Below are 45,655 nucleotides of genomic sequence, written 5' to 3'. Positions count from 1 at the left end.
TAAGACAGGAGTTACATGTATGAACCAATCAATTCAATTTCCTGATCGTGAAGAGTGGGATGAGGCAGAAAATAAGGTGATATTTTCGCAATGGTGGATGGTTTGCTGGTGGAATGTATGATGAGTTGATGAAATAAGCGAGCGTTATGGTAAGGATCATCACCCACTCGATTTGTTTCGCCAACATCACTGGGGACTTGGAAGAAGAGTTTGAAACAGCCATCTATAATGGGCATGATAATGAATTTGGACGCTACTCTTTACTTCTCATTGTGTTAAATGGGTAGTAGATTTCCCAACTAACGTAATTATCGCGGAATAAAGCAGCCCTTCCAATTCTTCAGTTAGTTTTCGTACTTGTTTGGCAGGGCTACCGACGTACAGATAACCGCTTTCTAATTTTTTACCTGGAGGAACTAGATTTACCAGCAGCTCCAATCACAACATCGTCTTCAATAGTTACCCATCAAGTAAAATGGAACCCATGCCAACTAAGACTCGATTTCCAATTTTACATCCATGCAGCATTGACTTATGACCTACGGTGACATCTTCGCCAATGATTAGTGGGAAGCCATTTGGATTATCAGGAGATTTATGCGTCACATGCAAAACAGAGCCATCTTGAATATTTGTACGTGAACCAATTGAGACATAATTTACATCTCCCCTGATAACTACAAGGGGCCAAATGCTGACATTGCTCCCTATAATGCGCCACCACTGACCGACACAACGCTGATAAACATTGTGAGGTCAGGCAGAAGGAAAGCGAATAAGCGCTTGACTCTGCGGGCGAAAAGCGTAAGATACGCAGCCCGGCTGAACCCGAGAATGTTCGGTTCCCTGCTCTTTAACAAATTAATCAGACAATCTGTGTGGGCACTCGCAAGACACGTCGATTGCAGTGGGGAATATTGCACAATGGGCGGCAGCCTGATGCAGCCATGCCGCGTGTATGAAGAAGGCCTTCGGGTTGTAAAGTACTTTCAGCGGGGAGGAAGGCGTAAAGTTGAATACACTTTGCGATTGACGTTACCCGCAGAAGAAGCACCGGCTAACTCCGTGCCAGCAGCCGCGGTAATACGGAGGGTGCAAGCGTTAATCGGAATTACTGGGCGTAAAGCGCACGCAGGCGGTCCATTAAGTTAGATGTGAAATCCCCGGGCTTAACCTGGGAACGGCATCTAAGACTGGTGGGCTAGAGTCTCGTAGAGGGGGGTAGAATTCCACGTGTAGCGGTGAAATGCGTAGAGATGTGGAGGAATACCGGTGGCGAAGGCGGCCCCCTGGACGAAGACTGACGCTCAGGTGCGAAAGCGTGGGGAGCAAACAGGATTAGATACCCTGGTAGTCCACGCCGTAAACGATGTCGATTTGGAGGCTGTGCCCCTGAGGTGTGGCTTCCGGAGCTAACGCGTTAAATCGACCGCCTGGGGAGTACGGTCGCAAGATTAAAACTCAAATGAATTGACGGGGGCCCGCACAAGCGGTGGAGCATGTGGTTTAATTCGATGCAACGCGAAGAACCTTACCTACTCTTGACATCCAGCGAAGCCTTTGGAGACAGAGGCGTGCCTTCGTCGTCAGCTCGTGTTGTGAAATGTTGGGTTAAGTCCCGCAACGAGCGCAACCCTTATCCTTTGTTGCCAGCACGTTAGGGTGGGAACTCAAGGGAGACTGCCGGTGATAAACCGGAGGAAGGTGGGGATGACGTCAAGTCATCATGGCCCTGACGAGTAGGGCTACACACGTGCTACAATGGCGGATACAAAGAGAAGCGACCTCGCGAGAGCAAGCGGACCTCATAAAGTCTGTCGTAGTCCGGATTGGAGTCTGCAACTCGACTCCATGAAGTCGGAATCGCTAGTAATCGTAGATCAGCATGCTACGGTGAATACGTTCCCGGGCCTTGTACACACCGCCCGTCACACCATGGGAGTGGGTGGCAAAAGAAGTCGGTAGCTTAACCTGCGGGAGGGCGCTGACCACTTTGTGATTCATGACTGGGGTGAAGTCGTAACAAGGTAACCGTAGGGGAACCTGCGGTTGGATCACCTCCTTAACCTATGAGGGTGAACTGTGAGTGTTCACACAGATTGTCTGATGAAGAAAGAGACGGTATCGGCACAGGCTTGTAGCTCAGGTGGTTAGAGCGCACCCCTGATAAGGGTGAGGTCGGTGGTTCAAGTCCACTCAGGCCTACCAATTTTTTTGAATTGGCGGCAAGCCGGTAACGTGATAAATGGGGCTATAGCTCAGCTGGGAGAGCGCCTGCCTTGCACGCAGGAGGTCAGCGGTTCGATCCCGCTTAGCTCCACCATGATCGACTCTTGACGATGTGATTTCAGAATAGATTGAGACTTATCAGTCTAGTGTGAAATAGATGCTCTTTAACAATCTGGAACAAGCTGAAAATTTGAAACACTCAGTAGATGTCGACAAGACGACTATTGAGGAGTCTCTCAAAACTCCAGTCCGAAGACTTCTTCGGGTTGTGAGGTTAAGCGACTAAGCGTACACGGTGGATGCCTAGGCAGTCAGAGGCGATGAAGGGCGTGCTAATCTGCGATAAGCGCCGGTAAGGTGATAGGCTAAATACTCCTGACTGACCGATAGTGAACCAGTACCGTGAGGGAAAGGCGAAAAGAACCCCGGCGAGGGGAGTGAAAGAGAACCTGAAACCGTGTACGTACAAGCAGTGGGAGCACCTTCGGGTGTGACTGCGTACCTTTTGTATAATGGGTCAGCGACTTATATTCTGTAGCAAGGTTAACCGTTTAGGGGAGCCGCAGGGAAACCGAGTCTTAACGGGGCGCGAAGTTGCAGGGTATAGACCCGAAACCCGGTGATCTAGCCATGGGCAGGTTGAAGGTTGGGTAACACTAACTGGAGGACCGAACCGACTAATGTTGAAAAATTAGCGGATGACTTGTGGCTGGGGGTGAAAGGCCAATCAAACCGGGAGATAGCTGGTTCTCCCCGAAAGCTATTTAGGTAGCGCCTCGTGAACTCATCTCCGGGGGTAGAGCACTGTTTCGGCTAGGGGGTCATCCCGACTTACCAACCCGATGCAAACTGCGAATACCGGAGAATGTTATCACGGGAGACACACGGCGGGTGCTAACGTCCGTCGTGAAGAGGGAAACAACCCAGACCGCCAGCTAAGGTCCCCAAGTCCTGGTTAAGTGGGAAACGAAGTGGGAAGGCTCAGACAGCCAGGATGTTGGCTTAGAAGCAGCCATCATTTAAAGAAAGCGTAATAGCTCACTGGTCGAGTCGGCCTGCGCGGAAGATGTAACGGGGCTAAACCAGGCACCGAAGCTGCGGCAGCGACATATTAATGTTGCTGGGTAGGGGAGCGTTCTGTAAGCCGCTGAAGGTGAACCGTGAGGTTTGCTGGAGGTATCAGAAGTGCGAATGCTGACATAAGTAACGATAAAGCGGGTGAAAAACCCGCTCGCCGGAAGACCAAGGGTTCCTGTCCAACGTTAATCGGGGCAGGGTGAGTCGACCCCTAAGGCGAGGCTGAACAGCGTAGTCGATGGGCAACAGGTTAATATTCCTGTACTCGGTGTTACTGCGAAGGGGGGACGGAGAAGGCTATGTCATCCGGGCGACGGTCGTCCCGGTTTAAGCGTGTAGGTGGGATAACCTGGCAAATCCGGTTATCTGTAACACTGAGGCGTGATGACGAGGCACTACGGTGCTGAAGTGACAGATGCCCGGCTTCCAGGAAAAGCCTCTAAGCATCAGGTAACAGTGAATCGTACCCCAAACCGACACAGGTGGTCAGGTAGAGAATACTCAGGCGCTTGAGAGAACTCGGGTGAAGGAACTAGGCAAAATGGTGCCGTAACTTCGGGAGAAGGCACGCTGGCATTAGGTGAAGGGACAGGCGCCCGGAGCCAAAGCCAGCCGCAGATACCAGCTGGCTGCAACTGTTTAATAAAAACACAGCACTGTGCAAACACGAAAGTGGACGTATACGGTGTGACGCCTGCCCGGTGCTGGAAGGTTAATTGATGGGGTTATCCGTAAGGAGACGCTCTTGATCGAAGCCCCAGTAAACGGCGGCCGTAACTATAACGGTCCTAAGGTAGCGAAATTCCTTGTCGGGTAAGTTCCGACCTGCACGAATGGCGTAATGATGGCCAGGCTGTCTCCACCCGAGACTCAGTGAAATTGAACTCGCTGTGAAGATGCAGTGTACCCGCGGCAAGACGGAAAGACCCCGTGAACCTTTACTATAGCTTGACACTGAACATGGAGCCTTGATGTGTAGGATAGGTGGGAGGCAGTGAAGTGTGGACGCCAGTCTGCACGGAGCCATCCTTGAAATACCACCCTTGAATGTTTGATGTTCTAACGCCGGCCCGTTATCCGGGTTGCGGACAGTGTCTGGTGGGTAGTTTGACTGGGGCGGTCTCCTCCCAAAGCGTAACGGAGGAGCACGAAGGTCAGCTAATCACGGTCGGACATCGTGAGGTTAGTGCAAAGGCATAAGCTGGCTTGACTGCGAGCGTGACGGCGCGAGCAGGTACGAAAGTAGGTCTTAGTGATCCGGTGGTTCTGTATGGAAGGGCCATCGCTCAACGGATAAAAGGTACTCCGGGGATAACAGGCTGATACCGCCCAAGAGTTCATATCGACGGCGGTGTTTGGCACCTCGATGTCGGCTCATCACATCCTGGGGCTGAAGTAGGTCCCAAGGGTATGGCTGTTCGCCATTTAAAGTGGTACGCGAGCTGGGTTTAGAACGTCGTGAGACAGTTCGGTCCCTATCTGCCGTGGGCGCTGGAAGATTGAAAGGGGCTGCTCCTAGTACGAGAGGACCGGAGTGGACGCACCACTGGTGTCCGGGTTGTCATGCCAATGGCACTGCCCGGTAGCTAAGTGCGGAAGAGATAACCGCTGAAAGCATCTAAGCGGGAAACTTGCCTTGAGATGAGTCTTCCCTTATCCCTTGAGGATACTGAAGGGCCGTCCGAGACCAGGACGTGGATAGGCTGGGTGTGTAAGCGTTGCGAGACGTTGAGCTAACCAGTACTAATGTACCGTGCGGCTTAACCTGACAACACCGAAGGGGTTTTGCGGGTTTTGAGAGAGAAGAAAGCGCAGGTTTCAGATAAAAGACTGCCCTGAAACGGGGCGTCAGCTTGTTCGGGATTGAACACAGGATGTGTGGGGTCTCCCCATGCGAGAGTAGGGCACTGCCAGACATCAATTTAAAGATGTTGCCGGTATGAAAGGCAACATGGAAAAAGCAATTCGGTGGTGCGGTAGTTCAGTTGGTTAGAATACCGGCCTGTCACGCCGGGGGTCGCGGGTTCGAGTCCCGTCCGCACCGCCACCGTATTTAGATAAACCCCTGAGAGAAATCTCCAGGGGTTTTTTGCTATTTGTTGAATTTCTTGTGGCAGAAGTTGCAATCGGTTATTGAGATGTCATATTAATGGAGGAGATAACATTGAGGTAGGTTGGGGGCCACTTGATACGAAATAGTTACGTAAGAAAAATCCGTGCGAAAAAAAATCACACGCAAAAGAACTATGCTGTGAGATATGTTGCCGGACAACCTGTAGAGCAGGTTTTCCCTGTTTTGAAACAGTTAGTTGAAAAAACCTCACTACCACATGGAGAGCCCCTTCTTGCCGATAATAGCGGATTTTCTGTTGCCATTTGGAATATTCATAAGCAGCAACGTCCATTATGGCAAAATGTCTTAGCCTCTTTAATTGAGAAGAGTGACCTTATCTTACTGCAAGAAGCACAAACGACACCTGATTTACTGAAATTTGTTGCAGCCAGTGGTTTGATTGCAGATCAAGTACCTGCATTTGCTATCCCCCAACATCCATCAGGTGTGATGACCTTAGCTTCAGCTTCCCCCATCTACTGTTGCCCATTACGGGAAAAAGAACCGATAATCAGGCTTTCAAAATCATCACTTATTACAATTTATCCTTTATCTGATGGTCGACAATTAATGGTGGGTAACGTACATGCCATCAATTTCAGCTTTGGTATTGATGTTTACAGCCGGCAGTTGAATAACATTGGTATCTATATCGGTATGCATGATGGTCCGGTGATATTTGCTGGTGATTTTAATGCCTGGAGTCGTCGGCGGTTTAAAGTGCTGGAGCGTTTTGCGCAACGTATGGGGCTAAAAGAAGTCTATTTTAATGATGATCACCGAACGATTGTATTTGGTAAACCCTTAGATTTTGTTTTTTACCGTGAGTTAAACGTTCTGAGTGCAACAGTTCTAACGACCGTCGCTTCTGATCACAATCCGCTTATAGTCAGGTTTTCGTTATAGTGTACATAGATAATTGACGTAGGGAGTCGAAAACAGGGGAAACGCCGGAAGAATACCGGCGTTTTTGAAGGTAAGCTCTATTGGTTAGAAAGATGGGGCATGGCTATTTTTTTCTTCACACCGAAAAAATACGCGAGGGTTAGAACAAGCACCCAACCTACTCCTACATATAAGGCATCCCTTGTCTGATCGAAAAAGCCGAGTAACAAAATGACTGCACTCATGAAAACAATCGTAATTGCAGGAGCTATTGGCCACATTGGTACTGGGAATTTTAAGGTCTTGATTTCTTCTACACTCATCTTACGACGCATAGCCACATGAGAAAGTAAAATCATCAGCCATACCCAGACTGTTGCGAATGTTGCAACTGACGCAATAAGGATAAAAATATCATCAGGGAGCAGATAATTGAGCAATACACCGAGTAGCAACACGGTAATCATGACCAGAACGGTCATCCACGGAACACCATTACTGGTCAATTTTTTGAATGACTCCGGCGCTTGCCCTTCTTGAGCCATGCCGTACATCATTCGTCCGGCACCAAAAATATCGCTGTTGATAGCTGAAATAGCAGCAGTAATCACAACAACATTCAGAATATTTGCGGCTGAGCTAATGCCCAAATTAGAAAAAATTTGTACAAATGGGCTTCCGTTCTGGCCAATCTGATTCCATGGATAGATGCACATCAGAATACATAAGGTCAGGACATAAAAGATCAAAATACGGAATGGGACAGCATTAATGGCTTTAGGTATCGTTTTTACCGGATCTTTAGCTTCACTGGCAGTAATACCAATAACTTCTATCCCCCCAAAAGCAAACATCACAATGACAAATGAGGCAATCACACCACTAATGCCATTTGGCATAAAACCACCATGTTCCCATAAATTGGCGATACCTGTAGTATGTTCAGTCGATTGACCAAAACCATAGATCATAATTACCAGGCCACCAATGATCATGGCAATAATGGCAGTAACTTTAACGATAGAAAGCCAAAACTCCATTTCACCGAAAATTTTCACATGGCATAGGTTTAGCGCCCCGATGAAACATACGATACTCAGAACCCAAATCCATTGATCGACATGTGGAAACCAAAGTTTCATATACATGCCGAATGCAGTGATATCAGCAAGGCAAACAAACAGCATTTCAAGAACATAGATCCAGCCAGTCAGGAAACCGGCTAATGGCCCCAGATAATGGCTAGCATACTGTGAAAAGGAACCGGAAACAGGATGGTGAACGGCCATTTCTCCAAGTGCTCTCATCACCATAAATACGGCAGCACCGCCGATTACATAGGCCAGCAATACAGCAGGGCCTGCTTGTTGAATTGCGGCTGCTGAGCCATAAAACAGCCCTGTGCCTATTGCAGAGCCTAAAGCCATGAAGCGGATATGCCTCACACTCAGGCCCTGTTTAAGCTGATTTTCATTGTTTTGCATTCGTTAATCCCATCTATCTTTCATGCCAGAGAGTATTTTCAGGCATACGCTATTTCAGGCATACAATGCCGTGTCTGGCGTCAAATGCCAGTAAAAGCAACCTCGTACCATACCATAAAGATGGATGTTCGCGGGATAGATATCTGTAATAATAACGGGCAGTTTATTAAAACCAGAGTTTTTTTATGATCTACCCAATAAATGAAATGTTCCAGACTTTGCAGGGGGAAGGGGTATTTACCGGTGTTCCTTCTGTTTTCATTCGATTACAAGGATGTCCAGTAGGGTGCAGTTGGTGTGATACCAAGCATACTTGGGAAAAAAAGACTGATAAGCAGCAGCCGATGGAAAACATCTTGGTGAAATCGCAGGATAGCGATATATGGGGAGTCGCAACGCCACGGCAAATTATTAATTTATTCACTCGCCAAGGATACACGGCACGTCATGTTGTTATTACTGGTGGAGAGCCGTGCTTGTACGATTTACGCCCCTTAACTGAAACGCTGGAAAGAGAGGGTTACCAGTGTCAGATAGAGACCAGTGGCACGCATACAATCTATTGTTCTGATAAAACTTGGGTAACAGTTTCACCAAAAGTGAAAATGCGTGGTGGATATAAAGTCTTGCCAGAAGCTATGAAACGGGCAAACGAAGTTAAACATCCTGTCGGTCGGGAGCGCGATATTGAAGCATTAGACGAACTATTGGCCATGCTTAATGAAGATAATGTGCCGGTTATTGCTTTACAGCCTATCAGCCAGAAAGAGGAAGCTACTCGTTTATGTATTGAAACCTGCATTGCCCGTAACTGGCGTTTTTCCATGCAGACACACAAATACTTAAATATCGCCTGATGTGAATTGAATTTTTATATATGCATTCAGCACCAACACCTGGTGCTGAATGTTTTACTCTCCACGATAGATACAACCTGCGCTACAGGTTTCTTTTACCATGACGGCACTGAGTTGTGGCAAAGTGGGTTTTAACTCTCTCCAGATCCATTTGGCCAGAACTTCGCTGGTTGGATTTTCCAGACCAGGGATCTCATTGAGGTAGTGGTGATCGAGCCGTTCCCAAATTGGTTTGAAAATAGCTTTTACATCGGCAAAGTCCATGAGCCATCCGCTATGGGGATCAACCTCACCGGTAATTTCCAGACGTACCATAAATGAGTGCCCATGTAGACGGCCACATTTATGCCCTTCAGGAACATGTGGCAGGCGATGCGCCGCTTCAAATTGAAAATCTTTAAAGATGGTAGTGCTCATAATACTTTTTCCTGATTTCAAAAGGCCGGCTATTCTACCTGAACTTTCGGGCTTAACGTGATTTTTCTGTAGAAATAAAATCCAGTGTTTAACAACTTTATCGATATATTAAATCTGTAAATAAAGTTAGGTAATTTAGTTATTAGATATTGCAAACCTTTCTTTAATTCCAGTATCAGTTTTGGGATAACCTTATGATTAATCCATGTTTATGATGATTGTTAATCGTGGATATTGGCTATCGCAAAGGGCTCTGGATAATGACCGCAAAACCACCTTCAACTGCATTATTACCTGTTTCTATGGAACAATTGTCACGTCTTCAATCTGCGGTTAGTGATTTTTCTCCGCATCAATTGGCTTGGTTATCAGGCTATTTTTGGGGAATGTTAAATTCACAGCCACAAGCCAACGCTGTGGCACCCGCACTAACTGTTCCCGAACAGGAAACGGTAACATTGATTTCTGCTTCTCAGACGGGTAATGCTCGTCGCTTGGCGGAACAACTCAGAGATGCTTTACTGACACAAAAGCTGAATGTGAATTTAGTTAATGCTGGTGATTATAAATTCAAACAGCTCGCAAAAGAACGGGTATTGATTATTATTGCTTCGACACAAGGTGAAGGTGAGCCAGCCGAAGAAGCCGTAGCACTCTATAAATATTTGCACTCCAAAAAAGCAGCTCCGATGAACGAGACGGTTTACGCTGTGTTTGGTTTGGGGGATACCTCTTATGAACACTTCTGTCAGGCGGGTAAAGACTTTGATCGCCGCCTGAGTGAATTAGGTGCACAGCGGTTATTGGATCGTGTTGATGCTGATGTGGAATATCAGGACGTAGCAGCCCAATGGCGTCAACAAATAACGGATATCTTAAAACAGCGTGTACCGACCTCGACTGATACAGCTACAACGACAGCTCAAATGAGGGCTACCAGTGAAGTTATCACCAGTCCTTATACCAAAGAAACTCCGCTAACCGCCTCTTTGTTAGTTAACCAAAAAATCACGGGTCGTGGCTCTGATAAAGATGTCCGCCACATTGAAATTGATTTGGGGAATGCAGGCTTGCATTATCAGCCTGGTGACGCATTGGGTGTTTGGTTTGAAAACGATCCTGCATTAGTCGATGAACTGATTAACTTGCTCTGTCTGGAAGGAACTGAACCTGTCAATGCGCATGGAAAGTCATTGACTCTGCGTGAGGCTCTGAGCAGCCATATTGAATTGACTCAAAACACGGCAGTCATTGTCGAAAAATATGCTGCATTAACGAAAGATGAAAAATTGCTTGCTTTAGTCACTGATAAACCGGCACTACAGCAATACGCACAAAAAACACCTATTGTGGATATGGTCAGGCAAGTAGTTTTGCGTCCTGAAGCACAACAATTTATCGATATATTGCGCCCCCTAACCCCGCGGCTTTACTCCATCTCCTCCTCACAAGATGAAGTCGAAAATGAGGTGCATATTACGGTTGGTGTTGTTCGATATGACATAGAAGGACGAACCCGTACTGGCGGAGCATCGGGCTATTTGGCGGATATATTACAAGAAGATGACAGTATCCGTGTTTTTATCGAGCATAACGATAACTTCCGTTTACCTGCTGATCCTCAAACGCCAATCATTATGATTGGCCCCGGCACAGGGATTGCACCATTCAGAGCGTTTTTACAACAGCGAGATCATCAGGGCGCTGAAGGTAAAAACTGGCTGTTCTTTGGTAATCCCCATTTTGTAGAAGATTTCTTGTATCAGGTTGAATTTCAGCGTTATGTCAAAGAGGGGTTATTGACTCGCATTGATTTGGCTTGGTCACGTGATCAACAGCATAAGGTTTACGTCCAGGACAAATTGCGTGAGCAGAGTGAAGAAATCTGGCGTTGGATCCAGGAGGGCGCACATTTATACGTCTGTGGAGATGCCAATCGTATGGCAAAAGATGTAGAACAGGCATTGCTGGATCTCATTTCACAACAAGGTGGTATGACTGCCGAACAGGCCGATGAGTTTTTGAGTGAACTTCGCCTTGAGCGCCGTTATCAGAGGGATGTTTACTAGAGTGGGCAGTGAAAAACCGTAAGCAATAAAAACCGACGGGCAATGAAAACAATGAGCAATGAAAAACAAGGTCCTTTAATTGTTGAAGGTAAACAGGCTGACAGTGAACGCATGAAGTTAGAAAGTAACTATTTACGCGGGACGATCAGCGAAGATCTAAAAAATGGGCTGACAGGTGGATTTGAAGGCGATAACTTTCTCCTTATCCGTTTCCACGGGATGTATCAGCAGGATGATCGTGACATCAGAGCAGAACGTGCGGAACAAAAACTGGAACCTCGCCATGCCATAATGCTGCGTTGTCGTTTACCGGGAGGTATTATCACTCCCCGCCAATGGTTGGGTATTGATCAGTTTGCGACAGAGAACACCCTATATGGCAGTATCCGGTTGACTAATCGGCAAACATTCCAATTTCATGGCATTTTAAAAAACAACCTCAAACCAGTGCATCAATTACTGGCTCAAATGGGGCTGGATTCACTGGCAACGGCCAATGATGTTAACCGTAACGTATTGTGTACCTCAAACCCGGTACAGTCTGCGTTGCATCAGCAGGCTTATGAATGGGCGAAGAAAATATCGGAGCATCTTCTGCCGCGTACTAACGCTTACGCAGAAATCTGGCTGGACAAAGAAAAAATCGCGACAACCGATGAAGAGCCGATCCTGGGTAAAACTTATTTGCCTCGCAAATTCAAAACATCAGTTGTGATCCCGCCGCAAAATGATGTTGATCTGCATGCCAATGATATGAACTTTGTCGCTATCGCAGAGAATAATCGGCTGATCGGTTTTAATGTGCTGGTGGGGGGGGGATTAGCTATGACTCACGGCGATAAGAAAACATTCCCACGTTTGGCGAGTGAATTTGGTTATATTCCGCTAGAGTATACCTTAGCGATTGCTGAAGCCATTGTGACAACACAGCGTGATTGGGGCAACCGAACCGATCGCAAAAATGCCAAAACTAAATATACCCTTGAGCGTGTCGGTGTTGAAACTTTCAAACAAGAAGTTGAGAAGCGTGCGGGTGTAAAATTTGAACCGATCCGTCCTTATGAATTGACTGGTCGGGGAGATCAAATTGGCTGGTTAAAAGGTATTGATGACCAATGGCACTTAACCTTGTTTATTGAAAATGGCCGCTTACTGGATTACCCGAACAAACCGTTAAAAACCGGGATTGCAGAAATTGCCAAAATACACAAAGGTGATTTTCGTCTAACTGCGAATCAAAACTTAATTGTGGCAGGCGTACCCGAAAGTGAAAAAACACTCATTGAAGAAATAGCCCGCTCACATGGCCTGATTGATAACAATGTGACTTCTCTGCGTCACCATTCTATGGCGTGTGTTTCGTTTCCGACATGCCCGTTGGCAATGGCAGAAGCTGAGCGTTTTTTGCCGGCCTTTGTCGATCATGTTGATGCTTTGATGGCAAAACATGGCGTCAGTCACGAACATATCGTTCTGCGTGTTACAGGTTGCCCGAATGGGTGTGGTAGAGCGATGCTGGCAGAAATAGGGCTGGTGGGTAAAGCGCTTGATCGTTATAACTTGCATCTTGGCGGAAATCGCAATGGCAGCCGCATTCCCCGTATGTATCGGGAAAACATCACTTCAGCCGAGATTTTGACGATACTGGACGAATTGATTAGTCGCTGGGCAATAGAACGTAGTAAAGATGAAGCTTTTGGTGATTTTCTGATCCGCGCTGGCATTATCAAACCAGTATTGAATTCAGCCGTTGATTTTTACGATTGGCAGGAGGCGATATGAACCAGCTCCGCTTATCTGAGCTATTGATTTTGAATACTGAGCAGCGCACGGAAGCGCTTGCTGAAATAAACCAACAACTGGAATTGCTGGCTGCCCGTCAGCGTGTAATCTGGGCATTGGAACATCTGCCCGGCGAATTTGTTCTTTCTTCCAGTTTTGGTATTCAGGCGGCAGTCTGCCTGCATCTGGTCACACAGGAATACCCTGATATTCCCGTTATCCTGACCGATACTGGCTATCTGTTCCCGGAAACCTATCGGTTTATTGATAAGCTGACAGACAAATTGAAACTGAACTTAAAAATATTTCGTGCAGAACAGAGCCCGGCCTGGCAGGAAGCACGCTATGGAAAACTGTGGGAGCAGGGAATAGAAGGCATTGAGCGTTATAACCAAATCAATAAAGTTGAGCCGATGAACCGTGCATTGAAAACATTATGTGCACAAACCTGGTTTGCTGGTTTACGCCGCCAGCAATCGGAAAGCCGCACTAATTTGCCAGTGCTGGCGGTTCAGCGTGATGCTTTCAAAATACTGCCGATTATTGATTGGGATAACCGCAGTGTACATCAATACCTGACCCAACATGGTCTTGAATACCATCCACTGTGGGAAGAAGGCTATCTCTCTGTGGGAGATACCCATACAACACAAAAATGGGAACCGGGTATGAGCGAAGAACAAACCCGCTTTTTTGGTTTGAAGCGTGAATGTGGATTGCACGAAGGGTGAGGCGATATTACGAATATACTTCTGATTTATCTTAGCTGCGCTTCTTATTCAATAGGGCGTAGCTCGTTTTAATGATAACCGTGTTGCACTTATTATGTTATGTGTATTTTATGTGTGTTATGTGAATACCCGAAGAAAGAATGCTAAACGCTTTTAGGGCGAAATAAAAAACAAATCATAAATAAAAATGATTAAATCAAGGCTGTGTTTTATCTGTAGCCTGGCAGAATCATCTAAATAAATTGGTGAAACAGATGTAAGATATGATGATAAACTCCATTTTTCATTCAGCTTTTAAAAATAAGAACTTTTTCCAAAGATCTTAGAATCTAAAAATAATCCTAAAGTGTGATATTTATCACAAATAAACCCCTTCAGAAACGCGTAATGAACAATAAAAGAACAGCAATTTTTCCTGAATATTTCGCATGTTGCAATTTTATAACCCATTAAAAAACTTACCTTATACGATTCAGGAACTAATAATTACTTTTTGACATTTCATAACCTCCTCACAGCTCCATATATTCATTTCTTAGATAATTATTACGAAATTAAACACTGAACACTGGATGGCATGTCATTGTGGATTATTTACCCTTATTTGTTGAACTGAAATCGCGTGCTGTTTTACTGATAGGCGGCGGAGAAGTCGCTTCTCGTAAGGCTGGCTTGCTATTGCGTGCGGGGGCTGCATTAACAATTGTTGCTCCTGAATTACATCCTGAATTGCAACAATGCCATCAAAAAGGGGAGCTTGAGTGGTTACAGGGAGCATTTCACACGGACTATCTTGATGGCGTATTTTTGGTAATTGCAGCAACTGATGACCACAATTTAAACCAATATATTTTTGCAGAGGCTAATCGCCGCGCTATTTTGGTTAATGTGGTAGATGATCAGTCACTTTGTTCTGCTATTTTTCCTTCAATTATTGATCGCTCTCCGGTTATGGTAGCTATTTCATCTGCTGGAAAATCACCTGTATTAACACGATTACTGCGGGAAAAATTGGAATCCCTGTTGCCTTTTCATCTCGGCACGATGGCAGAAATTGCAGGTCGTTGGCGTAATCAGGTGAAACAGAGCTTGACTTCTCTGCGCCAGCGTCGTTATTTCTGGGAAAAAGCATTTAACGGACGTTTTGCCACATTAGTTGCTAATGGGCAGTTACACCAGGCAGAAGAACAGTTAGATCAGCAACTGCGCGATGAACAACTGAAACAAACCAGTAAGCGGGGAGAACTGGCGTTAGTTGGAGCAGGCCCCGGTGATCCGGGTTTGCTGACTTTAAAAGGGCTGCAAGTGATCCAGCAAGCAGACGTGGTGCTTTATGATAATCTGGTCAGCGCCGAAATACTCGAATTAGTTCGCCGTGATGCCGATAAAATTTGTGTAGGTAAAAGAGCAGGATGCCATTCAGTTGCACAGGAAGAGACCAATGCATTGATCGTCAAACTGGCACATCAGGGGAAAAAAGTGGTTCGTCTGAAAGGAGGCGATCCCTTTATTTTTGGCCGTGGTGGAGAGGAATTACAGGTTGCCGTATCCGCTGGCATTCCTTTTCAGGTAGTGCCTGGTATTACTGCTGCCGTCGGTGCTTCTGCCTATGCGGGTATTCCCCTAACACACAGGGAACATTCCCAAAGTGTCACTTTTATTACTGGGCATTGCCGTGAAAATGGTAATGAACTGGACTGGTTCGCATTGGCGCGAGGCAATCAAACACTGGCGATTTATATGGGAGTTATAAAGTCAGCGCTGATCAGCCAGAAACTGATTTCACACGGGCGGGATGCCAATACACCCGTAGCCGTGATTGGTTGTGGGACTCGTTCCGAACAACAAGTGTTAACCGGAACGCTTTCCGAACTGGAACGATTGGCACAGGATGCTCCATCACCAGCATTACTGGTGGTAGGAGAGGTGGCTCAACTTCACCATCAGTTAGCATGGTTCACTCAACAGGCCGTAGATCAGAGAAAGTTATTAGATCCAGATCAATCTGTTGCTCCGGTAAATCGCCCCGCTGTTGTTGATTTAGAATAAGGAATTATCAATGGAAGAAAAAAGACTGACTCATTTGCAGCAACTTGAAGCCGAAAGTATCCATATTATCCGCGAAGTCGCTGCTGAATTTGCCAATCCGGTGATGCTTTATTCCATTGGTAAAGATTCTTCGGTGATGCTGCATCTCGCACGTAAGGCATTTTATCCGGGAAAACTGCCTTTTCCGTTGCTGCATGTCGATACAGGCTGGAAATTTCGGGAAATGTATGAATTTCGCGATCAGACAGCAGAAAAATATGGCTTTGAATTGCTGGTTTACCGTAACCCGCAAGGTGAAGAACTGGGGATTAATCCTTTTATTCATGGCAGTGCAAAACATACGGACATTATGAAAACGGAAGGATTAAAGCAGGCTCTGGACAAATATGGATTTGACGCCGCTTTTGGTGGTGCAAGGCGTGACGAAGAAAAATCCCGTGCCAAAGAACGTATCTATTCTTTCCGTGATCGTTCCCATCGTTGGGATCCCAAAAATCAGCGCCCGGAACTTTGGCGTAACTATAACGGCCAGATTAATAAAGGTGAAAGTATCCGTGTATTCCCGCTATCTAACTGGACGGAGTTAGATATCTGGCAATACATCTATTTAGAACAGATAGATATTGTTCCTCTCTATTTTGCTAAACCTCGTCCAATTGTTCAGCGTGATGGCACATTGATTATGGTTGATGATGATCGTATCGATTTGAAATCAGGTGAAGTTATCAGTCAGCGCAAAGTTCGCTTCAGGACGTTGGGATGTTGGCCTTTGACGGGTGCTGTGGAATCGGAAGCGGAAACATTGCCGGAGATTATCGAAGAAATGTTGATATCAACAACCAGTGAGCGGCAGGGCCGGCTTATTGACGGTGATCAATCTGGTTCAATGGAGCTGAAAAAACGTCAGGGTTATTTTTAAAGGCATAGCATTATTTTTTGAGGAGGGAAGAATATGCCGACACTTGCACATAATGAATCCATCGCCAATCAAATCAAACAGCAGGGTGGTGTTGAATCCTATTTGAAAGCACAGCAGGAAAAGGGATTATTGCGTTTTTTAACTTGTGGCAGTGTAGATGATGGTAAAAGTACCTTGATTGGTCGTTTGTTGCACGATACACGCCAGATTTATGAAGATCAGCTTGCGACTTTGCAAAGTGACAGTAAACGGTTGGGGACACAGGGGGAGAAGTTAGATCTGGCGCTTTTAGTGGATGGCCTTGCGGCTGAACGGGAACAAGGGATTACCATAGATGTTGCATATCGTTATTTTTCCACTGAAAAACGCAAGTTTATCATCGCGGATACACCGGGACATGAGCAATATACCCGTAATATGGCAACAGGAGCGTCAACCTGTGATCTTTCGATTTTACTGATAGATGCGCGAAAAGGAGTACAGGAACAGACCCGCCGCCATAGCTTTATCAGTACGCTGTTGGGTATTCGTCATCTGGTGGTGGCAGTGAATAAAATGGATCTGATGGAGTATAGACAAGAGATTTTCGCTCAGATCAAACAGGATTATTTACATTTCATTGAGCAATTGCCTGCCGATTTGCATATTTATTTTGTCCCTATATCTGCGCTGGAAGGGGATAATATTGTCAGCAGCAGTGAAAATATGCCGTGGTATACCGGAGAAACGTTGCTGAATATTCTTGAATCGGTGGATGTACATAAAGATGTTGCGAAGCAGTCATTGCGTTTTCCGGTGCAATATGTCAATCGCCCTGATCTGGATTTTCGCGGTTACAGCGGTACGTTGTCATCAGGAATTTTACGTCAGGGGCAGAAAATCAAAGTAATGCCATCAGGCAGAGTTTCAACGGTTGAGCGGATCGTCACTTTCGACGGTGATTTACCTTTTGCTGTGCCAGGGGAAGCGATCACCGTCGTGCTAAAAGATGAAATAGATATCAGCCGTGGTGACCTTTTGGTTGCGGTTGAAGATCAAATCATTGTCGCTCATCATGCGTTGGTGGATGTTGTATGGATGTCAGAAAAACCGCTGATTCAGGGACAAAGTCTGGATATCAAGGTAGCTGGTAAAAAGAGTCGTGCCAAAATTGATAATGTGCAATATCAGGTAGATATTAATAACCTGACACAAAAAGTTGCGGTTGAGTTGCCGCTGAATGCCATTGGGCTGGTGGAATTTTCATTTGATGAACCATTGCTTCTCGACAGTTACCAACAAAATGCGGATACCGGCGGTATCATTCTGATTGACCGTTTGACTAATGTTACTGTTGGTGCTGGATTGGTACGTGAAATTCAGACCGATGTCTATCAAGAGCCGAAAGAGTACAGTGAGTTTGAACTGGAATTCAATCGCTTAGTACGCCGCCATTTCCCGCACTGGGGAGCTCGTGATTTATTGGGGGGAAAATAAATGGCTCAGGTCGAAAATACTGATACCTTTTCTGATATTGCCACTAATAATATTGTCTGGCATACACATGATGTAAGCAGAAAACAGCGGGAAGCCGTTAATGGGCATCCTGCTTTGGTTATTTGGTTTACCGGGTTATCAGGTTCAGGGAAATCCACGCTGGCGGGAATGTTGGAGCAGATTCTATTCTCGCAGGGGATCAAAACCTATTTGTTAGATGGTGATAATGTGCGTCACGGTTTGTGCCGTGATCTGGGGTTTTCTGAGGCTGACAGACAGGAGAATATCCGGCGTGTGGGAGAAGTTGCGAAATTAATGGTTGATGCCGGGCTGGTGGTATTGACGGCATTCATTTCTCCTGGCCGGGCTGAGCGACAAAAAATACGCCAATCAATGGAGTCTGGTCAATTTATTGAAGTATTTATAGATACGCCTCTGGCGATTTGTGAATCCCGTGATCCGAAAGGTTTATATAAAAAAGCACGAGCCGGGGAAATTGCGAATTTTACCGGAATTAATGCGACTTATGAAGCACCAGAACAGCCTGATATTTATTTGGATGGTTCGCAAGGCATTGAATTATTGATGGAAAAACTGCTTCTTGCACTCAATGATCGCTATATTGTGACAATTTGATCTCTCATTTAAATTTCCCATTCTCCAAACAGAGTAGACACACATTATTGCAGGCGAGGTGATGTGTTTCTACACTCATTTCAATTAATACTTTTCTATTATGTCTTGTGATCACATTTCAGAAGCCAGTTTGTGATAGTGGCGTCATTCTTTGAGTTATGGGATGATTAGCGGGTTTTTCTGGGGGCGGAAATGGGTAAACTAACGCTACTATTACTGGTTTTACTTGGCTGGCTACAGTATTCGCTGTGGTTCGGCAAGAATGGTATCCACGATTATGTGCGAATTAAAGATGAGGTTGAAAAACAAGAGAAAGACAACCTTTTCCTTAAGTCACGTAATGACCAGTTATTTGCTGAAATTAAAGATCTGAAAAGCGGTCAACAAGCAATTGAAGAACGAGCCCGCAATGAATTAGGTATGATTAAGCCGGGCGAATCTTTTTATCGCATGGTGCCCGATACAGCGAAACAAAACTCGCAACAATCTGTGAGTCGCAATGCTTTAGGACAAAATACCTTAGGACAAAATACATTGGGGCAAAATGTCTTGGGACAGAATAGTGAACAATAACGCAAATAAAGTACCCGCTCTTCATTATCCCGCAGATACTTTTATGATTGATTTAACTTTATGACTGAAATAGTTGCCTTGATCCCGGCTGCTGGTATTGGTAGTCGGATGAAATCAGAATGCCCGAAGCAATATATTAATGTTGCGGGAAAAACCATTATTGAGCACACGTTGTCTGTATTGCTTGAACATCCTCGTATACAGCAAATTGTTATTGTGCTGAATCCTGCTGACACGCAATTTAACCAATTGGCTATTGCCTCTGATCCGCGTATCACAACCGTTATTGGTGGTGATGAGCGTGCTGATTCTGTGCTGGCGGGGCTGAATTATTTGTCAGAACTTTCACCGGAACGCTCAATTTGGGTTTTAGTCCATGATGCAGCTCGTCCTTGTTTACATCGGGATGACCTTGATAACTTACTGCAATTGGTCGATAAAAACTTGACCTCTCCTGCCATGTGTGACGGCTTGTCTTATGGTGAATCGTTTTATGGTGGATCGTTTTGTGGTGGATTACTGGCAGCTCCCGTCAGGGACACAATGAAACGTATGCTGGTTTTGCCGACAGAAAAAATCTCTGCGGCAAATCCATTATTTGTTGATCGTACCGTTGATCGTAATGGCCTTTGGCACGCGTTAACTCCGCAGTTATTTCCTTTACAGCTATTACGTGATTGCTTGACTAAAGCGCTTTCAGAGCAAGCCCGCATTACGGATGAATCTTCAGCATTGGAATATTGCGGCCATCGTCCAGTACTGATTAAAGGAAGAACGGACAATATTAAAGTGACCGAACCTGAAGATCTGGCATTGGCTGAGTTTTATCTATCCCGAAAATCAAAGGAACATAGCGTATGAGAATTGGTCACGGTTTTGATGTACATAAATTTGGCGGAGAAGGGCCATTGATCGTTGGCGGCGTCCGTATTCCTTATGAGCAGGGATTGATTGCACATTCAGATGGTGATGTTGCCTTACATGCTGTAACTGATGCTCTGTTGGGGGCTGCCGCTTTGGGCGATATCGGGAAATTGTTTCCAGATACTGATCCGGCCTTTAAAGGTGCAGATAGCCGTGAATTGCTGAAAGAAGCCTATCGGCGTATCCGTGAAAAAGGTTATCGGATTGGTAATCTTGATATCACAATTATTGCGCAAGCACCTAAAATGTTGCCCCATATTCCCCAGATGCGGGTTAATCTGGCAGAAGATCTTGAATGTCATATGGATGATATTAACGTTAAAGCAACAACTACTGAAAAACTGGGATTTGTTGGGCGTAAAGAAGGTATTGCCTGTGAAGCCGTGGCTTTATTGGTGAAGGAATAAGCATGGTATTGCGTGAATTACATTGGCTTTATGATTGCCCGGAAGCAACCGGAGTTGTTAAAGCAGCACCAGAAGATTTTATTGTTCGTGAGGATTTAGGTTTTTCTCCTGGTGGAGAAGGCGAACATTTAATGGTACATATCCGTAAGACAGGATGTAACACTCAGTTTGTTGCCGATCATCTTGCTCGTTTTGCCAAAATATCAACACGCTCTGTCAGCTATGCGGGTTTAAAAGATCGTAACGCAGTGACTGAACAGTGGTTCTGTTTGCATCTGCCGGGAAAACAAGATCCCGATTTAACCGCATTCCAGCTTGAAGGGTGTGAAATATTGTCCACCGCTCGCCAGAAACGCAAACTACGTATTGGTGCATTGAAAGGTAATGACTTTACACTGATTTTAAGAGAAGTTTCTGATCGGCAATCAGTGGAAAAACGCTTGCAACTGGTAGCTCAGACAGGTGTTCCTAATTATTTTGGTGAACAGCGTTTCGGGCGTGATGGGCAGAATCTGATTCAGGCACAGCGTTGGGCAGAAAATGAAATACAGGTTAAAGAACGCAATCGCCGTAGCTTTTACCTTTCTGCTTGCCGCAGTGCTATGTTTAATATCATTACCAGCATACGTATTGCACAGGGTGAGCATCAGCAGGTACAACATGGTGACGCATTACAGTTAACAGGGCGTGGTAGTTGGTTTGTGGCTGACGGATCTGAACTGGCTGTGCTACAGCAGCGGGTTATAGATGGGGAGTTACAGATCACCGCTCCGTTGCCGGGAGACAAGGCATTGGGGACACAGCATCAGGCTCTGGATTTTGAACAGCAATGTTTACAAGATTACGGATCACTGTGGGCATTGGTTAAGCGCGAACGTGTAGAAAGCGCTCGCAGGGCGATGTTGGTGAAACCACTTAATCTGCGTTGGGAATGGCAGGATGACCAAACTGTCACTCTTCATTTTTCTTTGCCATCAGGTAGTTTTGCAACCAGTGTTGTCAGGGAATTGATTAATCAGGATCAAAATAATACTGCCGATATTGCTGAATAATGACTTTTTATTTCTGATTCCCTTCACTTATTTCCAGTCATAGGGTTAGCGATATGACTGGAATTTTATTTCCTTTCCAAGTAGTAAATGTAAATACACTTTCTTTTATTTTTTCTACGGATTCTTTGTTTATTATATCGATAGATAATTTAACTATTTCAGTCAGGGGCATATCAATTTTCTGTAACAGATGAACAATTTGCTGTCATCACTCGCTCTTTTATCATTCCCATAGAAAAAAGAAGGACTTAATATTGTATTGCATCGCCATACAGAGACAGGTGTTTTAATGAAAGTGAGTACATACTTACTTTGTGGTAAGTATTTTCTTATTTAAACAGGCTGAATGCAAAGCACTCTACAAAACGGGTTGCCTCATGCTAAGATCAAACGATTTTCTGACAATCCTGATCTTGTCCGGGCGTAAGTTACACCATAAAAATAGGACAATGGATAGGGAAAGTTACAGTATCATTCTATGTTTTAACAATTAAAATCAATGAGATATTTTAATGCTGCGGATATTGCTAAGTAATGATGATGGTGTCACTGCGCCGGGTATTCAAACTTTAGCGGCTAAATTGCGGGAACAATATCAGGTGCAAGTTATTGCACCTGATCGTAACCGTAGCGGTGCGTCGAATTCTTTAACGTTGGATCGTCCTTTGCGTATCAGCGTATTGAATAATGGTGATGTTGCAGTTCGGGAAGGAACACCGACAGACTGTGTTTACTTGGGGATCAATAAGTTAGTTCGCCCTCGCCCGGATATCGTGGTTTCAGGGATCAACTGCGGCCCCAATTTAGGTGATGATGTCATTTATTCCGGTACAGTTGCTGCTGCAATGGAAGGGCGTCATTTAGGGTTACCTGCCCTTGCTGTATCACTTGATGGTGACAAACATTATGACACAGCAGCAGAAGTTACTGTACATTTGTTGAATCTGTTACAAAAATTCCCCTTGAGAGCCGGTAATATTCTGAACATCAATGTGCCTGATATACCTATTGAGCAAATTAAAGGGTTTAAGGTAACACGATGTGGTTGCCGAAGTGCGGCTGAAGAAGTTTATTCTCTGGAAGATCCCAAGGGCGATATGCTTTATTGGATAGGGCCTCCGGGAGAAAAGCGTGATGCTGGCCCGGAAACAGATTTTGCAGCGGTAGAAGAAGGAATTGTCTCCATTACTCCTTTGCAGGTAGATTTGACAGCCTATAAAGCACAGGAATTGGTCGCTGATTGGTTGTTGAAAGTCGGGGAAATGGGAGAATGTTAAGTCGGTTAATGAAAAATTTGCTGACACAATTGCGCCAGCAGGGAATACAGAACGAACACCTGTTGGATGTGATATCCAGAGTTCCCAGGGAATGCTTTGTTGATGAAGCCTTGGCGCATAAGGCGTATGAAAACACAGCATTGCCTATTGGATCTGGGCAGACTATATCTCAACCGTATATTGTTGCTCGTATGACTGAGCTACTGAATTTGACACCTGAATCTAATGTGTTGGAGATTGGAACGGGATCTGGCTATCAGACGGCTATACTTGCCCATTTAGCCAGGCATGTTTTCTCCGTAGAACGTATTAAGGGGTTACAGTGGCAGGCTAAGCGCAGGCTAAAACAACTCGATTTGCATAATATCTCAACCCGCCATGGGGATGGCTGGAATGGTTGGCCGTCAAAGGGACCATTTCATGCCATTATCGTCACAGCAGCACCTCCAGAAATACCACAGGCACTATTACATCAGCTAGCAGATGGCGGCGTGATGGTATTGCCAGTTGGTGAGCGTTCTCAGTCGCTAAAAGTGGTACGTCGCTATGGGAACGATTTTCATAGTGAAGTAATCGAATCTGTTCGTTTCGTACCTCTGATCCAAGGCGAACTGGCATAATCTGCTGATTTATATTTTTTTGCCGCTATTTTTAAATTAGCCGTCATTTTTGAGATAAAAAAAGTATTTTGCTTTAAATATTTTTGTACATCTAAATTTCTTTATAAATCATCATGCTTATCACTTATATTTGCCTTTATGGGGGAATAAGGTATGAAAGTAGGAAACTTAATGAAAAAAATACAGTGGATAATAACCTGCGTTATTATGGGAGTCATTCTGACAGGTTGTAGTAATACAACGAGCCGTCCTGCACCAATAGTGAGTGTGGATAATCAGGAAAAAAACGGAATAATATCCTCCCGGAGTCCATCGGTTTCGAGACCTATGCCATCTTCTCCCCCTGTCATTTCTACAAATCGGCCAATAGAACATCGTGCTTCAAATAATAGATATCCAGTGAATCATGCTGGCAATACGCCTGCTCAACAAGAGGGGATCGTCTATGACCGCAACTATGAGAACATTCCTAAAGGCAGTTATAACGGCAATACTTACACAGTTAAACATGGAGACACTTTATTTTACATTGCGTGGATTACTGGTAAGGATTTTCGTGATATATCTCACATAAATGGTATTTCAGAACCTTATAGCTTAAATGTTGGTCAAGTCCTGAGAATTGGCAATGTAAACTCCAAGAATGGTGTATTAATAGCATCAAATAGTACTCAATCTAAAATTGAGCAGGTTGATTTTCAAAAAGGTAATGCGTATCCTGCAAATATTGATAGGCAGAATCCTAGAAAGATGTTGCCAAGAGTGACAGTTTCTGATAGCGACAATGCCGCCTCTAAAGCATCACCAGAGACAGGTTTAAATGCGAGTAAGGCGATCAATAATTGGAAATGGCCTGCGGAAGGAAAGATTCTTGAAGGTTTCTCAGATTCTCGGGGTGGGAATAAAGGTATTGACATTGCGGGGAGTCGTGGCCAACCCGTTTTTGCGGCCGCTAATGGGAAAGTTGTTTACACCGGAAACGCACTACGCGGATATGGAAATCTAATAATAATAAAACATGATGATGACTACCTGAGTGCCTATGCTCACAATGATGCTATGTTAGTGCGGGATCAGCAGGAAGTACAGGCAGGGCAAAAAATCGCCACTATGGGTAGCACCGGAACTAGTTCAGTAAGATTGCATTTTGAGATTAGATACAGGGAAAAATCCGTAAACCCGCTGCGTTATCTTCCGCAGCGATAAACCGGGGCAGGAACCTGAACTCCTGTCCGCATTATCATGGGTAGGAGCAGCTGATGAGCCAAGGTACGCTTAAAGTTAATGAGTTGTATGAAGAGGCGGATTTAGACGAAAGTGGCATGGAAGCCGATGACTTTGATGAAGCGTTGCTGAAAGACGAGGATGATTTAACTAGTCTTGATGAAGATTTGGATTTGTTGCAAGGAGTAAACCAGCGGATTCTTGATGCAACACAGCTTTATCTCGGAGAGATTGGTTTTTCTCCTTTGTTGACAGCAGAGGAAGAAGTTCTTTTCGCCAGACGCGCATTGCGGGGAGATATTGCTGCACGCCAGCGCATGATTGAAAGTAATTTGCGGTTGGTAGTTAAGATCTCCCGCAGATATAGCAACCGAGGGTTGGCACTTTTGGATTTGATTGAAGAAGGTAATCTTGGTCTTATTCGAGCAGTAGAAAAATTCGATCCTGAAAGAGGTTTTCGTTTTTCCACTTATGCAACTTGGTGGATCCGCCAGACAATTGAACGGGCTATTATGAATCAAACTCGAACGATTCGTTTGCCTATTCATATCGTTAAAGAGCTAAATGTTTATTTACGTACTGCCAGAGAGTTGGCTCATAAATTGGATCATGAGCCAACTATTGAAGAAATAGCGGAAAAACTGGATAAGCCAGTTGATGATGTAAGTCGTATGATGCGGCTTAATGAACGTATTACTTCCGTTGATACGCCAATGAGTGGGGATTCAGATAAAGCGTTATTGGATATTTTATCTGATGAGAATGATTCAGGGCCAGAAACAACTATTCAGGATGATGATATGAAACAAAGTATTGTCAAATGGTTGTTTGAGTTGAATGCAAAACAACGTGAAGTTCTGGCTCGCCGTTTTGGTTTGCTTGGATACGAAGCGGAAACATTGGAAGATGTCGGGCGAGAAATTGGGTTAACCAGGGAAAGAGTCCGTCAGATTCAGGTGGAAGGGTTGCGTCGTCTTAGAGATATTCTGCACACCCAGGGCTTGAACATTGAATCATTATTTCGTACTTAATTTTTATGTCTAATAGAATTCAAGGTATGGCTGAAAAAGCTGTAACTTGAAAGATAATTGAATAAAAAGGTGGACTTATTAGCTCACCTTTTTATTTATTATTTAGTTAATTTACTGGCACATCATAATTTCTGGCGAAATCACTATTGATATTAATGTAACTATTTATAGGTATTCCACTATGGAATTTGAAATCAGGATCTGGTGACTGAATAAGTTCAGCTTCAATTTGACCGAAATATTTCACTCTTTCGGTAATGTCTTCTTTAGAAATAGATTGAGCCAGCATTAAATAATCCTGATAATGGCGTGCTTCAGAGCGCAGCAGGGAAATATAAAATTTACCCAACTCTTCATCCAGATGAGGAGCCAGTTTCGCGAAACGCTCACAAGAGCGAGCTTCAATATATGCCCCAATAATCAACTTATCTACCAACGTGTAAGGCTCATGGTTCGTGATATGCTGAAATAATGACTTGGCATAACGACTGGCGCTAATGCTGTCATAGTTGATTCCTCTGGCATCCATAATTTCCAGCACTTGATAAAAGTGGTGTAGTTCTTCTTTAATCAACAACACCATTTTATCAATCAGCTCTTGACCATAGGGGGATTTTTCCCGTGCTGTAATTTGCTTGGTAACCTGACTTTTGCCTTTCAATGAATGAATATCGCCAATTTTTTTATAGGCAAAATCCTCATAGGGTTTAAACCATGCCAGCAAAGTGTCAGCACTTGCAGGATCTACAGCATATCTGCGGATCAGGAACATTGCGCTTTGAGCTGCTTTTAGTTCACACAGAAGATGATCACGCAGTAAAACCGGAAGATTTTCCGGTTGTCGTGCTTTTTCTACCCATTGATCCGGTGTCTCACACTGTAAAAATTGATAAATTGGCTCTAACAGGTTGATATCACGTTTCATTTGTAAGCCCGTCATTTTTACCCCATGTCATTTTTATACAATATCCTTGTTACACCATGTCTTTCAAACGATAAATCCAATCCAATGCTTGGCGTGGTGTCAAGGAATCCGGATTCAGATTTTCCAATGCTGCAACCGCTGGAGAAGTTTCTTCTGTCAGTAGCGTCAATTGCGGTGTATCGACATAACCTACTGTTGCGTTATTGGAAAGCGACTCCAGTTCTTTTAATTTTTGGCGTGCTCGTTTGATAACATCGCGGGGGACCCCTGCCAGTGAAGCAACAGCCAACCCGTAACTTTTGCTGGCTGCACCCTCTTGAACATTGTGCATAAAAGCGATGGTGTCGCCATGTTCAACAGCATCCAGATGGATATTAACTACACCTTCGAGCTTTTCGGGTAGTGTCGTTAATTCAAAATAGTGAGTAGCAAACAGCGTCATTGCTTTAATGCGGTTAGCCAGATTTTCAGCGCAAGCCCAGGCGAGGGAAAGACCGTCGTAAGTTGATGTACCACGCCCGATCTCATCCATCAGAACCAGACTATGCTCTGTTGCGTTATGCAGAATATTGGCAGTTTCGGTCATTTCTACCATGAAGGTTGAACGTCCTGAAGCCAGATCATCAGAAGCCCCTACCCGAGTGAAAATACGGTCTACAGGCCCAATTACGGCTTTTTCAGCAGGAACAAAACTGCCGATATATGCCAATAACGTAATTAAGGCTGTCTGACGCATATAAGTGCTTTTACCCCCCATATTCGGCCCTGTAATGATTAACAGGCGACGTTGCGATGAAAGCGTTAATGGGTTTGCAATAAAAGGTTCACTGAGCACCTGCTCAACAACCGGATGACGACCTCCCGTGATTTGTATCCCGGCTTTATCAGTCAGGATCGGGCAGGTATAGTTCAATGTTTCAGCGCGTTCAGACAGGTTTGCCAGGACATCTAATTCTGAAAGAGCTTCCGCACTGGTTTGCAACGCAGCCAGATGTGGGAGCAATAAATCGAACAGTTCTTCATACAGTGCTTTTTCGATAGCGAGCGCTTTACCTTTAGAAGTCAGGACTTTATCTTCATATTCTTTTAGTTCAGGAATAATGTAACGTTCTGCGTTTTTCAGGGTTTGGCGACGTACATAATGAATCGGTACGAGATGGCTTTGTCCACGGCTGACCTGAATATAGTAACCATGCACGGCATTGAAGCCGACTTTCAGGGTATCAATACCAAGCTTTTCGCGTTCGCGGATTTCCAGTCTGTCAAGATAATCACTGGCCCCATCTGCCAATGCCCGCCATTCATCTAATTCAGCATTATAGCCAGTTGCAATCACTCCACCATCACGTACCAGAACCGGAGGTGTTTCGACAATCGCTTTTTCCAACAGTGTTTGTAACTCATCAAAATGACCGATACGCTGTTGTAATACTTGGATATAAGGCGAATCAGAGGAGGACATAATTTGGTGAATATCAGGTAATTGTTGGAATGCGTGACGCATTCTTGCCAGATCACGGGGACGAGCAGAACGAAGAGCGAGGCGGGCAAGTACACGTTCTAAGTCACCAACCTGACGTAAAAACGGTTGTAGCTCAAAGCCGATTTCCTGGAGTGCAGAAATCGCCTGCTGGCGATTTTCCAATATGTTTTTGTTACGGATCGGAGTATGTAGCCAACGTTTCAGCATGCGGCTGCCCATTGGCGTTACGCATTGGTCCAGCACAGAAGCCAACGTATTTTCAGTGCCTCCCGACAGATTTTGGGTCAATTCGAGATTACGGCGGGTTGCAGCATCCATAATGACAGTTTCTTGCTGACACTCCATCGTAATATTGCGGATATGCGGCAGAGCAGTACGCTGAGTATCTTTGACATATTGCAGCAGACATCCCGCAGCCCGCAGCGCCAGCGTAGCTTTTTCCACACCAAAACCTATCAGGTCACGAGTACCAAATTGCAAATTCAATTGCTGTCTTGCCGTATCCAGTTCAAATTCCCACATTGGGCGGCGACGCAGACCGTGGCAGCGTTCAATCAGTGCCATATGACTGAAAGTTTCAGGGTAGAGTAATTCTGCCGGGCGAGTACGTTGAAGCTCTGCTGAGATGGTATCCTCATCAGCTATTTCAGAAACACGGAAGCGGCCAGAAGTGATATCCAAAGTAGCATAACCGAACCCCTGGCTGTCATGCCAGATAGCCGCCAGAAGATTATCCTGACGTTCTTGCAGCAAGGCTTCGTCAGTGACAGTACCCGGCGTTACGATACGTACAACTTTACGTTCTACAGGGCCTTTACTGTTAGCAGGATCACCAACCTGCTCACATATTGCCGCAGACTCACCGAGTTGAACCAGTTTTGCCAGATAGTTTTCGATTGCATGATAAGGAACTCCTGCCATTGGAATTGGCTGGCCTGCGGATTGCCCACGTTTAGTCAGCGAAATATCCAGTAACTTTGCCGCCTTTTTGGCATCGTCATAGAACAACTCATAAAAGTCCCCCATACGGTAAAGCAGTAGAATGTCCGGGTGTTGCGCTTTCAGTCGCAGATACTGCTGCATCATCGGGGTATGGCTATCTATATCCTTTGCTGGAGATTCTTTCATATTGATTTGATTCAATTTTTTATTCCTGTTGACTCGGTTGGGCTATCGACACTCAGTCAACCCATCGAAATGACAAAACCTAAATATAATCAGCTAAGGATAGAACGTTAATGAACCTCATGCTGGGCGAAAACACTATCTTATCACTGATAATCTGTGTGATTCATCTGTGGATTCGATTGCTTACATAAAGAGCAAGAGTTGTAGGGTAGGGTATCAAGATTGTAATCGGGAATGTATCAGATTTTCTGACTATTAAACAAGATTGCGAAGCTGCTCGATTTAAATCATTTTGCTATGTATACCGTTATGCTCCTGCTGTTTTTGCAAGTTTTAATTGAAATTTGTCATGAGAGATTAATTGTAATGCCTATCCTTGTTCAAGATAGGGATTTGGGTTTCTGTTGCTACTATAACCTGAATTCTGGATAAGAAATTGACGAGAGGCCTGTTCCAGGAGCAAAGTTTTGGTGAAAGCCTAAAACGACTCCGGGGAGGAACAGGCCATGGACAAGTTAGTTGAAATTTTCTGCGATGTCGACGACTTTTGTCGTCTTTTCATCCCCCAGTGGGCGCAGTTTTGTCTCGATAACGGATACCGCCTGCGCCGCAGACAAGGCCGCATGTATCCCAGTGAAATCATGACAATTTTAATCCTCTTTCAGCGGTCGCATTACCGTGATTTTAAAAACTTTTATTTGGAGCATATCTGGCAATACCATCACCGCGACTTCCCCTCCTTGCTCAGTTATACCCGTTTTATCAGCGTTGCCCCGTCCGTTTTGGTCCCCTTATCCAGTTATCTGACTCAATTAAAAGGAAAACCGACAGGCATTGCTTTTATCGACTCCACGAGTTTGCGCGTTTGTCATAACATCCGTATTCCTCGTCATAAGGTCTTTCAGGGCATAGCGCAACGCGGAAAAACCTCAATGGGATGGTTCTATGGGTTCAAATTACACCTGATTATTAACCATCTGGGCGAAATTTTAGCGCTTAAAGTGACCCCGGGTAATGTGGATGATAGGGAGCCTGTACGCGAATTATCAAAAGATCTCACGGGTTCTCTTTACGGCGACAAAGGATATCTGAGTCAGGAATTGGCGGATGATTTAGCTAAAACGGAGATATTTCAGTAATAGGGGGTTACTATATGCTATTCCGTATACCCAACAGAGCATCAATGCTCCAGAGTGTTTTTGGCACATAGTACATGAACAGGTATGAGGATTGACTGGAATCCCTGTAGTAATAAATCTGATATTGCCGCATAAACATCCACTACGATATTCTGAAGCGCTCATAGTTATCCCTTATATAACGTTGTGATATATTGACTACTCTTATTTATAGCTTGGCAGATTTAAGAGGAAGTGAAAGTGACGGCTATTATGGATGGGAAACGTGTTCTGGCCCCTGCAAAAGATATTCAGCAGGTACGCAATGCCATATTAGCTTATGAGAAATTGCTGGAATGGCAGAGTTATCAATTGGCTGACAAGTTGGAAGTAAGCCGCCGCACGGCAGAAAGAGTATAAAAGTATTGCAGGAAAATGGTCATTTAATTCGGGTTGGTGCAAAAGAACAGGATTTTGGCAGGTTAAGCAATAGGCGACATGTGACACATATTATACATGACGCCTCAGAATGTTACGGAGAAGATAAGGGATCCCTTTTGGTTAGTTTATTAACTGCACTCCAAAATTTGGGGCTGTTTTTAATAATATTTCCAATAGTTTCTATAATATCTTCTTCATTAGCACAATATGTAATACTTCCATCTTCTTTGATAACAACTTCTCCATCTGATGTTATTTCCCATGAAAATATAGGTGATGTTATCATCTCTTTATCATTGCTGATATAGACATTCTGCATATATGGATTTGTAATGTCTTTGTTGCTATTAATGCTTTCTTCTATTGCTTCCATTAATACAATGATTGAATTTTTATATTTGCTTGGAGATGATTTTATTTTGATTCCAGATATTTTTTCATTCAATACTTTACCGAATGTAGAAACTATTTTTTCTACATTTTCTTTTATTTGTTTTTTTCTTTGTTTTTAATTAATCCTTCATCAATGATTGTGTTTATTTTATTTTCTAAATTTTCCATAATAACTCCTTTACCTTTCAATGGTAAGAAAAATGGGTAAGTGATCTATTTTTTGATTATTATAATCGATGTAACATCTTTATACTCTAACTCTTCTTCCGTTGGATGAAGTGTATTATATTTTATTACCTTAATTGATTCTATATGTAAATTTTCTTTGGCGTAAATAATACACATGTCAAAACTGGAACGGGTTGAAGCTTTTAAGATGCAGGGTTCAATATGTAATTCTCGGTTTATCTTATAATCATTGCTTAGATGCCTTATAATTCCTTGAGTTGATTCTTCATTCACTTCACAAATAATAAGTATATCAGATTTATTATCTGAATTTGTTAGTAGATCAAATATTACATCACATGCAACAGTAACTTTTTCATAAGTTGTTTTTGAATGTTTTAATGGTGTTAACCCACAATTCCAAAAACCTATGTTAATCATCTTATTTTCCCTGTAATGACTATTGGTAAAAAAAATTAATAGTAATCATACGCTATGCTAATTATGTCACAATGGAAGACATAGCCGAATTTTAGCGTTTTGTATAAATTTGCGAGGCAGACCGAAAAAGCATGTAATAAATGAAAGACTTTTGCTATTTTATTTCTGAGATAAAACAGCAAAAGCCAGTAATTAAGTTATATGACTAACTTATTTATTTAAACAGTGGAAAATAACGATCCCGCGACCAGCGGTAATATAAAGCCAGCATATTGTTTATTTCTTCGGGAGAATATTTTTCAGGAGAAAAAACATTATCCGGAGAAATTTTAGTATCACCATTAACCCATTCAAACATTTCCTGATACTCACCGTGAGTAGGATCTTTAAGAATATTAATCAGATCTACATAGCCGTAGACTCCGCCACAATCTTCGGGGGGACAGGCTTGTTCACCTTCAAGGCAGAAGATCGGCATAGGTAATTCTTCGGGAGAATAGTTACTGTTTTCTAATAAAACTTCATGTTCCCAGGTATCGCCAAAGTCATAAAGATAAATGAATTTGCTTCCTTTACGCTTGATAAGTGAATCAAGTTTGAATTTCCCTTCTTCCAGACCTTCTCCTGGCTCTTCCGGCATTTCAGTGAAGCGTTTAGAATTAAAAATAAACTCATGTAAATGGCTATCTTCCCATCCCATAACGATTTGAATTACATCATGTAATCTATCCAGTGAAATATTGGATGGAACAATGAAACGACGCCATATAGCAGGTTTTGTTTCCGTAAGTGTAATCTTTAACTGATAAAACTTTTCCATTTTTCGCCCTTAATTGCTTGGATAATTGATACTGATAAGTAAGTATATTGAGTATTGGAAAACGACATTACAGTATGAAATGTACATAATGATAATGCGAACAAATTTTAATAAATAGCTTGAGTTATTCACTGATGCAAGGGCATTATTAAGGGCGTAATCCTACGTACTGAAAAATAAGAGAAAACAAATGAAAAATAGCAATAATATATTGATAAAAAATGCAGAAGAAATAAAACGAATGGAGATCGCCGGGCGTTTGACCGGGCAGGTGCTTGAAGCTGTCCGGCCAATTATCACTCCGGGAATAACAACTTTGAAAATAGATGCATTTTGTCATGACTATATTGTTAATACTCTCGGAGCAACTCCCGGTAGCTTGGGGCAATATGGCTTTCCCTATACTGCTAATACATCGGTTAATCATGTTGTCTGCCACGGTTGGCCATCAGATAAGAAACTGAAAAATGGTGATATTGTCAATGTGGATGTGACGGTTAAAAAAGATGGGTACTACGGCGATAGTAGTGTCACATTTTGTGTCGGCGAAGTCGCTTCTCATGCCAAGCGCTTGATAGATGTGACGCAGGAGTGTCTGTATAAAGCGATCAAGATTGTAAAGCCGGGGGTCACATTGGGAGATATCGGGCAGACAATACAGCAGCACGCCGAGGCGAATAATTATAGCGTTGTACGCGAATATTGTGGTCATGGGATAGGCAGCAATATGCATGAAGAGCCTCAGGTTTTGCACTATGGCAGATCTGGTGAAGGGGTTGTATTGGAAGAAGGTATGACTTTCACAATTGAGCCGATGATTAATCAGGGGAAAAAAGAGATCAAATTGCATAAGGATGGCTGGACAGTGACAACAAAAGATCGTCGATTATCAGCTCAGTTTGAACATACTGTTTTGGTTACTCATGATGGTTTCAAGGTTTTGACTTTACGGGATGAAGAGCGTGAAGTTTTTGAGCGTTGTATATACCCTATGGATCTCAGCATAATTAATCATTAAGTATCAATTTATTATCATCATGTAAAATTGTAGGGATTTTATGTCCTCATTTTATAAGAATAAAAATACTTTTTGTTTTATTTCTTGCTGCTATCAATAAACGTATATATTGAAAGACGATGCCATTGATTAAGGTTTATGGACAGTGAGCTTACTCACAAAATTAGCCAGGTTTTAATTGCTCTGAAACCACTAATAGAAGGATTCTGACCGCTTAATGTGCTATTCCGCCGTTGACTCAGATCTTTCTAATATCGCAGAAGGAAGTTTCATATCATAGTGCAGTGTGGCGAGTAGTGTTTCTTTCCTCTGTGATCAGATAACTGGTTTCTTGAGGTGGAAGTAAAAAGAGTAACTTGCTGTTCGTCTTACCTTAAAAAGGGTGTTTTATGAACGATAATAAATTTTTAAAACATATTCCCTGGGTAATATTGGGAATAATTGGGGCATGTTGCCTCGGAGTTGTTGCACTGCGTCGGGGAGAACATGTTAGTGCTTTATGGATAATTGTTGCTTCCGTAGCAGTTTATCTGGTTGCCTATCGGTATTACAGCCTTTACATCGCCACAAAGGTGATGAAGCTGGATGAAACGCGGGCAACACCGGCTGTTGTCAATAATGATGGCCTGAATTATGTTCCTACCAACAAAAATGTTCTGTTTGGGCACCACTTTGCAGCTATTGCAGGGGCGGGGCCATTAGTTGGGCCTGTGTTAGCTGCGCAAGTCGGTTATCTGCCGGGAACATTGTGGTTGTTGGCCGGAGTTGTGCTTGCTGGTGCAGTACAGGATTTTATGGTGTTGTTTATCTCTTCTCGTCGTAACGGAGCGTCATTAGGAGAGATTGTTAAAGAAGAAATGGGACGGGTTCCGGGCACAATCGCTCTATTTGGTTGCTTCTTGATTATGATTATTATTCTGGCAGTCCTGGCACTCATTGTGGTGAAAGCATTGGCAGAAAGTCCATGGGGAGTATTTACCGTTTGTTCCACCGTACCGATAGCGCTTTTCATGGGGATCTACATGCGATATATCCGTCCGGGTCGCGTGGGAGAAGTTTCGGTTATTGGGATCTTGATGCTGATCGCGGCAATCTGGTTCGGTGGTGTTGTAGCGGCTGATCCTTACTGGGGGCCTGCTTTAACTTTTAAAGATACTACCATTACTTATGCGTTGATTGGGTATGCGTTTGTTTCTGCATTATTACCCGTTTGGCTGATTTTGGCTCCACGGGATTATCTGGCGACTTTCCTGAAAATTGGGGTGATTGTTGGTTTAGCGATTGGTATTGTGATCCTCAATCCTGATCTGAAAATGCCAGCCGTTACACAATTTGTCGATGGTACAGGGCCTGTCTGGAAAGGGACATTATTCCCATTCTTGTTTATCACCATTGCGTGTGGTGCAGTTTCTGGTTTCCATGCTCTGATCTCTTCTGGTACAACACCTAAATTGTTGGCAAACGAAAAAGATGCGCGTTTTATTGGCTATGGCGCGATGTTGATGGAATCGTTTGTTGCTATTATGGCACTGGTTGCGGCATCTATTATCGAACCGGGGCTTTATTTTGCTATGAACACGCCTCCGGCGGCGTTGGGCATCACTATGCCTGATTTGCACAATCTGGGAACTGCGGAAGCTCCAGTGATTATGACTGCGTTGAAAGATGTGACCACACAAGCCGCAGCAGCAGTCAGTTCCTGGGGTTTTGTTATTTCACCAGATCAAATTCTGCAAACTGCAAAAGACATTGGTGAACCTTCTGTCCTGAATCGTGCAGGAGGAGCGCCAACTCTGGCAGTGGGTATTGCCCATGTATTCCACCAGATCGTTCCGGTTGCAGATATGGGCTTCTGGTATCACTTTGGTATTCTGTTTGAAGCGCTATTCATTCTGACTGCTTTGGATGCAGGTACACGTTCTGGCCGCTTTATGTTGCAGGATTTATTAGGCAATTTTGTCCCGTTCCTGAAAAAAACAGATTCTCTGATTGCGGGGATAATCGGTACAGCGGGCTGTGTGGGTATGTGGGGCTATCTGTTGTATCAGGGTGTTGTTGATCCATTAGGTGGTGTCAAGAGTCTGTGGCCACTGTTTGGGATCTCGAACCAGATGCTGGCAGCCGTTGCACTGGTATTGGGTACTGTTGTGCTGATCAAAATGAAACGTACTCAGTACATTTGGGTCACTGTTGTGCCTGCGATCTGGTTGCTGATTTGTACTACCTGGGCGTTGGGACTGAAATTATTCAGTGACAATCCTAAACTGGAAGGTTTCTTCTTCCTGGCAAAAGAGTATAAACAGCGTATTGCAGAAGGTGGAGCTGAATTGACTGCACAGCAGATCAGTAACATGAACCACATTGTTGTGAACAACTATACCAACGCGGGTTTAAGCATTTTGTTCCTCATCGTGGTCTATAGCATCATTATTTATGGTGTTAAGACCGCAATAAAAGCGAACAAAAATCCGAAACGTACAGATAAAGAAACACCTTATGTTGCTGTCCCAGAAGGTGGGGTAAAAGTTTCTTCTACGCACTGATGTAATACTCAAACCGATAGCAGATACATAAAACTGCAATTGGTAATAGCTATCCCCACATAATCGCCTTTGTATTATGTGGGGTCTTTCTTTAAGGTATGAGGTTAAGGAATAACTTTTGAAAGAAATAGCTTTTGAGAACAGCGATTGGAGAACATTATGTTTGGTAATCTTGGGCGAGCCGGAAAATATTTAGGGCAAGCTGCTCGTATGCTGGTAGGAGTTCCTGACTATGACAATTATGTACAGCATATGAAGGATAATCATCCTGATCAGCCTTATATGACTTATGAAGAATTTTTCCGTGAACGCCAGAATGCACGTTATGGCGGTGATGGTAAGGGTGGTATGCGCTGTTGCTAGCCTACTAATCTAGCTTACTAATATGGAAGTGCAATTTGACACAATGAAAAAAGCCAGCGAAATTGTTTTGCTGGCTTAATCCTATTTTTCGAATACGGTAACCTACGATTTTAAGTTAAATGAATCTGGTTTTTAAATCGGTTGGATAATATTTTTCCTGTTGATTCTAAATGTATGGTTGTCGAACCCCGCTTTTCCACTCAATGCAAGATCAGCACATGCTTTTCCAAATAATGGCGCAAATTTAAATGTCCAACCACCTAATGATAAGACAATATTTTGGTATTGATCATATTGCTTAGGTATAAAATCTAATACTGCTGTATTATCAGGGAGATCTGCATGTAATGCTCTTGCCATATCAATAGGTGTAGTATCAACTCCTCTCATATAATTGATGACAAAATCTCTGGTTATATCAATATCTAACTCCTTCGGTGCAAAAATTCTGTCATCCACATCATAAAATTTATGTGAAGCCCAATCTACCGCAAGACGGATAAAACCTTTCCGTGCAAATTCATAACTGGGAAAACCATAGAAAAGATTACTGTAACCATTTTTAGGATTCTCAAATTGAAAGAACATGGGATAATTTATTTCTGGAATTTCTCCTGTTAATTTATAGTATGAGAAACACATATCCCAAATGATATAATTTATTTTTACTCCCAGTGATTGGGGTAATAGTTTATTAGTAAAAGCATTAGAAGTAATGGCTATTTTATCGGCTTTATAGTTACCATTAGCTGTCATAATAGTGACGCTGGAGATCTTATTCACTTCAGTATATTCAAGGACGGTAACATTATCTGATTCTTTTAAATACTGCCCCAGTTTCCTTATAATATGTTTGACATCTATAGTAGCATTATCTGGGCTATACAATCCCATGTAATCTTCGGGTAGATTTTTGAATGGATATTTTGTCTCTAATTCTTTTTTTGTTAGAATTTCATACTTTTTATTGAGTTTCTTTAAGACCTTTATTGGCCCGAACAGAGTGCCCTGTGGTGTATCGCCTGTTGCTACACCAAAGTTGAGTAATCCGTTCATATATATGAACTTAGAATTTAGCTCTTCTTCTAACTCATGATAAAGTTTCCCTGCACTAAAAGATAATGTGGCATGTTCAAGATCATCATAAACCGTTCTCCACATTCTGACATGCCCGGCAGAGCTTGAATCTTGTGTACCTAACGTATTTCTCTCTATGAGTAAAACATTTTTCTTAGCTTTAGCGGCATAATAAGCTGTACATAGCCCAATAATTCCTCCTCCTACAACACAAATGTCATATTTTTTATTATTAATGTATCCGCTTTTATTTACTGTAGCTTCTTGTTCATCTTTGCCTAAAGCAGAAACATTTATTGCTGCTGTTAATAGTGTTGCTGATTTCGTAAGATCATATCGATTCATCCATATTCTCCAATTTTAATCATTGTTAAATTTTTACTTTTATCAATCATAAAACCAGACACAGACTGCACGTTAAAAACAAACACTATCATCCATAATGCGATTTTCTATGAATAAGTACATCATTAATTATGAATAATGACGGACTATTTTTATTGATAGAAATATCTCTTCCATTTGAAAATATATTTAATATATAGAGTAATTATCTCCCTAAATAATATTCTTTATCTAACCATTCTGGCCAATCCAGATAAAAAGTTTCTTGTAGTAACCGCTCCGCTACACAAAATGCGCCTTCAGTCCAACCCTGATCTCCTGAGTATGCTTCTCCTATAATATGTACAGATTCATTTTTTATTGGGTGCCTCATAAAAGGCATGACTTCTTCCACTGATACACCGACTTGCCAGGCATGATATCCACCTCCGTATGGATCTTGAGACCAATCTTTGATCCGCGCGATATAAGGGGGAGGAATATCTATACCATGTAATGCCTTAACTTGAAGCATTGCTTCTTCAACTAAGTGTTTAGGGACGGGATTACCGGGTAGGGGAAACTCTTTAATTTTTTCTTTTGAAACTATAGTGGTCTCACGAGGCTCATAGATAAATTTTTTATCTTTTATTCGCATTAACGCTTTCCAGAATGTGACTGTCCTCATATCGTTATAGCTGGACAAAAATAATGAATGAGAATTTTTTTTATCCGTACCAAAATAGTAACATTGTCGGATAGGTAAATCAGTGATTGATGCACCTGATTTAGTTTTAAACTGTTTAGTCCACCAAGGATATTCGAATCCCATTAATAATTTTAGTGCTGGTTCGGAAATAACAGCATCAATATTTTTATGTAATTCTTTGGATAACTGTTTGTCAAAGAAGAAGTTTTGTTGATCTAAGAGGTTAAGAGAGCGCTTTGGCATTGCCAGGATAATTGTATCAGCGTTTACTGTCCAATAAGTTTGACTATTTTCATGTCTAAATTTTAATGAATAACGACGACTCCCTTTTTTATTATGTTTAAAAGTGATTAAGGTATTCTTTAGCCAAAGTTTAGCACCATTTTGGTTTGTATAAGCTTTTGCCAAAGCATAAGCTAATTGATCATATCCATTTTTAATGGTTCGATATTTTGTACCAGCTTGTGTGAAGTCTCCTACCATGTAAGACATGGATTCAGCAGCATTCCAATTAATCGTATTTGAATAATATCCTCCGGCATCAGATAAAAAATTGTAGCCTTCTTGTCCGACCTGATCTTTAATTAGATTCCAAAATCCAATGTTTTTGACTTTCATTCCGTAATACGGGCTTCCTTTTTTGAGATAAGTTATATTCTTTTTAATAATATCCCATTGGCGCAGGCTTATTTTAAATTTATAGTCATATTTATTTGTTTTTTCAATAAGATCACTATAATTTTCACTGAACCAGGGATCTGCAACTAAAACATCATATATAATTTTGTTAAATAATTGAGAGGCACTATAACCTTTACTATTATCGTTCAGGAAGTAACGCGTTTTAAAAATTTTATCCTTATTTTGCATTTTAGACCATGCATCAGCTCTGAAACGTTGCCCTCGTAAATAGAAAAAATTATTTGGTGCATCACTCCCTGGAAATAGTTCATAATTTAATTTAAAAACATCTTCAATTAGGGACGCTGTAATTTTTTGTGAAGAGAGGTAGCGCATGCCACCTAATTCACTGATGATATCCATACCGGGTAAGTTAACCGAGAGTAATCTTCCTCCCACAAGATTATTTAAATCAAATATATGAACAGTGGACGGGGAATGGGAATTAACTGAGTATTGGCCGGTTAACAGGCGATATCCAGCATATAAGCCAGATACACCAGCACCGATAATTGCTATATCAATTGATAATCCTTCTTGAGTATCAACACTATGAGGAATCTCATCCATTTCAATTCTTTTGTCTTTTTTCATAGGATATTCTCTCTTAATTAAGATAAATAGTATTTCCCTGGAATCATTTTTTAATACCAACCTGTGAGATTTAATAGCTTTTTTAGATATTTTTATTAATGGAGAATAATTTATATAATGTATATTAGATTACCTCCTGCTATGAACGAGAGCATAAAAAAACTGTAACTTGAAAAGTGATGGATATAATTGTTTTATACTCGTGAACATAATATACTTTTTATAAATGCTAAAGTAACTGGATTAATCTGATTATTTAAATTGAATGTGACTGTTTCTTTATTTAATTGTGGTTAGGATTGTTTGCTTAGATAATAATATTTTGATTTTTTTATAAAAAGTAAATAAGAATAATAAAGTTACATACTATAAATTTTAAGATACAGACAACAAAACTGTAATTTTAAAGATGATAGGTATATCATGGAATGGTTTTTACAATGATTTTTACTATGTAGCACACACATCAGCCAATAAATAATCATGAAAGAGATATTATCGGTGAAAGCTATCGACATTGTTGCCAAATTTTTCTTAAAATATACTCATCTAAAATTATCCAATGTTTTTTTCTCCGAAAAACTTTGAAAATAATTCAGAAAATTATTTTTTTAATGATTTCAGATGAATAGGAGAAAAATTATTATAATGAAGCAGGAAACAAAAATGAAGCCTATATCCGTCACGATCCTAACGGGCTTTTTAGGATCAGGTAAGACAACATTATTGCAGCATATTCTTAATACTGAACATGGCCATAAAATTGCTGTGATTGAAAATGAGTTTGGTGAAGTACCTATTGATCATGAATTGATTGGAGATAGGGCAACTCAGATTAAGACATTAAGCAATGGCTGTATTTGTTGCAGCCGCTCAAATGAGCTGGAAGATGCGTTACTGGATTTATTGGACGGTCTTGATAAAGGTGAGTTCATTTTCGATCGTCTGATTATCGAATGTACAGGGATGGCTGATCCTGGCCCAATTATTCAAACGTTTTTTTCCCACGAAATTTTGTGCCAGCGTTTTTTACTGGATGGCATTATTACATTAGTGGATGCAGTACATGCTGAACAACAATTGGATCGTTTTTCTCTTGCTCAGGCACAGATTGGATATGCCGATAAAATTTTATTAACGAAAACGGATGTTGCTTCAGAAAATGATGCATTGACTGAACGGTTACAGAGAATTAATGCCAGAGCGCCAATTCATAAAGTGGTACAGGGCGAAATTGACTTAAGTTTATTATTTGAGCTGGAAGGTTTCATGTTGAATGATAAATTGACTGTTTCAGTACCGGTTTTTCGCTTTGTGCCTGAGCAGCAAAACAGTATCCAATCTGTCGTTATCAACCTGAATCATCCTATTGAATTTAATGAAATTTCAAATCTGATGGAAGAGTTGTTACTGAGTTTTGCTGACAGTTTACTGCGTTATAAAGGTATCCTTGCCATTCAAGGGGAGCCACGTAGGTTGTTGTTTCAGGGAGTCCAACGCCTATATAGTGCTGATTGGGATCGCGAATGGCGCGATGATGAACAGCGGCATAGTGTATTGGTTTTTATTGGAATGGACCTACCAGAGCAGAAAATCAGAGAAAAATTTGCACAATTATAGTTGATACCTGTCTTATGTTTAACTGGTAGCCAAATTGAGATACGGTCTTTTCATTTAACTTAAAAAATGAAGGGGAATTCCCTTCATTTTTTAAGTTACCTCTTTAGTGGCTTAACTCATTTACCCTAGTGATATGCTCAGCGATATGCCTGAAAGTGCCATCTCAATTTGATTTGAACGCTATTGGGTAGTGGCATAAATTTGCTGATCATATTTAAATACAAATATATAAGTGAATCCTGAAATTTAAGGTTTTATAAAAGAAATAAAGTAGTAATTTAACAAACATAAAACAATAAATATAAATAGAATTTATCATACGCCAAAAATCATATTTACGTTACAAGGAAATTGTCTATTCTGTTTACTTGCAATCTCCACAAGAGGAGTAGTGGAGATTGTTGCAATAACAGGTTATGTTAGTGAAAACAAGAAAAATAAATAAAAATTTATTTAGAGTGTGTCTCCCAAATTTTGGAAAAGCGTTTTACATTACTGGCTGTGTAAATCACGGTATGTGAAATGTTGCGATGTCCCAGATAATCTTGAATTAAACGAGTATCGCGACCGAGATCTGCAAGTGCATAGCCGCAGGCGTGCCTTAACATATGGGGATGTGGAGAAACGCTGACTGCGGCCTTTTTTCCATAACGTTTCAGTAGCCCATAAACTTGTTGTCGTGAAACAGCTCCCGATTTTTGGGAAAGAAATACCCATGGTGAATCAGCTTCCCGCCATTTTTGACGTACATCCAGCCACCTTTTAAGCGCTTCAATTTCTTCTGGGATCAAAGGATGTGTTGTTGATAGACCACCTTTTAAACGTCTTATATGAATAATTGCTGAATTTAAATCGAGATCAGATAAACATAAATTACACAGCTCACTGACTCTAAACCCATGAATAAAACACATCAATAGCATGCAATAATCTCGTTCAGCATGACGTCCTTGTCTTGTTTCTGCCAAAATTGCATCTATTTCATATCGGGTTAAAAATTTGCGTTGCTTCATGAAATTATCATTCCTATTACATCAGATAGATTAGCTGTAAATAACGGAGCTATTTAAACTAATCGAATACAACAAGCTATCAGAGCTTTTGAACATAATTGGATAAATACCAGGTTAATATAATTAGAAAACAGGAAATGAAAAAATTTGCTGCTTCTGTTCATCATTGTTTTAATGAAAATATTTATTTAAATAGTGTAAATATTTGTTATGTAACCCTCGTGAATAGAATGGGCTAATCATAGAAAGAATTCCACAAGGAATACTGATTGATTAAATTTTACTACTAAACATCTGGCTGAATTTTATTTTTAGTTTTTTATTCTTATATTGTCCTTTTATGGTGTAATGATTTCGTCTTTTTACTGCATTTACTGGAAAAAGTAAATGATTTATCTAATTAGAGTGAAATATGTACTTTTTTGTATGCAAAATATCTACTTAAAGAGTTGCTCTCATTATTATTTAGATATAAATTTTGAATTTTTTGTATATGCAGGATTTTGTTTTGAATATTGAAGTGATTTAAAATTAGTAGACTTCTTTAGTGTAAATAATGGAGATGTGACAGTATTTAAAATAACCGAATTAACATGAATAAGTAAATTGTAAATTTATGTTATCATTTAAAGTGATACTATTTTCTTACTAATTAAATGCAATGCTTCCCATTTTTATTTGAGCTGTAATGATTTATTAAATAAATATTAATTATGATTAATTAAAAAATATTTCATCATTCCGATAATTATTGATTGCACTAAGTGCTTATTGGCGGTGCTTTGAGAACATACGGACCTTCCACAATAGAAAGGTCTGTAGCGTAAGTAAATCTTAATGATAAGTCGTCTTGTGGCTGATTTTTATCTCATCAGGAAAAGGCCAGAAAAGGAGAAATACATAACAAGATCCCTGTGAAGATGATCAAGATTAGGGATACTCCTTTGTGATGGTAGAGGTTGGGAACCTTGTAAACCAGATAAGCAGGAATAAGGCAGCCGACAATACCAAATATCGGACTACAGATAGATGTGAAACTTAAAACTGGTGCATTCAGAATAATTGCTCCCCATGCTAATAAAATTGCGAATGCAATGATGCCTTTTTGTACCCACTTTTCATTGATTTTTGCTGTTGGTATTAAGCGGCTGAGAATATTCATGGCTATTCCTTGACTGGCTTCTCGAAAACCGAGGTAGACACCAAAGAAAGCAGTCATGACAGCGAAGACATTGAGTACATAAACACCAAAGAACGATTTTTTCAGAAAATTTGTTCAAAAAATGAATTGTCGTGTGTTGATATTAAAGAATTTTATGAGGAAAATTTTCCTAAAGACTCCGTTTAATTTTACATAAAGAAAAAATTGATATTTGTTATTCTCTCTTTATGCCAGGGTGTTGTGATTGTTCGTAATATGGAAAATTGAAACAAATGGAGAGAAAAGCGATGTGATTCACTACACTCATACTTGCTCAAAACACCCTGTCAGTATTAAATCCTTTTTATTGTCTATATTATGATATATTTTAGAATATTAATCTGGTTTTTTCTTGTACTTATTGTCAGGAATGGATAAAAAGCCATCTATCTTAATGGTCATCTGGATGGTTATATCGTGTATTTATTCATCTGTATATTTTTTTGAGTTTAATTAATTTATAACTATAAATTTGTAAAAAGTCTGTTGGATAAAAACAGTTTAATACGTGATTATAAATAGTTATTTAATCATATCTTTTTTATTTTATATTTTAATAAATACAGGCTAATTCATTACGTGTAGATTCACCTAATATGTATAATAGTTTTTGGAAAATAGTTAATGATGCTGATAAATTACATCAGGATGGCAGAAAGAAATATTATTTTAATTTACAGATTGCCGGCTTAATATAATATTTAAAGTGATATGATATTGCTATGTCTTGTATTGGTTGGGTTTTAATATCGAAGCTCGCATAATCTAATAATATTAGAGTATTTATTATCCTAAGCCTAATTAAAGGATTGGATTACCTTTCATACCTTAATAAACGGAATGTAGTTGCAATTAAATGGCTTGTCGAAATATAGATAATTGGTATTTAACTATAGTAACTGAACGCGGTCGTTATGGTTGTGTTATATTTACATAGACTTTCCCTATAATAAAACTTATCATTTTACCGTTTTATCTTAGTTGTATCCGCCTGTATCTGTATGTACCTAATTGCAAACGTTTTAAACAGAACCCAACGGGTAGTGTGAGAGGTATAACTTGTCTGACAGGCTTCTTGCCCTATGGATTTCAAGATGCAGCTAATCAAGTTCTGCTTGAAAGACGACGGGATAACCAAAAAAACTCTCAGGAAGACATAATTAATGAAAAATAAACTCACTTTAGCTTCACTTTGTTTCGCGTCACTCATGTTGAGCGGATGTGCGACGGAGCCGTCATCGACTCTTCAGGTGCAAAAAGTTTCTTCATATAACACCACTTACAAAGGAATTCGTAGCCCTATCGCGGTAGGTAAATTTGAAAATCGTTCAAGCTACCAAAATGGCATTTTCTCTGATGGTATCGATCGTTTGGGTAACCAATCAAAAACTATTCTGGTGACTCACTTACAGCAAACTGGTCGTTTTAATGTGCTGGAGCGTACTAACATGGCTGAATTGAAAACAGAGGCCGGGTTACAAGGCAAAGCGCAGAAGCTGAAGGGGGCTAACTATGTGATCACTGGTGCAGTCACTGAATTTGGTCGCAAGGAAGTCGGTGACCATCAGTTATGGGGTATTTTGGGGCGTGGCAAATCACAGATTGCTTATGCAAAAGTGATGTTGAATGTTGTGAATGTTGAAACGTCTGAAGTTGTTTTCTCTTCAGCAGGAGCCGGGGAATATAAATTATCCAGCCGCGAAATTATTGGTTTCGGTGGTGCATCCGGTTATGACTCTACTCTGAATGGCAAGGTGTTGGAT

General features: G+C 41.8%; 33 protein-coding genes, 3 tRNA genes, 2 rRNA genes and 4 pseudogenes (1 of these 42 only partly in view). 29 read left to right on the top strand and 13 right to left on the bottom strand.

Features of this window, described 5'->3' with window-relative positions; all coding sequences use genetic code 11:
* Window positions 1–253: 253 nt before the first annotated feature.
* Window positions 254–699, bottom strand: a pseudogene (locus AAC852_RS03240) (gamma carbonic anhydrase family protein); the annotation flags it as partial.
* Window positions 700–761: 62 nt separating this feature from the next.
* Here AAC852_RS03240 and AAC852_RS03235 point away from each other — a divergent pair.
* The 6 genes from AAC852_RS03235 (at window position 762) to AAC852_RS03210 (ending at window position 6,325) form a co-directional block, all read left to right on the top strand.
* Window positions 762–2,065, top strand: a 16S ribosomal RNA gene (locus AAC852_RS03235).
* A 66-nt stretch (window positions 2,066–2,131) separates the two neighbouring features.
* Window positions 2,132–2,208, top strand: a tRNA-Ile gene (locus tag AAC852_RS03230).
* Between the two features lie 39 nt (window positions 2,209–2,247).
* Window positions 2,248–2,323 (top strand) — tRNA-Ala (locus AAC852_RS03225).
* Between the two features lie 178 nt (window positions 2,324–2,501).
* Window positions 2,502–5,074: ribosomal RNA gene (locus AAC852_RS03220) — 23S ribosomal RNA — on the top strand.
* Together the 16S and 23S rRNA genes with 3 tRNA genes alongside form the textbook arrangement of a ribosomal RNA operon.
* Before the next feature lie 202 nt (window positions 5,075–5,276).
* Window positions 5,277–5,353, top strand: a tRNA-Asp gene (locus AAC852_RS03215).
* A gap of 165 nt (window positions 5,354–5,518) precedes the next feature.
* Window positions 5,519–6,325, top strand: coding sequence for an endonuclease/exonuclease/phosphatase family protein (locus AAC852_RS03210; protein WP_422824250.1), 807 nt, complete (start codon window positions 5,519–5,521; stop codon window positions 6,323–6,325).
* A gap of 77 nt (window positions 6,326–6,402) precedes the next feature.
* On the opposite strand, the gene AAC852_RS03205 is transcribed toward AAC852_RS03210, so the two are convergent.
* Window positions 6,403–7,788 (bottom strand): amino acid permease, encoded by a 1,386-nt coding sequence (locus tag AAC852_RS03205; protein WP_340619777.1) that lies wholly within the window; start codon window positions 7,786–7,788, stop codon window positions 6,403–6,405.
* Between the two features lie 185 nt (window positions 7,789–7,973).
* Between AAC852_RS03205 and queE the strand changes: the two genes are divergently transcribed.
* Window positions 7,974–8,645, top strand: a complete 672-nt coding sequence (gene queE, locus AAC852_RS03200; RefSeq protein WP_340619776.1) for a 7-carboxy-7-deazaguanine synthase QueE — start codon at window positions 7,974–7,976, stop codon at window positions 8,643–8,645.
* 54 nt (window positions 8,646–8,699) lie between these two features.
* Here queE and queD read toward each other — a convergent pair whose 3' ends face one another.
* The gene (queD, locus tag AAC852_RS03195; RefSeq protein WP_340619775.1) at window positions 8,700–9,062 is read right to left on the bottom strand and encodes a 6-carboxytetrahydropterin synthase QueD; all 363 of its coding nucleotides are present in this window, start codon (window positions 9,060–9,062) and stop codon (window positions 8,700–8,702) included.
* Between the two features lie 260 nt (window positions 9,063–9,322).
* On the opposite strand from queD, the gene cysJ reads away from it, so the two are divergent.
* The 15 genes from cysJ (at window position 9,323) to rpoS (ending at window position 25,832) form a co-directional block, all read left to right on the top strand.
* Entirely contained in the window at window positions 9,323–11,131 is a 1,809-nt protein-coding gene (gene cysJ / locus AAC852_RS03190) for an NADPH-dependent assimilatory sulfite reductase flavoprotein subunit (protein WP_340619774.1), read from the top strand.
* A gap of 51 nt (window positions 11,132–11,182) precedes the next feature.
* Complete coding sequence (cysI, locus tag AAC852_RS03185) at window positions 11,183–12,913, top strand: assimilatory sulfite reductase (NADPH) hemoprotein subunit (protein ID WP_340619773.1); 1,731 nt, start codon at window positions 11,183–11,185, stop codon at window positions 12,911–12,913.
* A complete protein-coding gene (locus AAC852_RS03180) occupies window positions 12,910–13,644 on the top strand; it encodes a phosphoadenylyl-sulfate reductase (RefSeq protein WP_340619772.1) in 735 nt (244 codons plus the stop codon). The genes cysI and AAC852_RS03180 overlap by 4 nt, the downstream gene beginning before the upstream one ends.
* Before the next feature lie 585 nt (window positions 13,645–14,229).
* Window positions 14,230–15,693: a siroheme synthase CysG gene (gene cysG, locus AAC852_RS03175; RefSeq protein WP_340619771.1), complete on the top strand. Its 1,464-nt coding sequence runs from the start codon at window positions 14,230–14,232 to the stop codon at window positions 15,691–15,693.
* Window positions 15,694–15,703: 10 nt separating this feature from the next.
* The gene (gene cysD / locus AAC852_RS03170) at window positions 15,704–16,612 is read left to right on the top strand and encodes a sulfate adenylyltransferase subunit CysD (protein WP_340619770.1); all 909 of its coding nucleotides are present in this window, start codon (window positions 15,704–15,706) and stop codon (window positions 16,610–16,612) included.
* A gap of 33 nt (window positions 16,613–16,645) precedes the next feature.
* A complete protein-coding gene (cysN, locus tag AAC852_RS03165) occupies window positions 16,646–18,088 on the top strand; it encodes a sulfate adenylyltransferase subunit CysN (protein WP_340619769.1) in 1,443 nt (480 codons plus the stop codon).
* On the top strand, window positions 18,089–18,724 hold the full coding sequence (gene cysC, locus AAC852_RS03160) for an adenylyl-sulfate kinase (RefSeq protein ID WP_340619768.1): 636 nt from the start codon (window positions 18,089–18,091) through the stop codon (window positions 18,722–18,724). It abuts the gene before it with no gap.
* A 192-nt stretch (window positions 18,725–18,916) separates the two neighbouring features.
* A complete protein-coding gene (ftsB, locus tag AAC852_RS03155) occupies window positions 18,917–19,297 on the top strand; it encodes a cell division protein FtsB (RefSeq protein ID WP_340619767.1) in 381 nt (126 codons plus the stop codon).
* Between the two features lie 60 nt (window positions 19,298–19,357).
* Window positions 19,358–20,158, top strand: a complete 801-nt coding sequence (locus tag AAC852_RS03150) for an IspD/TarI family cytidylyltransferase (protein WP_340619766.1) — start codon at window positions 19,358–19,360, stop codon at window positions 20,156–20,158.
* Window positions 20,155–20,628 (top strand): 2-C-methyl-D-erythritol 2,4-cyclodiphosphate synthase, encoded by a 474-nt coding sequence (gene ispF, locus AAC852_RS03145; RefSeq protein WP_340619765.1) that lies wholly within the window; start codon window positions 20,155–20,157, stop codon window positions 20,626–20,628. Before AAC852_RS03150 ends, ispF begins: the two co-directional genes overlap by 4 nt.
* Before the next feature lie 2 nt (window positions 20,629–20,630).
* Complete coding sequence (truD, locus tag AAC852_RS03140) at window positions 20,631–21,680, top strand: tRNA pseudouridine(13) synthase TruD (protein ID WP_340619764.1); 1,050 nt, start codon at window positions 20,631–20,633, stop codon at window positions 21,678–21,680.
* A gap of 512 nt (window positions 21,681–22,192) precedes the next feature.
* A complete protein-coding gene (surE, locus tag AAC852_RS03135; protein WP_340619763.1) occupies window positions 22,193–22,957 on the top strand; it encodes a 5'/3'-nucleotidase SurE in 765 nt (254 codons plus the stop codon).
* On the top strand, window positions 22,951–23,577 hold the full coding sequence (locus AAC852_RS03130; RefSeq protein WP_047678639.1) for a protein-L-isoaspartate(D-aspartate) O-methyltransferase: 627 nt from the start codon (window positions 22,951–22,953) through the stop codon (window positions 23,575–23,577). The genes surE and AAC852_RS03130 overlap by 7 nt, the downstream gene beginning before the upstream one ends.
* 153 nt (window positions 23,578–23,730) lie before the next feature.
* A complete protein-coding gene (gene nlpD, locus AAC852_RS03125; RefSeq protein ID WP_340619762.1) occupies window positions 23,731–24,783 on the top strand; it encodes a murein hydrolase activator NlpD in 1,053 nt (350 codons plus the stop codon).
* Window positions 24,784–24,836: 53 nt separating this feature from the next.
* The gene (rpoS, locus tag AAC852_RS03120; RefSeq protein WP_340619761.1) at window positions 24,837–25,832 is read left to right on the top strand and encodes an RNA polymerase sigma factor RpoS; all 996 of its coding nucleotides are present in this window, start codon (window positions 24,837–24,839) and stop codon (window positions 25,830–25,832) included.
* A 106-nt stretch (window positions 25,833–25,938) separates the two neighbouring features.
* Here rpoS and miaE read toward each other — a convergent pair whose 3' ends face one another.
* Both miaE and mutS read right to left on the bottom strand, forming a co-directional pair.
* Window positions 25,939–26,772: a tRNA isopentenyl-2-thiomethyl-A-37 hydroxylase MiaE gene (gene miaE, locus AAC852_RS03115; protein WP_340619760.1), complete on the bottom strand. Its 834-nt coding sequence runs from the start codon at window positions 26,770–26,772 to the stop codon at window positions 25,939–25,941.
* Window positions 26,773–26,806: 34 nt separating this feature from the next.
* A complete protein-coding gene (gene mutS, locus AAC852_RS03110; protein WP_340619783.1) occupies window positions 26,807–29,368 on the bottom strand; it encodes a DNA mismatch repair protein MutS in 2,562 nt (853 codons plus the stop codon).
* Window positions 29,369–29,874: 506 nt separating this feature from the next.
* On the opposite strand from mutS, the pseudogene AAC852_RS03105 reads away from it, so the two are divergent.
* Window positions 29,875–30,498: pseudogene (locus AAC852_RS03105) on the top strand (IS982 family transposase); the annotation flags it as partial.
* On the opposite strand, the gene AAC852_RS20150 reads toward AAC852_RS03105, so the two are convergent.
* The gene (locus AAC852_RS20150) at window positions 30,481–30,672 is read right to left on the bottom strand and encodes a GFA family protein (protein ID WP_479715106.1); all 192 of its coding nucleotides are present in this window, start codon (window positions 30,670–30,672) and stop codon (window positions 30,481–30,483) included. The pseudogene AAC852_RS03105 and the gene AAC852_RS20150 overlap by 18 nt on opposite strands.
* 72 nt (window positions 30,673–30,744) lie before the next feature.
* On the opposite strand from AAC852_RS20150, the pseudogene AAC852_RS03100 reads away from it, so the two are divergent.
* Window positions 30,745–30,885: pseudogene (locus AAC852_RS03100) on the top strand (Fic family protein); the annotation flags it as partial.
* 133 nt (window positions 30,886–31,018) lie between these two features.
* On the opposite strand, the gene AAC852_RS03095 reads toward AAC852_RS03100, so the two are convergent.
* The 3 genes from AAC852_RS03095 to AAC852_RS03085 form a co-directional block, all read right to left on the bottom strand.
* Window positions 31,019–31,372: a hypothetical protein gene (locus tag AAC852_RS03095; RefSeq protein ID WP_340619759.1), complete on the bottom strand. Its 354-nt coding sequence runs from the start codon at window positions 31,370–31,372 to the stop codon at window positions 31,019–31,021.
* 161 nt (window positions 31,373–31,533) lie between these two features.
* The gene (locus AAC852_RS03090; RefSeq protein ID WP_340619758.1) at window positions 31,534–31,929 is read right to left on the bottom strand and encodes a hypothetical protein; all 396 of its coding nucleotides are present in this window, start codon (window positions 31,927–31,929) and stop codon (window positions 31,534–31,536) included.
* A gap of 214 nt (window positions 31,930–32,143) precedes the next feature.
* A complete protein-coding gene (locus AAC852_RS03085) occupies window positions 32,144–32,749 on the bottom strand; it encodes a plasmid pRiA4b ORF-3 family protein (protein WP_340619757.1) in 606 nt (201 codons plus the stop codon).
* Between the two features lie 190 nt (window positions 32,750–32,939).
* On the opposite strand from AAC852_RS03085, the gene map reads away from it, so the two are divergent.
* From map to AAC852_RS03070, 3 genes are all read left to right on the top strand, one after another.
* Window positions 32,940–33,767 (top strand): type I methionyl aminopeptidase, encoded by an 828-nt coding sequence (gene map / locus AAC852_RS03080; protein ID WP_340619756.1) that lies wholly within the window; start codon window positions 32,940–32,942, stop codon window positions 33,765–33,767.
* A gap of 389 nt (window positions 33,768–34,156) precedes the next feature.
* Window positions 34,157–36,310 carry a carbon starvation CstA family protein gene (locus AAC852_RS03075; RefSeq protein WP_340619755.1) on the top strand — a complete coding sequence of 718 codons (2,154 nt, stop codon included), beginning with the start codon at window positions 34,157–34,159 and terminating at the stop codon, window positions 36,308–36,310.
* Window positions 36,311–36,469: 159 nt separating this feature from the next.
* Window positions 36,470–36,673, top strand: a complete 204-nt coding sequence (locus AAC852_RS03070; RefSeq protein WP_340619754.1) for a YbdD/YjiX family protein — start codon at window positions 36,470–36,472, stop codon at window positions 36,671–36,673.
* 132 nt (window positions 36,674–36,805) lie between these two features.
* Here AAC852_RS03070 and AAC852_RS03065 read toward each other — a convergent pair whose 3' ends face one another.
* Window positions 36,806–38,095: an FAD-dependent oxidoreductase gene (locus AAC852_RS03065; protein ID WP_340619753.1), complete on the bottom strand. Its 1,290-nt coding sequence runs from the start codon at window positions 38,093–38,095 to the stop codon at window positions 36,806–36,808.
* Between the two features lie 205 nt (window positions 38,096–38,300).
* On the bottom strand, window positions 38,301–40,058 hold the full coding sequence (locus tag AAC852_RS03060) for a flavin monoamine oxidase family protein (RefSeq protein WP_340619752.1): 1,758 nt from the start codon (window positions 40,056–40,058) through the stop codon (window positions 38,301–38,303).
* A 666-nt stretch (window positions 40,059–40,724) separates the two neighbouring features.
* Here AAC852_RS03060 and yjiA point away from each other — a divergent pair.
* Window positions 40,725–41,678 carry a GTPase gene (gene yjiA / locus AAC852_RS03055; RefSeq protein ID WP_340619751.1) on the top strand — a complete coding sequence of 318 codons (954 nt, stop codon included), beginning with the start codon at window positions 40,725–40,727 and terminating at the stop codon, window positions 41,676–41,678.
* 449 nt (window positions 41,679–42,127) lie between these two features.
* On the opposite strand, the gene AAC852_RS03050 is transcribed toward yjiA, so the two are convergent.
* Together AAC852_RS03050 and AAC852_RS03045 are read right to left on the bottom strand one after the other, a co-directional pair.
* Window positions 42,128–42,691 carry a tyrosine-type DNA invertase gene (locus tag AAC852_RS03050; protein ID WP_047680614.1) on the bottom strand — a complete coding sequence of 188 codons (564 nt, stop codon included), beginning with the start codon at window positions 42,689–42,691 and terminating at the stop codon, window positions 42,128–42,130.
* An 871-nt stretch (window positions 42,692–43,562) separates the two neighbouring features.
* A pseudogene (locus AAC852_RS03045) lies at window positions 43,563–43,931 on the bottom strand (hypothetical protein); the annotation flags it as partial.
* A 1,124-nt stretch (window positions 43,932–45,055) separates the two neighbouring features.
* On the opposite strand from AAC852_RS03045, the gene AAC852_RS03040 reads away from it, so the two are divergent.
* Window positions 45,056–45,655, top strand: the 5' portion of a protein-coding gene (locus AAC852_RS03040) for a CsgG/HfaB family protein (RefSeq protein ID WP_340619750.1). The gene runs 72 nt beyond the window's last position; the window shows 600 of its 672 coding nt (coding positions 1–600); its start codon is at window positions 45,056–45,058; the stop codon falls past the right edge of the window.

This window comes from Xenorhabdus siamensis (assembly GCF_037996745.1).
Lineage (GTDB): Bacteria > Pseudomonadota > Gammaproteobacteria > Enterobacterales > Enterobacteriaceae > Xenorhabdus > Xenorhabdus indica.
This window is presented reverse-complemented; position numbering and strand designations above follow the sequence as displayed.

Bases quoted from the DNA above. Each gene is read 5' to 3' on its own strand.
- AAC852_RS03205 (WP_340619777.1), bottom strand. From the start codon at position 7,788: ATGCAAAACAATGAAAATCAGCTTAAACAGGGCCTGAGTGTGAGGCAT.
- queE (WP_340619776.1), top strand. From the start codon at position 7,974: ATGATCTACCCAATAAATGAAATGTTCCAGACTTTGCAGGGGGAAGGG.
- queD (WP_340619775.1), bottom strand. From the start codon at position 9,062: ATGAGCACTACCATCTTTAAAGATTTTCAATTTGAAGCGGCGCATCGC.
- cysJ (WP_340619774.1), top strand. From the start codon at position 9,323: ATGACCGCAAAACCACCTTCAACTGCATTATTACCTGTTTCTATGGAA.
- cysI (WP_340619773.1), top strand. From the start codon at position 11,183: ATGAGCAATGAAAAACAAGGTCCTTTAATTGTTGAAGGTAAACAGGCT.
- AAC852_RS03180 (WP_340619772.1), top strand. From the start codon at position 12,910: ATGAACCAGCTCCGCTTATCTGAGCTATTGATTTTGAATACTGAGCAG.
- cysD (WP_340619770.1), top strand. From the start codon at position 15,704: ATGGAAGAAAAAAGACTGACTCATTTGCAGCAACTTGAAGCCGAAAGT.
- cysN (WP_340619769.1), top strand. From the start codon at position 16,646: ATGCCGACACTTGCACATAATGAATCCATCGCCAATCAAATCAAACAG.
- cysC (WP_340619768.1), top strand. From the start codon at position 18,089: ATGGCTCAGGTCGAAAATACTGATACCTTTTCTGATATTGCCACTAAT.
- ftsB (WP_340619767.1), top strand. From the start codon at position 18,917: ATGGGTAAACTAACGCTACTATTACTGGTTTTACTTGGCTGGCTACAG.
- AAC852_RS03150 (WP_340619766.1), top strand. From the start codon at position 19,358: ATGACTGAAATAGTTGCCTTGATCCCGGCTGCTGGTATTGGTAGTCGG.
- ispF (WP_340619765.1), top strand. From the start codon at position 20,155: ATGAGAATTGGTCACGGTTTTGATGTACATAAATTTGGCGGAGAAGGG.
- truD (WP_340619764.1), top strand. From the start codon at position 20,631: ATGGTATTGCGTGAATTACATTGGCTTTATGATTGCCCGGAAGCAACC.
- surE (WP_340619763.1), top strand. From the start codon at position 22,193: ATGCTGCGGATATTGCTAAGTAATGATGATGGTGTCACTGCGCCGGGT.
- AAC852_RS03130 (WP_047678639.1), top strand. From the start codon at position 22,951: ATGTTAAGTCGGTTAATGAAAAATTTGCTGACACAATTGCGCCAGCAG.
- nlpD (WP_340619762.1), top strand. From the start codon at position 23,731: ATGAAAGTAGGAAACTTAATGAAAAAAATACAGTGGATAATAACCTGC.
- rpoS (WP_340619761.1), top strand. From the start codon at position 24,837: ATGAGCCAAGGTACGCTTAAAGTTAATGAGTTGTATGAAGAGGCGGAT.
- miaE (WP_340619760.1), bottom strand. From the start codon at position 26,772: ATGACGGGCTTACAAATGAAACGTGATATCAACCTGTTAGAGCCAATT.
- mutS (WP_340619783.1), bottom strand. From the start codon at position 29,368: ATGAAAGAATCTCCAGCAAAGGATATAGATAGCCATACCCCGATGATG.
- AAC852_RS20150 (WP_479715106.1), bottom strand. From the start codon at position 30,672: ATGAGCGCTTCAGAATATCGTAGTGGATGTTTATGCGGCAATATCAGA.
- AAC852_RS03090 (WP_340619758.1), bottom strand. From the start codon at position 31,929: ATGATTAACATAGGTTTTTGGAATTGTGGGTTAACACCATTAAAACAT.
- AAC852_RS03085 (WP_340619757.1), bottom strand. From the start codon at position 32,749: ATGGAAAAGTTTTATCAGTTAAAGATTACACTTACGGAAACAAAACCT.
- map (WP_340619756.1), top strand. From the start codon at position 32,940: ATGAAAAATAGCAATAATATATTGATAAAAAATGCAGAAGAAATAAAA.
- AAC852_RS03075 (WP_340619755.1), top strand. From the start codon at position 34,157: ATGAACGATAATAAATTTTTAAAACATATTCCCTGGGTAATATTGGGA.
- AAC852_RS03070 (WP_340619754.1), top strand. From the start codon at position 36,470: ATGTTTGGTAATCTTGGGCGAGCCGGAAAATATTTAGGGCAAGCTGCT.
- AAC852_RS03065 (WP_340619753.1), bottom strand. From the start codon at position 38,095: ATGAATCGATATGATCTTACGAAATCAGCAACACTATTAACAGCAGCA.
- AAC852_RS03060 (WP_340619752.1), bottom strand. From the start codon at position 40,058: ATGAAAAAAGACAAAAGAATTGAAATGGATGAGATTCCTCATAGTGTT.
- yjiA (WP_340619751.1), top strand. From the start codon at position 40,725: ATGAAGCCTATATCCGTCACGATCCTAACGGGCTTTTTAGGATCAGGT.
- AAC852_RS03050 (WP_047680614.1), bottom strand. From the start codon at position 42,691: ATGAAGCAACGCAAATTTTTAACCCGATATGAAATAGATGCAATTTTG.